This window comes from Falsochrobactrum ovis (assembly GCF_003259955.1).
Lineage (GTDB): Bacteria > Pseudomonadota > Alphaproteobacteria > Rhizobiales > Rhizobiaceae > Brucella > Brucella ovis_A.
Genome location: NZ_QLMK01000001.1, coordinates 1 through 57,671 on the forward strand (window position 1 = coordinate 1; position 57,671 = coordinate 57,671).

Genomic DNA, 57,671 nt, shown 5'->3' on the forward strand with positions numbered 1-57,671 from the left:
ATGCAAAGTAAACAAGGACGAAGCAACCTGCCGCTAGCAGCGCCGCCGCCCTCGTTGTGAAGCCATATAGACCCCAACAAACAAAACTGTCAACACCGTCCAAGCGATTTTTGAAAGTTTTTTTACAAAAATAAACAAAGCCGGACTTTTCCACAGTGCGCCCATATGAGCGCTATATATAAGTGCCAGAATGGAGTGGCTCAGCCCAGCCCCGAAGCCCAAAAAGGGCCTTATTATCAATTTAGGAGGTCTAGTCAGTGGAAAAGCAATCAAGTCTCAGGACGGGACTTCGTAACGGCTTTACATTGACTTATATCAGCGGTGCAGGCAGAATCACTTCATCTGATCTTAAGGCTCCGCATCCGGAGTCACCTTATACCGGATAGGTAGTAGAGCTGCTTTTCTATATGTGACGTACTTACATCTTTATACGAACGAATAAAAAGGCCTGCGACAGCGGCATGAATGAATTTGGGCGGAAAAATCTTGAGTTAGGGGACGAACCACCACTCGCTGTGGGTGGAAGAAGGCGACCTCCGGATCGGCGGGAAGTTTCTGCTCGATGGCTCGCGGGAACTTTTTTGACCGGCGTGACCTCTTGCATGTTGATCGGTGTCGCTCTTTTCGCAGCGCTAGACGGCCGCGAACAGCTTGCCACGCCCCCTGAAATTCTTGCGCGGAATGAAATGTCCGGCGCAGCAAGTGAGGCAGACATTGCAAAAGGCAATCGGCTGGTAAGTGCGATTTCACGTCAGAAACCCAAGGATCGCCGACGCTTTGATCTTTCGACGATGCAAAAGATCGGGGAACGCGAAGTGATTCGCACTCGGCCTTTTGAACTCGTGCATATGTCACTGGGTGTTGACCATCCAACTAATCGCAAATACCCACCCTTTGACGCATTGGCTATATTTTCTGAAGGACCGACCCCACCTCCGCCCACCGATACTGGGCAAATTTACGGCGCCAAGGTTGAAAGCGAGATCAGCCTGCGCATGACAGATTTCCCGCTCCATCAAATTGCTTTTAATCCCGCAAATGATTTGTCGGTCGAAGAAGTTGAAGAAGTCGTGCGCGATACCGGGGCGTTGCTCACAGACGGCGATGTACAAGTGGCTTCGCTGCATTATGTCGACCCGGCCCGTTTTGGCGGCCATGATTCCACATTTTCCTTAGGCCCGACCCTCGGGGTAAAGATCATCCAGGAAAATGTCAGTATAGCGCCGCGCGCCGATGAATATTCCGGCGATGGCTTTTCAGAAGAGTTGATTCCTTTCCGACAAGCAATGTCGATCGAACAGGCTCTGCAAAATGCAGGCTATGGCGGTGAGAGCGCGTCCCGAATGGCGCAGGCATTGGCAAGATTGCTCAATTCCAATCGCTTGAAAGAAGGAAGCATACTTCGGGTCGGTACCGAATCGCGAGGGGGCGATGACAAAATCGTCCGCGCAAGCATTTATCACCGTACCACCCATCTCGTAACGGTAACGGTAAATGATCGGGAGCAATATACGCCTTCGGACGAACCCGAATCGACTCCCCTTCTCGCCTCTGCTTTTGATGGCGATGCACCTCCGACCGCGATTCGGGGAAATCTTCCGACGGTTTACGACGGATTAAGCCGAGCTGCGCTGGCCTATGGCATGACGGAAACCATGCGCGAGCAGCTTGTGAAGATGCTTGCCTCCGATGTCGACCTGCAAGCAAGACTTAATCCAAAAGATCGCGTTGACGCATTCTTCTCCCTACCGGACGGTTCCGATACAGCTAATGAAGAATCACAACTTCTTTTTGTAGCTGCCACATTCGGTGGAACAACGCGAAAATTCTACCGCTTTCAATCCGGCGATGGCAGCGTCGATTATTACGATCAAAACGGCAAAAGCGCGAAACAATTCTTGCTGCGCAATCCCGTTCCCAACGGTGTATTCCGCTCCCCCTTCGGAATGCGACGCCATCCGATTTTGGGCTATAGTCGTATGCATACGGGCGTGGACTGGTCTGCTCCGCGGGGCACCCCGATCATCGCTGCAGGCAATGGTGTGGTAGAAAAAGCAGGCTGGGCAAATGGCTATGGAAATCAGACACTGATTCGCCATGCCAACGGATATGTCTCAAGCTATAATCACCAAAATGCAATCGCACGCGGTGTAAAAGTCGGCGCACGTGTCCGACAAGGTCAGGTGATTGGCTATGTCGGTTCAACCGGTCTTTCAACCGGACCGCATCTTCATTATGAGCTGATCGTCAATGGCACCAAGGTGGATCCGCTTCGTATCCGTTTGCCTGACAACAAAGCGCTGACCGGCCGGGAGCTGGAAGCTTTCAAACAAGAACGCGACCGAATCGACGCTCTGCTTGAGAGCGATGATAACGGCACCCGGCTTGCCGCGACGGAAACAGTTAGAAGCTGATTTAGCAAAAAGCCTGCCTCAATATCGGCAGGCTTTTTTACTTAGTCGATAAATTCTACGGCCACACCCGGTTTCACCAATTTTGCCAATTCTTCCGCATCCCAATTGGTTAATCGGACACATCCATGACTCGATGTCTTTCCTATTCGGGAAGGTTCCGGCGTACCATGTATACCATAGGTAGGCTTTGACAGGGCAATCCAGACTGTTCCAACCGGCCCATTCGGACCCGGTGGTATTGTCAGAACCTTGTCATTATTTCCCTGTTTGAAATTTATCTTCGGATTGTAAGTGTAGTTCGGATTAATTGCGATTCGCTGCACTTCCACCAGTCCCGACGGAGACGGATTGTCATTGGAACCAATCGTCGCCGGATATGCGACGACGAGTTGCCCATTTTCATCATAGCCGCGAACTTGTTTTCGCCCCTTATCGGCAATGATTCGCGTAACGGGTTTGCGAACGGGTTTACCCACATTCGGCACCCGGATGATCGACCCTGGTTGGTTGAAATTAACGCCGGGATTGATTTCCTTCAAATAAGGCTCATCAATGTGAAACTTTTCGGCAAGCATTTCTGCCACAGACGTATAAGCCATGGCCGGAAGCTGTGCCTTTTGGGCATAGTCTTCTGGGATTGACGCCACATATTGCCTGCCCACATCTTCATTGGTGATTTGATATTCCGTAAAGGCCGGTCCGCCCGTCGCTTCCAACTCGGCCTGAATAGCTGCCATATCATTTGGATTGAGAGTCTTACCGGTCAGTTCATGATAGGCAGCCATTGCCTTATCGACATTGCTGCCGGCGCGCCCATCAATCACGCCGGGTGATGCGCCCGCCCGATCAAGCAATATCTGATATGCCGCAATTTTTTCCTTTGCCCCCACACCTTTCGGCATTTCTATTGCCGGTGCCATATCATTAAAATCGGGCACGGCTCGGGGATGTGCCAATGGCTGGTCAAAATCCGGCCGATCATAACCGGGTTCAATACTGGCCGTGGACCCATCCGGATATGGATAGGACCCTGGTGGCGGGAGTTCAGAGCGTTCTACCAAACCATCACGGTTATATTCATACCCTGGAGCAGCCGGCGCTTCCGGGAAATAATTTGGATCTTCCGGCACCGAACCGTAAACATCATAGGAAGGTTCAACTGGCCCGTTAAATGTCCAATTATCTTCCGGCCGCACATTGCGCCGGCGCCAGCGCGGCCGCCTTGGTTCTTCAATATGCAGAATACGTCCGTGTCGATCTACCGAGACTTGTCGTCCATATTCGTCAATATAAACATGTACATCCCTGCCACCGAAACCGCGATCAAACAATTGCGCCACCACGATCGGCTCGCCAATTTGGTCTGCGGAAAGTTCTGCCGCTGCGCGTGCTTGCTTTATGGATGGAAAGCCCATTGCAATCACGCAACAAACGAAAAAGAACAACTGTAGAATATGCGTCATGAAGGAAACCCTGAATAATCCAGTGTCCATGGATGCCGTTAATATGGTTAACACTTTACTTATATTGGCTTCGCAAATGATCTGGACATCAAGATGGCCACATAGCGTGCAAGTTGACATGAAAAAGGTGCCGCAACCCTTTAGATTGCGGCACCTTGAAGTTCAGGCCGACATTTTAAGCAGTTTCGCCTGCTGCAACCGTCTCCTCTGAGGGACCTGTGCGGATGGAACGGAAGTTTAGCCTATCCGAACCGGACAGAATTTTGACGATCGATTCGTCAAGAATATCCCCCAGCAAAATACGCTCCGCGAGCGGGTCCTGCACCTCTTTCTGGATAACGCGCTTGAGTGGTCGCGCACCATAAGCGGGGTCGTAACCTTTATTGGCCAACCATTCACGAGCATCTTCATCAAGCTCCAGCTTGATCTTGCGATCAGCCAGTAGTTTTTGCAGATGCTGCATCTGAATATCGACAATAGCAGCCATATCTTCCCGACGCAGCCTATGGAACAGGATGATTTCATCGACACGGTTGAGGAATTCGGGTCGGAACGCCGAGCGAACCACGCCCATCACCTCATCGCGTACGCTTTCAACCTCATCTGCTTCACCCAGATTGACAAGATATTCCGCGCCCAGATTGGACGTCATAATGATAACCGTATTGCGGAAATCTACAGTCCGTCCCTGGCCATCAGTCAGACGTCCATCATCAAGAACCTGCAACAAAACGTTGAACACATCAGGATGCGCCTTTTCGATCTCATCGAACAGAATCACCTGATAGGGCCGGCGACGAACCGCTTCGGTCAAAACGCCACCTTCCTCATATCCAACATAGCCGGGCGGTGCACCGATCAGGCGGCTCACGGAATGTTTCTCCATGAACTCCGACATATCAATGCGCACCATTGCGGTGTCGTCCTGAAATAGAAACGACGCCAGCGCCTTGGTCAATTCGGTCTTACCGACACCGGTCGGTCCAAGGAACATGAATGAGCCAATGGGCCGATTAGGATCTTGAAGTCCTGCCCGAGCACGACGCACTGCTTTGGAAATGGCCTGAACTGCTTCTCCTTGTCCAATCACGCGTTTGCCCAGCTCGTCTTCCATACGAAGCAGTTTTTCCCGCTCGCCCTCTAACATGCGATCAACTGGAATTCCGGTCCAACGTGAAACGATCTGCGCCACGTGATCAGGCGTTACGGTTTCCTCAAGCAGCGATCCTTTATTTTCCTGACTTTCCGCTTCAACAAGCTGTTTTTCTAGCTGCGGGATCTTTCCATAGGCAAGCTCACCTGCTTTTTGGAATTCACCATTGCGCTGAGCAATCGCCAGTGCGTTGCGTGCCTCATCAAGTTGTTTTTTAAGGTCTGCAGCAAGACCCAGCTTCTGCTTTTCCGCCTGCCATTTTGCAGTCAGTTCGGCTGATTCTTCTTCAAGATCGCTCAATTCTTTTTCAAGCCGCTGCAACCGATCTCGCGAAGCCGCATCGGTTTCAACTTTGAGCGCCTCTCGTTCAATCTTCAGCTGCATAACGCGACGATCAATTTCATCGAGTTCTTCGGGCTTTGAATCCACCTGCATCCGCAGTCGCGATGCCGCTTCGTCAACCAGATCAATCGCTTTATCCGGCAAAAACCGATCAGTTATATAGCGGTTGGATAAAGTTGCCGCCGAAACCAGTGCAGAGTCAGAAACACGCACTTTGTGGTGCTGTTCATATTTCTCTTTCAATCCCCGAAGAATAGAAATCGTATCTTCGATGGTCGGCTCATCGACAAATACCGGCTGGAAACGTCGCGCAAGCGCTGCGTCTTTTTCAACATATTTGCGATATTCTTCAAGCGTAGTAGCACCGACACAATGAAGTTCGCCACGTGCAAGCGCAGGCTTAAGCAGATTGGACGCATCCATCGCCCCATCCGATTTACCCGCTCCCACCAGCGTATGCATTTCATCGATAAAGAGAATGATCTGACCCGCAGCCGTCTGTACTTCAGAAAGCACAGCCTTCAGCCGCTCTTCAAATTCACCTCGATATTTTGCCCCCGCAATCAATGCGCCCATATCAAGCGCCATCAATTGTTTGTCACGCAGTGATTCGGGAACGTCTTCATTGACGATGCGCAGCGCCAGCCCTTCGGCAATCGCAGTTTTACCAACGCCCGGCTCACCGATGAGCACGGGATTGTTTTTTGTGCGACGCGAAAGAACCTGAATGGTCCGGCGAATTTCTTCATCACGACCAATCACAGGATCGAGCTTGCCCGATCTCGCATCCTCAGTGAGATCACGTGCATATTTTTTCAGAGCGTCATAATTGCTCTCCGCTGATGCAGAATCCGCAGTCCGCCCTTTTCGCATATCATTAATAACCTTGTTCAGCGCTGCCGGGGTAACACCCGCATTCGCCAAAATTTCGGAAGATTTGGCAGTTTTCTCAATCGCCAGCGCCGTTAACAGACGTTCAACAGTTACAAAACTGTCGCCCGCTTTGCTTGCAAGCTCTTCAGCGAGAGTGAAAACTTTTGCCAGCGGCTGAGCCAAATATAATTGCTCATTCCCGCCCGAAACTTTAGGCAATTTTTCCAATGCGCTTTGCAGGCCGATCTGAGCTTCTTTCACCCGCCCGCCTGCGCGCTCAATCAAGGACGCAGCCAGCCCCTCATCATCATCGACGAGAACTTTCAACATATGTTCCGGGGTAAATTGCTGGTTGCCTGACGAAAGAGCAAAGGTTTGCGCTGACTGAATGAACCCGCGAACTCTTTCAGTGTATTTTTCAATATTCATATGTGTCTCCTTTTCCCTCCGGCCCATTATGGCACCGGAAGACATTTGGTGACGGAGTCCCCGATTGCGGCAGACTCCTTATCCGTCAAAACATATGGGAGCGCTTTCCTCTTTCGACAAGACCCACATTAAGATCATCAGCCAAAATAAAAATGGCGCAGAAACCGCGCCATTTCAAACTCTTGCTAGCGATCACCCGCTGACGATCAAACATCCGAGGATGCAGGTTCTGCCACCGATACCTCTGAAGCTTCGGCTTCTTTGACCACGCGTCTAGGCCGGCCAGGACGACGCGTAACGCGCCGTACGGGTGCTTCCTCTTCAGCGCTTTCCTCTGCAGGCGCTGCTTTTTTGGCAGTCGATGCTTTCTTCGCTGCTGGGGCTTTTTCTACCTCATCAGCTTTTACAGTTTCGGCAGCTTTTGCAGCTTCGGTGACTTTTGCAGCTTCGGGTTCCTCAACCACCGGAGCAGGTGGAACAACTTCCGCCTTTGGCTCAACAGTTTCCTCGGTATGTTCCCGCGATTCGACCGATGGCTGTTCAGCCGATTCGTCCGAATTAAAACGTTCACGCTGCGGGCGGCGGCCACGAACTTGACGGCGCTGCTCGCGAGCATCTCTGGATTGGGTCCGGCCCTCGCTTGGCTCTTCTCCGTAGACCACTTCTGCCGGGGTACCCTCAATCACTGGCTGAGGCCCGGTTCCGCTGACAGACGGAGCTGGGGTCGGAGCGGCGGCGACATTCGCATCCTCATCGTCCCCGTCAACATCCAACGTTTCTTCACGCTGATATGGAATATTATTATGAGCCATAGCAGCCATAATGATGCGATTATAATGTTCAGCGTGCTGAAGATAATTTTCAGCCATGACACGGTCGCCAGACGCCTGTGCATCCCGTGCCAGAGCCGTATATTTTTCTGCAATATGTTGCGCATTGCCCCGGATTTTTACATCCGGACCGTTACTTTCATAATTGCGCGATAAAGGGTTGGGGCCTTTACGATTATTATTGTTATTATTCCCCCGTCCGCGCATGCGCCTGTTCTGCTGTACTGGCCTCATATTTATCTCTTTTCAGATTAAAGGGCGTAGAAATCCTGTAACCAAAACGGCTACTGGCTTCACATTGTCGAAATATGGAGGAAGTACACCCTAAACTTCCTGCATTTCGAATGTTCCTGAGCTCCGTTGATGCATTGCAAACAACAAGAACCTTGTGAGTTAGCGTTGCGTGTGCGACTTTTTCCGAAAATTATATTCTTCGGAAGTTCCTCTGAAAGTCTTGCGCTTCCGTACGAGCCATCCCGTCAGAGTTTTCTTAAGGGAGCATGACCTAAAATCGTCATGGAGTATTTCCGCCATCGCCCTTAAGCGGGCAAAACCATTCTGGCTGTATCGGTGATTGGAAACTAAACGGCTTCGCTGCAAAATCCAAGTGTTTTTTTAACACAAAAACGTTTTTTCGTCGCAGCGTCCGTTAGAAAAAATCAAAGCTCTCCGATGTCCACCAAGATCGCACGCGCTGTTGAGCAGGCTAAATCCTGCTTGCCTAAATATCTGGCTCACTTGATCAAATTGGTTCGCACCAATTTCAACGGCAATCATTCCATCCCTATATAAGAACTCCGCCCCCCCCTTTGCAAGATCTCGATAGAAATCAAGTCCATCAATCCCGCCGTCGAGCGCTGCTACTGGATCATAATCGCGCACTTCAGGCGACAAGGTCGCTATTTCTTGGCGTGGAATATAGGGCGGATTGGAGACGATAAGATGAAATTTACCACTCACATTTGCCCACCAATCGCTTTCCAACGCAGCAAACCTATTGCTGACACCATTTATACCCGCATTGATTCGTGCCGTAGCCAGCGCATCGACAGATTTATCGACGCCAATACCGCGCATTTTTTCGAATTTATGAAGCAAGGTGATGATAATTGCTCCAGTTCCGGTGCCCATATCCAGCACCTCGATAGGCCCATGCCGATTGATCAATTGCTCGACAACTGGCGTTACAAGCTCTATCAGCGATTCCGTATCAGGACGAGGTTCCAGCGTTTCGCATGATAGGCGGAACGGTAAGCCGTAAAATTCTCGCATACCAATAATGCGGTGAACCGGCTCGCCTGCGCAACGACGTTCGAGCACCAAATCCAGCTTCACCACCGCCTCACCATCAATGAGTAATTCCGGCCGGGCAATTAAATCAACGCGGGTAGTCTTCGTAATATATTCAACCAATAACTGCGCGTCCAAATCAGGCGTCTCTACGCCCGCAAGCGCAAGCTTCTTTCGCGCTGAATTCATCAGACTGTCCAGCCGTTGAGACCGAGCGCTGCCGTTTTCTGTCACGTCTGCGAACCCAGTTCTGTAAGCAATTTCGCCTGATGGTCCGAAATTAGCGCATCAACCAATTCGTCGAGCTCACCCTCCATCACGCGATCAAGCTTATAGAGCGTCAGATTGATGCGATGGTCCGTTACCCGCCCCTGTGGAAAATTATAGGTCCGGATTCGCTCTGAACGATCGCCTGAGCCGACTTGGCTGCGGCGTGATTCTGAGCGCTCACTTTCAGCCTTTTGTCGCTCCATATCAAAAAGCCGAGCGCGCAAAATTTGCATGGCCCGAGCACGGTTCTGATGCTGCGATTTTTCGGCCTGCACAACCATAACCCCGGTCGGAATATGTGTGATTCGAACCGCTGAGTCAGTCGTATTGACGTGCTGGCCACCCGCACCCGATGCCCGCATCGTATCGATACGGATATCTTCATTACGAATTTCAATATCAATTTCGGCAGCTTCAGGCAGAACAGCCACAGTTGCCGCTGAAGTATGAATACGGCCGCCGCCTTCAGTCTCCGGCACACGCTGAACACGGTGCACGCCGGACTCAAATTTCAATTTGGAAAAAACGCCTTTGCCCGAAACGGTAGCAATAATTTCCTTATACCCACCCGCATCACCGTCGCTGGCCGAAACCAATTCCACCCGCCAACCTTTCTCGCTCGCAAAACGCTCATACATGCGAAAAAGATCGCCGGCAAAAAGGGCAGCCTCAAGCCCCCCGGTGCCCGCTCGGATTTCAAGAATAGCATTTTTCTCGTCGGCCGCATCTTTGGGCAACAGAAGAATTTGTATTTCCTGTTCCAAAGTTTCGATACGGTCTTGGACTTCTGGCAATTCTTCATTCGCAAGTGCGCGCATCTCGGCATCAATACCGGGTTCATCGCGCATGGCACGAAGATCTTGCTCTTCCTTGCGCGCATCGGCTAATTCCCGGATTTTTCCAACAACTTCCTCAAGTTCAGAATATTCTGACGCCAGTTTAACATAGGTCTCGGAGTCCGGATTATTGGCCATCTGGCTTTCAATCATGGAAAACCGCTTCAAAAGCTGGTCCATCCGGTCCTGCGGCAATGAAATCATTTTTTGGTCCTAGAATTATGGCTGCTCAATACAAATCGGACTATGGGACAAGTCGGACTATGGACGTTACATCATCCCTCATTGCGAAAATCCTTTCGCTATAACGGAATATCATTGTCTTTCGCAAATTGAAGCAACAGCTCGCGCAGCGAATGGGATTGGTTAGGCTTATCAAGCTCTTCCCGCAACAACGCGTTCAGCTTGCTTGCATCAAGCTCGCCGAGCATAGCTTTAACGGGTCCAATTGATGCCGCAGACATAGAGATCGAACGAAAGCCAAGACCGATCAGCGCCATTGCAGTAAGCGGTCGTCCCGCCATCTCGCCACAAAGCGTCACTGGCTTGCCGTGACGCTGTCCTGTGTCAACAATATGACGAAGCGTCCGCAAAAAAGCTGGCGAAAGCTGGTCAAAACGGTCAGAAATCAATGAATTTCCACGATCCACCGCCATCAAAAATTGGAACAGATCGTTAGAGCCGACCGAGACAAAATCAACATTGTCCATCAATTCGTCAAGCTGCCAGACCAAGGCTGGAACCTCGACCATTGCCCCAACCTTGACCCTTAATGGCAGATTATAAGCAAAACGCGACAGGTGACGGACTTCACGATCAATCAACTCGCGCGCGGCTTTCACTTCGCACACTTCCGTCACCATCGGCAACATAAGGCGCAATTCTCGCCCGCCAGCCGCTTTCAAAAGGGCACGAAGCTGAGTACGCAAAAGCCCCGGACGATCCAGCGTCAAGCGGATGGCACGCCAGCCAAGCGCTGGATTTTCTTCCTGCACCGTGGTGCGGAAATAGGGCAGCACCTTATCGCCACCAATATCCAACGTCCGAAAAGTCACTGGCTTATTGCCAGCAGCGTCAATTACGGATCGATAAAGCCGCTCTTGTTGTTCAGCTCTGGGGAAGGTTGATGCCACCATGAACTGTAATTCAGTACGGAAAAGACCAATACCTTCAGCGCCTGAGGCAGCCAATTGTGGCAGATCGACCAGAAGCCCCGCATTCATCAAAAGAGCGACTTCAATTCCATCCTTGGTGATCGAAGGTTTCTCGCGCAATTCGCGGTAAAGCGCTTGCCGGCGGGCGCGAAAGCGCACTTTTTCCGCATAAACGCTTTCTACATCTGCTTGCGGACGAAGATGAACGATCCCTTCATCACCATCGACGATTATCGCATCATTATTTTCAGCCATGGAGACAACGCCTTTAGCCTGTCCGACCACCGGTATGCCCATGGCCCGCGCCACAATCACCACATGACTGGTTGCTGCGCCATCTTCCAAAACGACACCGCGCAAACGTTCGCGTGGATAGTCCAGCAGCTCCGCCGCTCCCATAGAGCGAGCAACAATAATTGCATCTTTTGCCAGAGATTCCGCCATCGTCTTTATATCGCGCCCCATTAGCTGACGCAGCAAACGATTAGCCAGATCATCAAAATCCGAAAGGCGTTCCCGCATATAAGGATCGGTCAAATGCATCATACGCGCACGCGTATCGCTTTGCACCTTTTCGACCGCAGCTTCCGCTGTGAGCCCATTGTGAATGGCCTCTTCCAGCCGCCGGACCCAACCCCGATCATGCGCAAACATCCGATAGGCTTCGAGGGCCTCGCGATGCTCGCCTTCAATCGCCACGTCGCGACGCGAAAGCATGTCATCAATCGAAATCCGTAAAGAGCCAAGCGCGTCTTCGAGCCGGTCGAGTTCAGCCTGGCTGTCTTCATTGAAAAGATTGGTGACCACAATACGCGGTTCATGCAAAACGACATGACCAAGCCCAATGCCATCATTGAGCGCAATACCGCCCATATTCATTGGCCGTCCCAAATCCAATTCTATACCCGGACGCGCCAGCCTCAGACCATCCCCGGTTGCGATAATCTCTGCTAGAACCATCGCAGTCGTCTCAAGTGCTTCCACCTCGTCTTCGCGGTAAGCGCGCTTGGTCCGGTTTTGCACCACCAAAACGCCAAGGGTTCGGCCTGCGCGCAACACAGGAACACCAAGAAAGGAATTATACGCTTCTTCGCCGGTCTCGGGCAGATAGGCAAATGCTGGGTGGGCCTGTGCATCTGTGAGATTAAGCGGACGTGCGTTTGCGGCAATTGTACCCACTAGACCCTGCCCCAGCCGCAATTGCGCCAGATGAACCGATTGCGGGTTCAAACCTTCCGTCGCATAAAGTTCCAGCACGCCATCCGCACGCAAAATATAAAAGGAGCAAACTTCCGCGACCATGTTTTGCGCGATCTCGCGGACAATCCGGTCAAGACGAGCTTGCGGCTCCAGCGGCTCCGCCATCAATTCGCGCAACCGTTTCAACAGCACGCGGGGACCGGTTGTCAGATCTCGCATGATCCTTAGGGACTCCTCAAAGCGTTGAGCGCAACAAGGCGCAAGCCGGTATCCAATAACCGTTTGCCTCGCGCCGCGCCAAGTCCTTTGTGAGCATTTTTACCCCCAACGTCCAGCGGTTTCGTCATAAATTTTGGCGCAAGCCCAAACCAACAGCGTCACGGACTCGCTCAAGCCCGCGACGCTGTTGTAATTTAGTGCTTTCAAATATTCCGTCGACTCCCCAAATGCCTCGTCGGCTACTCAAACGCCGCGCTGGCTAAAATGTGATCATTTATCCAGATCATAGACGCTGTGAAGCGTGCGAACGGCCAGTTCCGCATAAGGTCCGTCGATCAAAATTGAAATTTTGATTTCCGATGTTGTAATCGCGCGGATATTGATGCCTTTTTCGGCCAACGCCTTAAAAGCCGTGGCAGCAACACCGGCATGCGAACGCATACCAATGCCGATTACCGAGATTTTAGCCAAGCCTGATTCGGATTGGATCGTATCAAAACCGACATCGCTTTTGGCTTTTTCAAGCGCCTGAACAGCCTTTTCAAGATCGCCCGACGGAACCGTAAAGGTCATATCCGTCTTTGATCCATCTTCAGAGATATTCTGAACGATCATATCCACATTGATATATTCTTCTGCGAGCGGACCGAAAATAGCCGCCGAAACGCCTGGGCGGTCATTGACGCGCCGAAGCGAAATCTGCGCTTCATCCTTCGCAAAGGCGATACCTGTGACGACCTGCTGTTCCACGATTTCTTCCTCGTCGCAAATGAGTGTTCCGGGCGGGTTGATCGGATCGTCCATGCCCGGCGCATCAGGATCCGTAAAGCTGGAGCGCACAAAAGTGCGAACCTTATGTACCATGGCGAGCTCAACCGAGCGCACTTGTAAAATTTTTGCACCTAGCGAAGCCATTTCGAGCATTTCTTCAAAAGTAATGCGCGATAGCCGCTTTGCTTTGGGTTCAATGCGCGGGTCAGTGGTATAGACACCATCAACATCCGTGTAGATATCGCAACGATCAGCTTTTACACCGGCTGCAATAGCCACCGCAGAAGTATCCGATCCGCCTCGACCCAGCGTCGCCACGCGATTATCGGGACCAATACCCTGAAAACCGGCAACAACAGCCACTTGTCCCATTTCCATACGGCGCACAATCTCGCTGCCGTCGATTTCCTGAATACGCGCAGCGCCATGGGAATTATTGGTTTTGACAGGGATTTGCCAGCCCTGCCACGACCGGGCATCAACACCGATTGACTGCAGCGCGATAGCAAGCAACCCACTCGTTACCTGTTCGCCTGATGCAACAATCGTGTCATATTCACGCGCATCATAGATGGGAGAGGAGGCGCCGCAGACCTTGGGCATGTTCTGTACCCAGCTGACCAATTCATTGGTCTTGCCAGCCATGGCCGAAACAACGACAGCGACTTGGTTGCCGCTGTCGACTTCCCGTTTCACGTGGCGCGCCACATTATAGATGCGTTCCAGATCGGCCACCGAGGTGCCGCCGAATTTCATCACGATGCGCGCCATTTTAAGGATACGTCCCGTCTTTTGAAAAATTACTCTTCAGTCCGTCAAAACATTATTTTATTACGACGAACAAGCTCGCGCTCACATAACGAAATTGCTCGGTTTCTGCAAGCGGCTGATTGTAAACTGAAGCAGCTTCTCAATAATTATGCTAAATTCATTTGCGCCTTGACATTCACGCGCTACCTTGGGAGGCAGAATTTTACGCCCGCTGCCGCAGGAGAATGACATGACCGATCCCGCCCGTACTACGATTGATGCTTCCGAAATTGAGCATTTTTCCCGCATTGCCGCGGAATGGTGGAATCCTCAGGGTAAATTCCGGCCCTTGCACAAATTCAATCCCACCCGCCTTTCCTATATTAGGGAAAAGATCTGTGCACATTTTGATCTTGATCCATCCGCAGCGCACCCGTTTGAAGGTCTTCGGATCTTGGATATTGGCTGCGGCGGCGGTCTTCTTTGTGAGCCGATGGCCCGGCTTGGCGCAACCGTAATAGGCGCAGACGCTTCCGAAACCAATATTGAAGTAGCAAAGATTCACGCCGCTCAAAGCGGAGTCGAGGTTGATTATCGTGCCACCACCGCTGAAGCCCTGGCCGAAGCGGGAGAAAAATTTGATGTTGTGCTCAATATGGAAGTGGTCGAACACGTCTCCAATGTTGATCTGTTCATGTCTGCGACCAGCGAAATGGTAAAACCCGGTGGATTAATGTTCGTCGCCACCATCAACCGAACGCTGAAAGCCTATGGGCTGGCCATTCTTGGCGCTGAATATATTCTGCGATGGCTGCCGCGTGGCACCCATCAATATGAAAAGCTTGTACGGCCGCAAGAGCTCGAATCAGCACTTTCCTCCAACGGCTTGCGCGTGATCGATAAGGTCGGTGTGACCTATAATCCCCTGACGGATAGCTGGAGCCGCTCACGCGATCTTGATGTAAATTATATGCTGCTGGCCGAGCGCCCGGCCTGATCATCCTCGTTGGGCTCGGGTAGTCATACCCACCCCAACCGCGATAAAACCAGCGCCCGCTAATGTCATCGGCGGGTAGCTTTCCCCCAAAAACATTATGCCCGATAACAAGCCCAGCGCCGCCGCGACATAGCTGATCTGGCTTAAATAAATCGGCCCACCCACGACTTGCAGGCGAAAAAATAGTGCGAACATGCCGGCTGAAGAGATAGCTTGCGCTATTGTCACTGCGGGAATATCGGCCAATTTATAGATCGGAAATTCAGCCGAAAACAGCAAAACCCCGGCAAGAATCATCAGGGCTGCAACCAGGTGGCTGCCTGCCGCAAGTTCCGTCGGGTCCGCATCCTTTGGCCAATCAATTGTGCGATAAACATTTCCGATTGCAAGAAGCAACGGAAGTAAAAGTGCGGCAGCAATCCATAATGGTTCAGCGGGCTTGCCGACCTCGCCACGTGTAAAGGCAACCATAATCGCCCCGACAAACCCGACCACTATCCCTGCCACACCCAGCCTATTGGGCCGCCGCAGACCAAACCCAACTGAGATTAGCAAGGTCAGAACCGGGGATAAAGTATACATGATCCCGGTATAGCCCGCACCCAATCGCGGTATAGCAGATAGCATTAAAAGATTTGGAAGCGCATAAGAGATAAAGGCGGTAACAAGATAATAGCGCAGTCGGCCTCCAGAAAAACCAATCCGCTTTTTGCTCAACAGCAAACCGGACCAAAGGATGGTTCCGGCACTTGCAGATACTAAAAAAGCCCACAATACAGCCGGAATACCAGCTTCAGCCGCTATCTTTCCCAGTGGAAGCACCAAGCCAAGAAAGATACCGGTCCCCAAAAGAAGGAACAGAGGCGAATCCATTATTTTCATCCGTCACGCCTCCGACATGCGCCATAGCTCTCGAAATGCACCGCAATTTCCGTCAAAGAAACAGCAGAATCGCGAACGGTTATAATTAACCCGCAGGCGTATTGGACAAAAACACTTAAATGCCAGAGCTAGCTAAGACCTAGCTAATTATGATCTTCCGGGAAAACTGGTAGCGGCATAACTTCAACGCCATCTTCTAAAAGAGAGCTGACCTCTTCTCGTGAGGCTTCGCCGTAAATACCCCGCTGTTCAGTCTCCCCAAAATGAATTTTACGCGCTTCTTCGGCGAATTTATCGCCCACATAATCGGCATTTTCCCGCACTTGTTGGCTAAGCTTTCGCATTTCCTCAAGAGCTTTTTTCTGCATCTCATTAAGGCCCACAGCCAACTTCTCTTTCGATCTGCTGGTGGAAACGGCAGGGGCCATTAAGGATTTGCTGACCTGTAAGGACCCGCAGCTAGGGCAGGCAACAAGCTTCATTTCCGCTTGCCGATCGAAATCGGCATTGTTACGAAACCAGCCTTCAAATTCGTGGCCGTGATCGCAATGTAGCGAAAAGCGGATCATGGATTTATGCGTCCTCTTTAGTTTCAGCCAATGCAGTTTTAACCGTAAATTCGCGCGCATTTTTGAGGTTTGGCACCTTTGCTCGCGCCGCTGCACTTTCAGCAACGTCTATATCTGCAACAATAACGCCCGGCTCTTCGTGATCAGCCTCGGCCAGAACCTTCCCCCAAGGCGAGACGATGATAGAATGGCCATAGGTTTCGCGGCCATCTTCATGCACCCCGCCTTGCGCGGATGAAATAAGAAAAGCGCCGTTTTCAATGGCACGGGCGCGCTGTAAAACATGCCAATGAGCTTCGCCCGTCTGCCGGGTAAACGCCGCCGGTGCCGTAATCACATTTGCACCAGCCAGCGCCTGCGCACGGAAAAGCTGCGGGAAACGAATATCATAGCAAACTGCCATGCCAATATTGGCAAAGGGCAATTGTGCAATCACCGTCTCTTCGCCTGGCTGATAGGTTGCTGATTCGCGCCAGCTCTCACCATTGTCCAGATCAACATCAAACATATGAACCTTGTCATATGTCGCAACCTTCTCGCCGCTAGGCGCGAAAATAGCACCGCGATTGGCAGCCTTGCCATTGCCCCCATCGATCGCGGTGGAACCAATATGCAGAAAAATCCCATGCTTGCGTGCTAGCTCAGACGCCGCCAAAAATACCGGATCATTTGCTTCATCGCGCAAATTTGCGAAAAACACATCACGGTCACGCACCAGCCCGCCGGTCATTTCCGGCGTCTGGACATAATTGGCACCCTTGGCCACTGCTTCTACAACCAGTTTTTTCAGGTCTTCAACATTGGCATCAATGTCAATGCCCGAACGCATCTGAATGGCTGCCGCACGAAAGCTACCCATTGTTTAACCCTTCAATTCACCACTTGCCAGGAGGCTATCAAGCTTGCCCTGGCTTTCAAGTGCATAGAGATCGTCGCAACCGCCGACATGCACGGACCCAACAAAAATTTGCGGAAAAGTGTTACGGCCTGAACGCTCCTGCATTTCAGCCCGCAATTCTGGCGCATTACCCGCATTGATTTCGTTAAATACAGCCCCCTTGCTATTGAGAAGCTCTTTAGCACGAGTGCAATATGGGCAGCCCGACCGCGTATAGATAGTTATATCAACCATAATAAACTCCAATCATTACTACCTATATAAGCACCAATGCGCTGATCTGGAAGCCCTCCTATTGCTCACAATTCAGGTAGAACCCGACTAAAAGTAAGGACATCTACACTGGTTGCCCCTCCGCGCAAAAGACCGCGAGTTGCGGCTTTCACCGTCGCCCCTGTCGTATAGACATCATCAATCAGTAAAACGCGTCTTCCCCGCACGAGAATTTCGCGCTCCTTTGGAACACGAAAAGCCCCATCCACATTGCGCCGTCTTTCCTTCAAGCCCAGCCCCACCTGCTGTTGGGTACTGCGTACCCTTTTCAGCGCTTCCGGCGCATAAGTACATGAGTTGTTTTTCGCTAATGAACGGGCCAGTTCCGCTGACTGGTTAAAGCGGCGTTGCCACATGCGCCAACGATGAAGCGGCACAGGTACGACCACATCGCAATCTTCAAGCAATTCGGCACCAGCGCGTTGCATCCACCGCGCCATCCAGGGCGCAAGGTCTGTACGATCATGAAATTTGAGCGACACAACCATCCGCTGCGCTGCCCCATGATGCAATACGGCTGATCGTAAACGCCGAAAAGGCGGCGGATCAGCGATTGCTTCCGCACACATGAAATCTTCGCCAAAATCATGATTAAAAGGCGACCCCAATACCCGGCAGTAAGGCTTTTCAACAAAACGTAGCTGTGACCAACATTCCGGGCACAGCGTACCGGGCTGTGAGACCTGTACCCGGCACCCAATACAAGTGGCAGGAAATAGAATTTCCACACCACTTCGCAAACTCTGTCTTAGAGCGTCCATGGCTTTCAGCCTGAACGCATTAAATAGACCGTGATGCGGCCTGTCGTCATCCTCCATTGCATTCGCCCCCGATCGAATGCATTTAACCTTAAGTTATTTTATCCATGCGGGCCCAAAAGAAAAGTAGGCCCAAAAGAAAAGAAAAACCCATGGTTGCTCCAAATTCGCAAAACACGATTTTTGATCGTGAACTTCTGCTCTCATTTCGGCGGCGTGCATTTCGGTCTGCGACTTCGGGCGCAGATTTTCTGTTACGCCGCACCGCAGAAGATCTCGCAGATCGGATTGATACAGTCGAACGCAGGTTTCCCATTGCGGTCGATCTCGCAGGACATACGGGACTTGCAGCAGATATAATCGCTCGCTCAGGCAAAGCTGATCAGGTCATACGCGTCGAACAAAGCGAAGAATTTCTCACTGGCCCTTATCCGGCAATTGTCGGTGATGATGAATTATTGCCGCTAAAACCCGGCAGCGTTGATCTTATTGTCTCGCTCATGTCGCTGCACACGACAAATGACACACCCGGTGCAATGATCCAGATCTCTCGGGCCCTTAAACCCGACGGGCTGTTTCTGGCAGCGTTAAGCGGTAGCGGCACATTGGGAGAATTACGCGAAAGCCTGCTTCAGGCAGAAATAGAACTAACCGGCGGCGCGTCACCGCGAGTCTATCCATTTCCTGATGTGCGCGATGTCGGCGGTCTGTTGCAGCGCGCGGGCTTTGCCCTTCCAGTAACCGATGTCGAAAATATCACTGTTCGCTATGATTCACTTTTCAACCTGATGGCTGATCTGCGCTCAATGGGGATGCAAAATATACTGCATGACCGCTCGCGTAAGCCCGTGCCGCGACAACTTTTCTTCCGCGCAGCAGAAATCTATGCCGAACGTTTCAGCGATCCCGATGGACGCATTCGCGCTACATTTTCAACCATCTGGCTATCGGGCTGGTCACCGCACGAATCGCAGCAAAAGCCACTCAAGCCAGGTTCTGCGAAAGTATCCCTGGCCGATGCTCTCAAAAATCCAGGTCAGAACTAATCAACAGCCCTTGGCATTATCTGGAGCGGTCAACGTGTTACATTCTGTCTTGGTAGACGCCTTGGCAGGAATGTCACGTTTGATTGAGCCCGTCATCGTCCGGTCAATACCGTTAGGCAAAACCGATTGCGAGGCGACCCGGTTCGCCTGATCGTTCAATATGGGGACAATGAGTAATGCCAGAGCAATCGCGGCCGAGCCGAAAAGCAACACAACGCGCAAAATTCCGCTCCCTGTCTTGGACAGCGTATTGCGCGTTTCAGCGGGACTTGATTTGAAAAAATTGTCGTCGAAACTCATTGAAACTAACTCCGGGGGCGTCTGGTCGAAGAATGCCGAACCGGAGTGAATCAACTCTTAACGAGCGCGCTAAATCGTAACTTTTTATAAGCCTTGTGCCGCTTGTTCACAGGCTTTTCCGCTACCAGACGATAAGTTTCTCTACCGCTATGCGTGCCCCATTCAACAGCTAGAGAAGATCAATCAGAAATGGAATAAGCGGTTCATCTGCGGGTGGCATAGGATAATCCCGCATATCCTTTGGCCGCACCCATTTCAAAGCCTGTCCTTCCAATCCGCGCGCAATGCCCTCAAAGCGCCGGCAAATATAAAGCGGCATCAGCAGATGAAAATTCTCATAAGCATAACTGGCAAAAGTCAGCGGTGCGAGACAGCCAACTTTCGTGGTAATGCCAATCTCTTCTCTTAATTCACGAATTAATGTTTCTTCCGGTGTTTCTCCCGGCTCGACCTTGCCGCCGGGAAATTCCCAAAGCCCTGCAAGCTGCTTACCTTCCGGACGCTGCGCCAAAAGCACCCGGCCATCAGTGTCAACCAGCGCACATGCGGCAACCAGCAAGATTGGATTGGACTTGATTTCACTCATATTTCTTCGCTTTCCCGATAGGCGTAGCGATAGACTTCTTTGAAACCAAGCTGCTGATAGAATGCCAGCGCTACTTTATTATCTGCCTCAATCTGAAGCCAGGCTAACCACGCACCATTTTTCCGCGCCCAGCACAAAGCCGAATGCATAAGCCGTTTTGCATACCCTTTGCGCCGTTCTGTAACCCGCGTGCAAAGATCGAAAATCCCTGCCAAATCCCGATCCTGCACACATAGAACATTCGCTACAGCAACTCCATTATCCTCAATGACAAACATTCCCTTAGCTGGCTGTATTCTGCCAAGAAGTGCTGAAAATGCTGCTTCCTGTTCATCAAGATGATCGTGATTTGCTAAAGATGCTCTCACATAATCCGAAATCGCGTTGAGCGGCGACAGATCATCTGCGCGATCCATCTCAATTGCGCTTAGTTCCAATTGCATAACAATGGTTTCGCGCTTTCGCACCCAATTGAGCTTTTCAAGCGCTTCATCAAGTTGCGTTGGGGCCAAAGGCGTCAGCCGAAAACAAGGCCGCTGGCCTGCAGCTATGAATTGTGCTGCCAAACGTTTAATCCGCACATCAATGTCACGCGTATCCCCCGGATCAAGCGGATTAATAGAATTTAGCCTTCTGGAAGCAAGGCCCGGCGTCATTCTAACGGCCCAAGCGCCATCATAGCTGACAGATGCCGCAGGCCATGCGCGTGCCCCCACTGCCTCAAAACGGCGTACTAATGCAGGATCATATGGAAATTCCGTGCTCATCATCGGCATCAACTGCGATAGTCGCCATTGATTGCGACATATTCCTTAGTCAGATCACAAGTCCAGACCGTTGCCGTCCCCTCACCCAGCCCCAGATCCACCCGAATGCGAATATCTTCGCCTTTCATATAAGCGGAAGTGGCTTCTTCTGAATAGTCTGGATCGCGCTCGCCTTCAAAAGCAACGCGAATATCGCCAAACCATATTGCCAGCAAATCACGATCCGCCGGCTCCCCAGCCTTACCGACCGCCATCACAACCCGGCCCCAATTGGCGTCTTCGCCTGCAACAGCGGTTTTGACCAAAGGCGAATTGGCAATTGAGAGCGCAATTTTCTTTGCTGATTGGCTTGAAGCCGCGCCGGTTACTTCGATTTCGACCATCTTGCTGGCGCCTTCGCCATCGCGAACAACCTGAAGCGCCAATGTTTTAAGAACCCGGCCAAGCGCCTTTTCGAAATCTTCCAATCTTGCATCATTAAGATCAGTAATTTCCGGCATGCCGCGCTGCGCAGCCATACCAGTGGCAAACAACATCAGCGTGTCAGAGGTCGAAGTATCGCTATCGACAGTCACCGCATTGAAGGTCGAATCAACCCCTTTTGAAAGCAATGCTTGTAAGACATCCGAAGAGATCGCCGCATCTGTTACCACAAAGGAAAGCATAGTCGCCATATCAGGGGCAATCATGCCAGCACCTTTGGCGATACCGTTTATCGTTACAGGCACCTGACCGATGAGAACAGTCTCCGTCGCAATCTTCGGATAGGTATCCGTTGTCATGATCGCGCTGGCTGCCTCGTTCCAGCCCTCCGGTTTTGCTTCTTTAGCCATCTGACCCAGCAAATGCGTGAAGCTGTCAGCCTGAAGCGGCTCACCAATAACCCCTGTCGATGCGAGGAAAATCGCGTTTGTCTCGCATCCCAGCGCCGCGGCTGCAGCTTCCGCAGTTGCTTGCGTCGCCGCCCGTCCCTTTTTACCCGTAAAAGCATTGGCATTGCCGGAATTCACCACAACTGCGCGCGCCTTTCTGTGCGAAAGATTACGGCGGCAGAAATCGACCGGAGCCGATGGGCAAAGCGAACGGGTAAACACTCCCGCCACCGATGCAGGCTGATCAAACACCATCATCATCAGGTCGGTCCGCCCCTGATATTTGATACCCGCCGCCGCCGTCGCGATACGAACACCATCAATCTCTGGCATGGGTGGATAATGTTTAGGCGCGAGAGGAGATATAGACGCAGACATGAATGCCTCTGACAATGCGATATTACTTTGTGTGCAGCATTGAAAATTTTACGCTTTAAAATCAAGCGTGAAACTCGAAAACTGTAAAAACGCCCCGAATTTCGGGGCGTTTTATTGAAATTATTCGGCGGGCGCTGCTTCGCTGCCGTCTGAACCTTGTTCCAGATCATCTTGCAAGGCGGCCGCGTCTTTCATAGCCTTCTCGATGACGGGATCCTTATACTCAATTTTAAGTCCATCCCGCAGCTTTTTCACCAGATCAACATAGCGCTCACGCATGACAATCGAACGGATCTGATCCTCGACCTGATCAAATGCTGGCGGTTGCTTGGTGCGACGGTCTTCTTGCTGAATAACATGGAAGCCGAACTGTGTTTCGACAGGCTCTTTCGTATATTCGCCCGGCTTTAGCGCAAAAGCAGCCTTCTCAAACTCCGGTACCATTTGCCCTTCGGTGAAATAGCCAAGATCGCCACCATTGGCAGCGGTGCCATCGGTGGAATTTTCTTTGGCCAATTCTTCAAATTTTGAACCGCCGTCCAGCTTTTTGATAATGGCCTCAGCTTCTTCTTTGGTTTTCACGAGAATGTGACGTGCACGCACTTCAACCTGCGGAGGAATGGCTGCGATTTCCTTATCATAGCGTGCTCGAACATCTTCATCCGAGATTTTATCCACCACTGCGTCCTTGAAATATTCATTATGCAGCGCGCGCTCACGCAAGAATTCCATCCGGCTTTTAAATTCGTCCGTCTGGTCGAGCTTTTCTTTTTCCGCTTCCGCCGAAAAAGCCTTGATATCAATCAGGGCAGCAAGCGCTGCTAATCGGCGCTGTTCTACCGGAAGACGCGAAAATTGCGGATCAAGGTCACCAGCAGCCTGATCAACCTCACCAACGGTTACTTCCTTACCATCCACGATAGCAAGAACTTTCGCTGGATCTTCCGATGCAGCGGCAGATGGCGCAGCCGTTTCAGCAGGCTGAGCATTGTCTTGCGCAATCGCGGTAAAGTTGCCGAAACTTGCCAAAGCAACAGAAGTAGCCAAAATCGCAAATGTTTTGCGGTAGGATATTTTGAGGACGGCTTTCATATGGAATTCTCTCCTTCGGGACTGCTTATCCGCCCGATGAATAAGGCATAATTTGGCCGAACCCAACCATAGTTTCAGCTAGGAACAAAATCTCCGGCCGCTTGAGCGACGTTGACATCGCCCCATCCCCCTCTTATCTGTCCTTCGAGTTTACGTCCAGTCAGGGCGTAGGGGGAATTAGCTTGGGGGAATTAGACTTGAAAGCGCCTTAAATGGCTGCTTATTGAGTGTACATTTCTTGCATTTGTTTCAATACGCGTGAATAAAGCATTTCGATATTGCCGGAGGACTTCTGGCTGAACGGACAGGAAAGGACCAGGAATGGTCAGCTTTGGCGGCCTTGCCCGCAGGATATTCGGTTCATCAAACGATCGCCGCATCAAGGCGATGCGACAACGTGCAGAGCAAATTACGGCTCTCGAAAAAAATTACGAAACGCTCACCAATGAGCAGCTTCAGGCGAAAACTGCAGAATTTCGCGCGCAGCTCGCTGACGGTAAAAAACTTGACGCTTTGCTTCCTGATGCTTTCGCAACGGTTCGCGAGGCGGCAAAACGTGTGCTCGGCATGCGTCCTTTCGATGTGCAGCTGATTGGTGGTATGGTGTTGCATGAACGCGGCATTGCCGAAATGCGCACCGGTGAAGGTAAGACGCTTATGGCGACCTTACCCGTCTACCTCAATGCGCTTGAGGGCAAAGGTGTTCATGTCGTAACAGTCAACGACTACCTTGCCAGCCGCGACGCGGAGACCATGGGCCAACTGTATAATTTCCTTGGCCTGTCAGTTGGGGTGATCAAGCATGGCCTCGACGACACCGAGCGTCAAGCGGCCTATGCCTGTGATATTACCTACGCAACCAATAACGAGCTCGGCTTCGATTATCTGCGCGATAATATGAAATATGAGCGCGATCAGATGGTCCAGCGTGGGCACAATTATGCCATCGTCGACGAAGTGGATAGTATCCTCATCGACGAAGCGCGCACACCGCTAATCATTTCCGGTCCGCTTGAAGACCGCTCTGATTTTTACAATCTCATCGATACTTTTATTCCTGCGCTGGAGCCAGAAGATTACGAGATCGATGAGAAGCAAAAGACGGCGATTTTCACCGAAGTCGGCACCGAAAAGATGGAAAACCTGCTTGAACAAGCGGGCCATCTGAAAGGTCAAAGTCTTTACGACATCGAAAATGTTGCGGTGGTTCACCACCTCAACAATGCTCTGCGGGCCCATAAGCTATTCCAGCGCGATAAGGACTACATCGTTCGCAACGATGAAATCGTCATCATTGACGAATTTACCGGCCGTATGATGCCAGGACGGCGTTATTCGGAAGGGCTTCATCAAGCGCTTGAAGCCAAAGAGCATGTGACAATCCAGCCGGAAAACCAGACCTTAGCATCGATTACCTTCCAGAATTATTTCCGCATGTATACCAAGCTCTCCGGCATGACCGGTACGGCTGCAACGGAAGCGGAAGAATTTGGTAATATTTACGGTCTGGAAGTAACCGAAATCCCAACCAATCTTCCTGTTAAGCGCATCGATGAGGACGACGAAGTCTATCGTACGGTGGAAGAAAAATATCGTGCAATTGTTCGCGATATCCGTGCAGCGCATGAAAAAGGCCAGCCTATTCTTGTTGGCACGACCTCCATTGAGAAGTCAGAGCTTCTGGCTGAAAGATTGCGCAAGGAAGGCATCAAGGATCTTCAGGTTCTCAATGCTCGCTATCACGAGCAGGAAGCCTTTATCATCGCTCAGGCCGGGGTGCCGGGTGCAGTGACCATCGCCACCAACATGGCGGGCCGCGGTACCGATATTCAGCTCGGCGGTAACCTTGAAATGCGCATTCGTCAGGAACTATCCGATGTCCCGGAAGGACCAGAACGCGACGCGAAAATTGAGGCCATTAAGGCCGATATAGCTGTGCTTAAGGAAAAAGCCCTCGCAGCGGGCGGGCTCTACGTTCTCGCCACAGAGCGCCATGAAAGCCGCCGTATTGATAATCAGTTACGCGGTCGTTCTGGCCGTCAGGGCGATCCTGGCCGGTCGAAATTCTTCTTGTCGCTTCAGGATGATCTGATGCGCATTTTCGGGTCCGACCGTATGGACGGCATGTTGCAAAAGCTGGGCCTCAAAGAAGATGAAGCTATCGTCCATCCTTGGATCAACAAAGCGCTTGAAAAAGCGCAGACCAAGGTCGAAGCGCGCAACTTTGAAATCCGCAAGAACCTGCTCAAATATGACGATGTGATGAATGATCAGCGCAAGGTGATCTTCGAGCAGCGCCTTGAAATAATGGATGAGGAAGATCTGACCGAAACAGTGACAGCAATGCGTCACGAGGTCATTGAAGACATGGTCGCGCTGCGCATTCCCAAAGACGCTTATGCGGAAAAATGGGATATTGCTGGCCTGAAGGAAGATGTAACCTCCAAGCTCAATCTCGATCTGCCGGTCGAAGAATGGGCTAAGGAAGAAGGCATCGCCGAAGAAGAGTTTGAAGCTCGTATCAAGGAAGCAGCCGATAAAGCTGCGGCTGATAAGGCCGAACGTTTCGGACCTCAAATCATGACCTATATTGAAAAATCGGTCATTATGCAGTCATTGGATAACCTTTGGCGCGAACATCTGGTCAATCTTGACCATTTGCGTTCAGTCGTTGGTTTCCGCGGTTATGCGCAGCGTGACCCGCTCAACGAATATAAAACCGAAGGCTTCGAACTGTTCCAAGCTTTGCTGGCTAATTTGCGCGAAGTTGTCGTTTCGCAATTAATGCGGGTAGAAATTGTTCGGGAAGCACCAGCTGAGCCGGAGCTTCCACCAATGACCGGCCACCATATTGATGGCTCGACCGGAGAGGATGATTTTGATGAGGGTGCATGGGAGGCCCATCGTCAGGACGCTCGTATAATCCCCCCAGCCGAACGGGACCCGACAGATCCAAAAACCTGGGGCAAGATCAGCCGCAACGAGGCGTGCCCGTGTGGTTCTGGCAAAAAATACAAGCACTGCCATGGCGCTTTCGATTAATCGGCTTTCGCTAAAGACTAATAGAACACCCGGCTCGCAATGCCGGGTGTTTCCCGTTTAAGAAACGGCTTTATAGGAGGTTAGAATAGGGATTTATTTAGACAATAATTACCATCTCTCAAACTATAAGGGCTTTGCTTCGCTATCGCGTTCTTTTTTTACTTTTATAAAGGTCTGCCAGTTAATGTCTGTGGCATATCAAAATTGTTGTGCCATAGCAGCTAACGAAACTGAGGGAGCGGGGGTGTAAAAGCGTGCGATTTTCCGCGGCTAAAGCAGCAGGACGATTATTGTCCCGCAGGATGGCTGACAGGCTCGCTATTTTAGCGGGAAAAGTGAAGGCTGTCTTGTTGGCGGATGACCCTCATGCCAGCGCACAACGCTCTTCCATTCTGGCATTTAGCGTACGCGCCGGTAGTGCCGCAATCGCGCTGCTCTCTCAAGTCGTGCTTGCGCGCTGGATGGGCGAATTCGAATATGGAATCTATGTTCTTGTCTGGCTTGCTATGCTCATCATGGGCGACCTGGCTTGCTTCGGCCTGCATACGACAATTATTCGTTACGTTCCGGAATATTTTCAGCGTAAAGAATTTGGGCTACTGCGCGGTATATTTTTCACCGGTATCTGGTTTTCATTCACTCTGGCCACCGTCATAGCCGTGCTGGGCTGCGGCTTGCTTTGGCTGCTCGCAGAACGGGTAGAAATCTATTATCTTGTGCCCTTTATTTTGGGCTTTATCTGCCTGCCTATGATAGCCCTGGACAATGTGCTCGACTGTATTGCCCGCTCGCGTAGCCGTATCATAATGGCACTGACGCCGGCCTATATCATACGTCCTTTGCTTGTGTTGGTTTTTATGATCGCAGCCCATGAAGCGGGCTGGCCCTCAACCGCCACCGTAGCATTAGGCCTCTCAATTGTGGCGACATGGCTGACAACCATTGGTCAATTATGGATGGTGCGCCGTGCGCTTGCACCCGAATTACCCAATACCAAACCTGACTATCAACTGGGCCAATGGCTTAAAGTAGCCGCTCCGATTTTCTTTGTTGAGGGCTTTTTCTTTCTGCTCATCAATGTTGATGTGCTGATGGTCGGGCGGGCGATGGACCCGGAACATGTCGCAATCTACTTTGCTGCAACCAAAATCATGGCGCTTGCACATTTTGTATATTTTGCAGTCAAAGCCAGTGTTGCACAGCGTTATTCCGCCTTGCTCCACAAGGGTGACCGCAACGAATTTGCAACTTTCGCTCAAGCTTCGGTACGCTGGACTTTCTGGCCGACATTGATGTTGGGATTTGTCATTTTGGCGATGGGCTATCCGCTACTGCTGCTTTTTGGGCCAGCTTTCACAGAAGGCTATCCGCTGCTTTTCGTATTGATCATCGGCGTAATCGCCCGTGCCAGCGTTGGCCCGGCCGAAACCCTTCTCAATATGGCAGGAAAGCAGAATATCTGCGCTTTGCTTTATGCCATTACATTGAGCGTCAATATCGTGCTCAATTTTCTGCTCATTCCCCGCTTCGGGCTTATGGGGGCAGCTTTTGCCACTGCCATTTCCATGCTGCTAGAAGCAACTCTTCTGTCAACTGCCGTATATAGAACCATGCAGATTGCCATGTTCATCCTTATTCCGGTTAACCCTAGCGTGAAATCAGAGGAGACGCACTAATGCCCGCGAAACCTTTGCTGGAGGAATCTGCGGGTGGGAATGCTGCCCGGATTGTTGCCGAACTGAAAGATCAACTCTCCAGTCCCGATGCTGCAAAACGGCTTGAGGAAAGTTTAAACAACGACGGCAACCCGCGGAAACTGGCCATTTACGGGCCCTATGCGGGGTTTGAACTGCGCGATGAATTGGACCACCTATCTAATCGTGCGGTCGAGCCAAACATCTTTTTCAATGCGCGTTTTCTCACGCCTGCCATGCCACGGCTGGAGGATAGGGAAGTACGGCTGATGGTTATGCGCGATGAAAACGAACAGCGCAGTCGTTTGCGTCTCCTTATGCCTTATACGATTGAGCGTCCCGGACTTCCCCTTTCCTCGCCCATAATACGTGCTTGGGCTACCCCTTTTGGCCCCCAGGGAACACCCCTCGTTGATCACGATGATCCAGAAGCTGTGCTCAATGATCTGTTTGATATTCTTGAACGTGATCATTTACAGATGCCAGAAGTGCTCGTTCTGCCGGAAATGCGCTCTGATGGAGCGGTAACCACACTGATTCGTTCGGTTGCACTAAGTCGCGATCTACCTTTTCAGTCGATCGAAAAAACGCAGCGTCCATTTCTGGAAAGCGAACTTGATGGCATTTCCTATATTAGCCAAGCCATTGGCTCGCATCATCGACGCGAATATAACAGGCTCTGGCGCCGCCTTTCTGAACGCGGAACTCTCAAATATAGCGTTTCTAGAAGCCCGGATGCGGTGCGCGAAGCGTTTGAGCATTTCCTAACATTGGAAGCGAGTGGGTGGAAAGGAAAACGCGGCACCGCTATGGCTGTCGATCGTTTCCGTGCGGCCTTCGCGCGTGAGGCAGTTAACAGCCTCGCCGAGCGGGATTGTGTACGTATCCACGCACTCAAACTTGATAATCGCGTCATCGCCACCTTGATCGTATTTACGGTTTCCGGTGAGGCTTGGACGTGGAAAACCGCTTATGAAGAAAGTCTCAGCAATTTTTCTCCCGGCATTTTGCTGATGATCGAAGTGATAAAAAACCATCTTGAGGATCCAAATATCTTACGCACAGATTCCTGTGCCATTGAAGATCATCCGGTCATGTCACGCTTGTTTCAGCAACGTGAGGCAATCGAAACTCTGATTATCGGCCTTAACCCCGGCGCAGACAAACAAGTGCGCCAAACAGCGTCACAAATTCACCTTTATCAACGCACCCGAAATCTGTCCCGGATCATTCGCAATCGCATCCGCAATTTTTCCGGAAGAAAAGGATAGTCAACAAGCGCAATACAGCGATTGACCTGTTTTGGATTAATCGTTATATCCGTTCCACTGTCCGTTTCCGGACCATATCAAGACTGATTTACAGTCACGTGCGGGTGTGGTGGAACTGGTAGACGCGCCGGACTCAAAATCCGGTTCCGAAAGGAGTGTCGGTTCGATTCCGACCACCCGCACCATTTAGCTCCACCACTGTTTAAGATCATACCGCATCCAGTGCTTGCGCCAGATCGGCAATTAAATCATCCGCATGTTCAATCCCCACGGAAAGCCGGATCGTTGATTCGAGCACACCAATCCGCTCGCGTATATCCTGCGGCACGCCAGAATGGGTCATGGAAGCCGGATGGCTTGCAAGCGATTCGGTCCCCCCAAGGCTGACCGCAAGCTTTATGATCTCAAGTGCATTTAAAAACCGGAAAGCCGCAGCCTGACCGCCCAAAACATCAAAAGAAAACGTAGAGCCTGCGCCCGTGCATTGACGTTGATACAATTTGCCACTCGCTGACGCCTCATCAACAAATGGCAGATAATGCAGCGTTCCCACCTTGGGGTGATCACGCAAGAATTCCGCAACCAGACGCGCATTATCATTGGCGCGCTCCATCCGAAGCCCGAGCGTTTCCAGCGATCGCCCCAGCATCCAGCAAGAATGCGGATCAAGCTGGGTGCCAATTGCTCCGCGCAGCGCCTTAACCTGACGAACGAGCGACTTTTCACCCAGAACCGCACCCGCAATCAAATCGGAATGCCCACCAATATATTTTGTCAGCGAATAGAGTGACAAATCTGCCCCATGCTCTAGCGGTTTTTGAAAAACCGGACCGAGCAATGTATTGTCGCAGACGATGATTGGCCGATGATTTTGCTTTTGCTCAATCTTGTCGGCAACGCGGCTGATAGCAGCAATATCAACAAGACTATTGGTCGGGTTGGCCGGGGTTTCTAACAAGATAATGGAGACACGGCCCCTGGTCAGCGCGTCTTGCGCAGCTTTTTCTATCTCCATTTCATGGACGCCATCTGCAAAAGGCACCGCTTCAACATTGAAATTGGAAAAAGTTCTCGCCAACAGCGTTTCAGTGCCTCCATAAAGCGGCTGAGAATGCAAAATCGCATCCCCTGGCCGCACAAAAGCAAAAAGCGTGGTAGCAATAGCCGACATGCCAGAGGAAAATACCGCACAGCTTTCCGCACTTTCATAGACCGCCAACCGGTCTTCAACTATCTCGCTATTGGGATGATTGAAACGCGAATAAACGAGCCCCGCACCAACACCCTCTGGCGGCTCTTTGCGCCCTGAAACAAAATCAAAAAAGTCGCGTCCATCTTCGGCTGTTTTGAAAACAAAAGTGGACGTCAGAAAAACAGGTGGCTTAACCGCTCCTTCGGAAAGCTCTGGATCATAACCATAGTTGAGCATCTGCGTTTCTGGATGTAGCTGATGATTACCAATAGTTGTTTTGGAAGGACGCGGCGCAGTCATGATGTTCTCCTGATAAACTTGGAACCCAATAGGTCGGTAAGTCTAACAGATAGGCGCCAGAATCATCCTGCCTAATTTATTGCCCAGAAGAAACGCTCCCGCCAAGCCCGGCTTTTCTACGCGAAACAAATGCTTTATTTTTCACCGGTAAAGGAAGTGAACGCATCGGCCTGATTGCCAAGCAGAACTTGTTAACGCTTCCGCCTTTGGAATGTATTTTCCCAGAGCTCTCCGACGAGTGCCAAAGTTATGCCTTTATGGTGGGGAATAATTTTCTATCGGCCCTTGTATAAGAGCATTTTTTTCTAATTTTACGATATTGCTAGCACATACACCGCTAGGCTTTGCTGCGCTTTACCCATAAACTTCGCCCAACGATAAGGAGATTTTTCATGACCAAGTCCCAAGGCACAAATAGTGATCTCACTGCGGGTCGCGGCCAGATATATAATTCCATCCTTGATACTATTGGAAACACGCCTCTTGTGCGCATCGATAAATTCGCGCGCGAAAATGGGGTGGTCGCTAATCTCCTGGTTAAACTCGAGTTTTTCAATCCGCTAGCAAGCGTCAAGGATCGTATCGGTCTTGCCATGATCGAAGCGCTGGAACAGTCCGGCAAAGCCACTCCCGGCAAAACAGTATTTGTCGAGCCTACATCCGGCAATACCGGTATTGCCCTGGCCTTTGCTGCCGCTGCAAAAGGCTATCGCCTGATCTTGACCATGCCTGAAACCATGTCGGTTGAGCGCCGAAAGCTGTTGAAGCTTCTGGGCGCTGAACTGGTGCTCACGGAAGGCGCCAAGGGCATGAAGGGCGCGATTGCCAAGGCAGAAGAGATTGCACAGGAAAATCCCGATGCAATCATTCCGCAGCAGTTTGAGAACGACGCCAACCCAGAAATCCATCGCCGCACAACGGCTGAGGAAATTTGGAACGACACCAATGGCGAAGCCGATATTCTGATTTCCGGCATTGGTACTGGCGGCACCATCACCGGCGTGGGCCAGGTGATCAAGGCACGTAAACCATCCTTCAAGGTGATTGCGGTCGAGCCAACCGATTCACCTGTTCTTTCTGGTGGCGTACCCGGACCACACAAGATCCAAGGCATCGGTGCAGGTTTCACACCAAAGACGCTCGACACCGAAATTTATGATGAAGTTGTACAGGTTTCCAATGACGAAGCCTTCGCCAATGCGCGTTTAATTGCACGTATCGAAGGTATTCCGGTCGGTATTTCGTCCGGTGCTGCGCTGACAGCCGCTATTGAAATTGGCAAGCGCCCTGAGAATAAAGGCAAAAACATCGTCATTATCATTCCATCCTTTGCTGAGCGTTATCTATCGACCGCTCTTTTCGAAGGTCTGGAATAATCTTTACCTCCCCAAGCAAAAAGCCAGAGCGTTTCGCTCTGGCTTTTTTAATAGCTAAATCTTGCCGGACTGGCCTAGCGTCCTGTGCGAGCCGCGCAAGCCGGACCAGGCCCGCGCATATAATGGCGCTCGGGCCGATAGCTCGGTGCGAGGAACTCACGGATGACGTTAAAGCAGTCGCGCAATTGAACAAAAACGCTCATCATCTTCTCCTCTTTACCACTGGATACCACTGATGCCCTCAAGCTTTTCAAGGGGTTAACAAACCCCTTTCACCACTTGCGCATCTTAAGAGAAAATTTAGCAGTTAAAGATGAATAAGGGCTGAATAGATAGTGTTAACAAAAGCTTAATCGGCTTTTCGCTCCTAATTTTGCACAGGCAAATAATGGGCACAAAACAACCAACCTCTAATGAGGCGGGTTTCGTTTCGCCCAAAATACAACTCCTAGCGCCATTAGCGTGTGGGGACCGGCTCCTCGCCACGATAATCGTAAAACCCGCGTCCGGCCTTCCGTCCGAGCCAGCCCGCTTCCACATATTTAACAAGCAATGGACATGGACGATATTTTGAATCCGCCAGACCATCATGCAACACCTGCATGATCGATAGACACGTATCCAGCCCAATAAAATCAGCCAGTTGTAGCGGACCCATCGGATGATTGGCACCAAGCTTCATTGCCGTATCAATCGCTTCCACCGAACCTACACCCTCATAAAGCGTGTAAATCGCCTCATTGATCATAGGCAAAAGAATACGGTTGACGATAAAGGCCGGAAAGTCTTCAGCAACCGTGATTGATTTGCCCAGCGCAGCCACAAAATCTTTCGACTTTCTAAAAGTCTCTTCATCGGTCGCAATACCACGAACCAGTTCCACCAGTTTCATTACCGGCACCGGATTCATAAAATGAATACCGATAAAACGCTCGGGACGGTCAGTGGTTGATGCCAGCCGGGTAATCGAGATCGACGATGTGTTGGTTGCGACAATGGCTTGCGGATTAAGGATCGGGCACAGCTGTGCGAAAATCTTGCGCTTGACGGTTTCGTCCTCGGTTGCCGCCTCAATGGCAAGATCAACTTCCGCCAGTTCTTCCATCGAATGAACCGGGCGAATGCGCTCCATCGCAGCCTTGCGCTGCTCATCTTCGAGTTTTCCTGAACTAACCTGCCGCGCCATATTGCCATTGATGGTGGCAATGCCCTTTTCAAGCCGGTCTGCCGCCGCATCATGCAGGAGCACTTCAAAACCCGCCAGCGCACAAACATGAGCAATACCGCTACCCATTTGGCCTGCGCCGATAATACCAACTGACTTTATTGCCATCGTCCCAACTCCTTCACCTTCGCAGATGATCCCACTATGAACAATTATCCGGTACAGAAACCATAAAACACTTTTTCGCTACGCGGGCAGATAAACACATAAAAGCCCGCCCGCGCTAGGCGCGAGGACGGGCTAAAGTCGCAATCCGCGTGGTCAAACACCCCGCTACTGATTAAAGTGCTTTTTCAAGCTCTGGCAGGATCGTGAAGAGATCACCCACGAGACCATAATCGGCCACCTGGAAAATCGGCGCTTCCTCATCCTTATTGATCGCCACGATCACACGGCTATCCTTCATGCCCGCAAGATGCTGGATCGCACCAGAAATGCCCACGGCAATATATAGATCAGGCGCTACAACCTTTCCGGTCTGGCCAACCTGCCAGTCATTAGGAGCATAGCCCGCATCAACTGCCGCACGGCTTGCGCCAATCGCAGCGCCCAGCTTATCTGCCACCGGCAGAATAACCTCTTGGAATTTCTCCGACGAACCCAGAGCACGACCACCCGAAATAATGACTTTCGCTGAAGTCAATTCTGGACGATCTCCACCCGAAAGAGCGTTGCCCACAAAGCTAGAGACAGCAGGATCAGCCGCAGCATTGATAGTTTCAACCGCAGCCGAACCACCCTCACCTGTTGCCTGGAAGGAAGCTGTACGCACGGTGATAACTTTCTTGGCGTCGCTGCTCTGTACGGTCTGAACAGCATTCCCAGCATAGATTGGACGCTTGAACGTGTCAGGCGCCACCACTTCCATGATTTCCGAAATCTGCATCACATCAAGAAGTGCTGCCACCCGTGGCAAGATGTTCTTAGCCGAAGTGGTAGCTGGCGCAATGATCGTGTCGTAATTACCCGCCTGCTCAACGATAAGCGCCGCAACCGGCTCAGCAAGCTGGTTTTCCAGTGCGTCGCTTTCGGCCAGCAAAACCTTGCGCACGCCATTAAGCTTGGCGGCCGCATCAGCCGCCGCCTGAGCACCCTTACCGGCTACCAGAATATCGATATCGCCACCGATTTGCGTCGCAGCGGTCAGTGCCTTCGCCGTCTGTTCGGAAAGGCTTGCATTATCGTGTTCGGCAATAAGAAGAATAGCCATAGTGTTCATCCCTTCCCAAATCTTACAATACGCCAGCTTCGTTTTTCAGCTTGTCGACAAGTTCGGCTACAGAGCCAACCTTGACGCCCGCCTTGCGTCCACCGGGCTCTTCTGTTTTGAGAACTTTAAGGCGCGGCGCAATGTCAGCGCCAAAATCTTCTGGTGATTTTTCCTCAAGCGGCTTCTTCTTGGCCTTCATAATATTGGGCAGCGATGCATAGCGCGGCTCATTGAGGCGCAGATCAACCGTCACGATTGCTGGAAGCTTGACTTCAATCGTCTGCAAACCACCGTCAACTTCACGCGTAACCTTGGCCGAACCGTCGCCCAACTCAACCTTGGAGGCAAAAGTTGCCTGCGCCCAGCTCAACAAAGCCGAAAGCATCTGGCCGGTCTGGTTGCAGTCATCGTCAATCGCCTGTTTACCAAGGAAAACGAGATCGGGCTGTTCAGCTTCGACAACGCCTTTGAGAATTTTGGCCACACCCAATGGCTCCGCCAGCTCATCAGTCTTAACCAAGATGGCGCGATCAGCCCCCATCGCCAGCGCCGTGCGCAAAGTTTCCTGTGCCTGTGCCGGGCCAACTGATACAGCGACGATTTCCGTCACTTTGCCCGCTTCCTTCAAACGGATCGCCTCTTCAACAGCAATCTCATCAAAGGGGTTCATCGACATCTTCACATTCGCAAGCTCAACGCCAGTCCCGTCTCCCTTGACCCGAATTTTGACGTTGTAATCCACAACCCGCTTGACTGCGACAAGGACCTTCATCCGCGATTACCTCTTCCTCGACTGTTTGGCACCAGAATGCCGTCTTTAACCCGCATTTGCGTGCCAGAATCTGACACAAAATAGACGCTGACAGAACCATTGCGAAAACATGCAATGTCCACCGCTCCCTTCGCGACCGGCGGGAAACCTAAAGAGCCATAACATACACGTCAATCGAACTTAGTCCGCAATATCAATTAAATTGGATTTATTACGGTAGATAGTCATTCCATTTTTTCAGGACATGCAATTTTACGCCAAAAACTCGCTCTTTCATGCCGTTACGACAAGAAAACACGCATTACGAACCCCGCACGCAGTTCCGGTCATGCCCTATCTGGTCAGTGACACAACAAAGAACACCAATTCACTAAAACCTGGCCAACTTCCAAGCCGCATGGTTGAGCTTCTTGCGGCACTCACTGTTAGTAAGCGCAACGGCTACGGCCATTTATAACGCTCTACCGCCGGAGAGAATTCACTGGCTGTATGAGCAATGCACAACACCGCTTTGCATGGCGAGTCCGCCCAGTGAGCTGCACACTAGGCATGGTTAATGGGGAATTAACCAACATCGGTCTAAAATTGGCTGATTCAGTATCTCTCCCGGCCTTGGGCGCCGGGGGCTTTTAGACGGTTCGGGACAGGCTATATGCGGCAAGGATACTCGCCTTCATACCCGCTGCGTGACGAGCGGCTTTCGGGGGACAGGTTAAAGCTGTCCAATATTTTTCGTCGGCAGATTAATATTCTGCTCGGCCTCGCTTTGCTCTGCCTCTGCGCAATGGCAGTAGGCGCACTTGCAACTTGGAATGTTGCAGATCCCAGCCTCAGCCACGCAACCGATAATCCTATAACAAATGCTTTGGGCTATCCCGGCGCGGTGTTTTCTGACCTCGCGATGCAGTTCTTTGGACTAGCAAGTGTACCCGCCTTATTGCCCCTTGCTGTCTGGTCTTTATTGCTCATCACCCGCGGCTATGTCGGCATTCTGGGCAAAAGAAGCTTTGCATGGATTTGCGCTGCTCTGCTTTTTGCTGCTATTGCAAGCTGTTTTGCAGCCCCTGCAAGCTGGCCGATGCCCATCGGTTTGGGTGGCGTATTCGGCGATCTGATGCTGCGCATTCCGGCAGTTTTTCTTGGAAAATTTCCTCAAGGTTCAGTCGCTTCGATTATTGCGCTTGTGCTGGCTTTGCCAGCCCTGTGGCTTTGCCTTTATGCAAGTGCAATCGTTGGGGGCCGCAACGCAGCTGGCCGCTCCTCGCCAGATAGCGAAGCCATTGAACAAGACTTCACGGACGAAGAATACGAAGAGGCTAGCTCCGGCGGTCTGCGCGTGTTCGCAGCGGAGCTTGCGGGAAGATTGACCCATATGGGACTTAGCACCATCGCATCTTTTAGACGCCTCACCGGCCTTGGCCGTCGCAGCGCGCAAGACGATGAATTTGCTGATATGCGCCATTCGCGAGGCGCTGCTAACGCCCGCACCCATATGCGGCGCGAGCCGGGCTTTGATAGTCCGGAAGAACTCGACGCACCCTTTGATCGGGAAGATACCCCGCTCGCTGGACAAGAATGGCACGACACCCCTCCCGCGCGTAACAAACGCGCATCGCGTGCCGCTTCCAAAACTGGTCGCGACCAGCGCGCAGGTCTGCGCAATAGCGGTGCATTTGAAATGCCTGCGCTGCATTTTCTTGCCGAACCCAAGCAAGTCCAGCGCGATGCTTCTCTTTCCCGCGAAGTGCTTGAGCAAAATGCCCGGCTTCTTGAAGGCGTCCTGGAAGATTTCGGCGTGCGCGGCGAAATCATCAATGTAAAGCCCGGTCCCGTCGTCACCCTTTACGAACTCGAACCCGCTCCGGGAATCAAATCCTCGCGCGTTATCGGACTTGCAGATGATATTGCCCGCTCCATGAGCGCAATAGCCGCCCGCGTTGCAGTTGTGCCAGGCCGCAACGTTATTGGTATTGAGCTGCCAAACCAAAAGCGTGAGATGGTCTATCTGCGCGAAATGCTCGCAAGCCGCGATTTTGAGCAATCCAAATCAAAACTTGCCCTTGCTTTGGGCAAAACGATCAATGGCGATCCGGTCATCGCCGATATCGCAAAAATGCCTCACCTGCTGGTCGCAGGTACCACCGGTTCCGGTAAATCAGTTGCCATCAACACTATGATCCTGTCGCTGCTTTACCGTATGACCCCGGATCAGTGCCGCCTGATCATGATTGACCCCAAAATGCTCGAATTATCCATCTATGATGGTATTCCGCACCTTCTTACACCGGTTGTAACCGACCCGAAAAAGGCAGTTGTAGCGCTCAAATGGACCGTGCGCGAAATGGAAGACCGCTATCGCAAAATGTCGAAAGTCGGTGTTCGCAATATTGATGGCTTTAACCAACGGGTTCTGGAGGCGCAGCGCAGGGGCGAACAAATCGCCCGCACGGTGCAAACCGGCTTTGACCGCGACACCGGCGAAGCAATCTACGAAACCGAACAGCTCGATCTTGAACCAATGCCCTATATCGTCGTGATCATCGACGAAATGGCCGATCTGATGATGGTCGCGGGCAAGGAAATCGAAGGCACTGTCCAGCGTCTCGCGCAAATGGCGCGTGCTGCCGGTATTCACGTTATCATGGCCACACAGCGCCCCTCGGTTGACGTTATTACTGGTACGATTAAAGCCAATTTCCCCACCCGTATTTCCTTCCAAGTCACCTCCAAGATCGACAGCCGCACGATTCTGGGTGAACAAGGGGCCGAACAATTGCTTGGACAGGGTGACATGCTGTTCATGGCAGGCGGTGGGCGCATCCAGCGCGTTCACGGACCCTTTGTTGGCGATGACGAGGTCGAAGCGGTCGTCCAGCATCTTAAGCTTCAGGGTGTGCCGGAATATCTTGATGCAATTACCGAAGAGGATGAAGAGGATATTTCAGGCGGTCCGGCCGGAACATCGGGCCTTGAAAACTCTGACGATCCCTATGATCAGGCGGTCGCAATTGTTCTTCGCGACAAGAAAGTCTCTACTTCATATATCCAGCGCCGCCTTAGCATCGGCTATAATCGCGCAGCCACAATCATCGAGCGCATGGAGGAAGAGGGCATCATCAGCCCGGCCAATCATGCGGGCAAACGCGAAATTTTGGTCCCTACCGATGATGATGAATTTTAGTAACGCCAAAACTCAATTAAACTCGCCACACTCGCGACAAACTGGGTAACTACGCTACAACAATGATGAAAAGTGAAAGATTGCCGATGATATTCTCAACAGTTCGCGCACGCTTCTCTCGATTGGCGAAATTCGGTCACTCTGTGTCTTTAGCGGCTTTGGGCGCACTGATGTTCGCAACGGCTGCGCCTGCGGTTTTCACATCGGCCCCAGCCTTTGCGCAAGGTGCAAACGATGCAGCAGTGGCGCAAAATATTGCCGATCATTTCTCATCCGTTCGCACCATCACGGGCGAGTTCGTTCAGTTCGGCCCTAAAGGCGAACAATCAGGCGGTACCTTCTATATCGAACGCCCCGGTAAAATTCGCTTCAACTATAATAACTCCCCGATCCGGGTAATTTCTGACGGAAATCAAGTCGTCATCAATAATCGCAAACTTGACACTTGGGATCTTTATGCACTTTCCACCACCCCGCTAAACCTGCTTTTGGCAGACCGGATTAATCTTGGCGGTGGACGTTTAAAAAGCGTCAAGCAGGAACCTGACGTTATCACCTTGGTATTGGGTGATAAATCCCTGTTCGGCAGCTCCACAATTACCATGATGTTTGACCCAAAAAATTATGAGCTCAAACAGTGGACCATCACCGACGCCCAAAATCTTGATACGACCGTTATGGTGTTCAATCTAAGAACCGGTGTTCGGTTCACCGATGATATGTTCAAGATCGACTATCAACGCATCGCAAACAAAACCAAACGCCGCTAATTCAACGCTCCTAATCCAGGGCCGCTAATTCAAGGTCAGACATCTTCCAAAAACGCATCCAGTGAAAGCGCTTCCCCGTCACGGTTGCAATAATAGGATAATTGTTTAGGTTCGCGGCCATCTTCTGATTGTCGCGAGTCTCTCCCATGGTTTTTTCCGTTGCTACTTGGAATATCAATTCCGTGCGCCTGCGCATGCCGCTTGTTGAGCAGTTTCTGCAAGATTACCAACCGGATGTGCTTTGCCTTCAAGAAACCAAGTGCCCCGATAATCTGTTTCCGTTCAAACCTTTGCGCGCTCTTGGCTATGATCATATCGAGATTAGTGGCCAAAAAGGCTATCATGGGGTGGCTACCATTTCCCGCCATCCGCTGAGCGAAGTTGAAAAAATCGGCTTCTGCGAGATGGGTGACTGCCGACACCTCAGCGCAGTAGTTCAGGCCGGAGCCAAAAAAATTCGCCTTCATAATTTTTATGTTCCCGCAGGCGGCGACGAGCCGAACCCGGAAATCAATCCGAAATTTGCCCATAAGCTTGCATTTCTTGATGAAATGCGTGCCATCACCGCCGAGGATGGCCAGCAATATTCATCGCTTCTGGTGGGCGATCTCAACATTGCTCCGCTGGAAAACGACGTTTGGTCGCATAAGCAACTGCTTAAAATCGTAAGCCATACCCCAATTGAGACCGAAACGCTTGAGGACCTTCGCGTAAAAGGTGGCTGGGCCGACCTGATGCGTCATTACATTCCTGCGGACCAGAAAATCTATACTTGGTGGAGTTATCGCGCGAAAGACTGGGACGCATCTGATCGCGGCCGCAGACTTGATCACATTTGGGGTTCTCATGATCTCGTAGATTCTTTGACAAAGATAGAGATCCTGCGCGCAGCACGCGGATGGGATCGCCCATCCGACCATGTGCCTGTGATTGCCAGTTTTGATCTGGGTTAAACCGGCTCAATGAGTGAAACACCTTCTTTCGCGCAAAGGGTGATTTCACTTTTTGGCATTTTAGGTTAGAGCTAACGCCACTCAATGCGTTTCGGGGAATTAATTTGATGTCAGGCCGCTCCGCAATTTCTTCAATTCTGATGATCGCTGCTCTTGCCGCGGCACTTTCAGCCTGTGGCCGCAAAGGCCCGCTGGAGCCACCGCCGGTAGCAACAATCACCAACGATCAGGGCCGCACCGTTGAGAAACCGAAGGAAGATAAGCCCTTCATTCTCGACAAATTGCTGTAATTGCTGATCGGACAAGGCTGTTTCCCGTGAATCATTTTGAATATCGTGACGGCGTGCTTCACGCTGAAAATGTCAGCATTCATGAAATCGCAAAATCTGTAGGCACACCGTTCTACATCTATTCCCGTGCCACGCTGGAGCGTCATTACCGCGTTTTCAATGAAGCCTTTTCCGATATGGACACGCTTGTTGCCTATGCATTGAAAGCAAATTCCAATCAGGCAGTGCTTAGCATTCTTGCCAAGATGGGCGCTGGTGCAGATACCGTATCAGAAGGTGAAATCCGCCGCGCTCTGGCCGCTGGCATTCCTGCAAATAAAATTGTCTTTTCCGGTGTCGGTAAAACCCCTCGCGAAATGGATTTTGCACTCTCGCAAGGCATCTTTTGTTTCAATGTTGAATCCGAACCGGAGCTGGAAATCCTCTCCGCACGCGCTGTCGCACAGGGAAAGATTGCACATGTCTCGCTGCGCATCAACCCCGATGTTGACGCAAAGACCCACGCCAAAATCTCCACGGGTAAATCAGAAAATAAATTCGGCATTCCGCATGTCAAAGCCCGTCAGGCCTATGCCCGCGCAGCCAGCCTGCCCGGCATTGATGTCGTTGGCGTCGATATGCATATCGGCAGCCAGATCATTGATCTGGAACCTTTTGACAACGCCTTTGCGCTGATGGCGCAACTCGTCAAGGAACTGCAATCCGATGGTCACAATATCCGTCATGTAGATGTCGGCGGCGGATTAGGTATTCCCTACCGCACCGACAACAATCCTCCGCCACTGCCTTTGGCTTATGCCGAAATCGTCGCCAAACACATAAAGCCTCTCGGACTAAAAACACTCTTTGAGCCGGGACGTCTGATTGCTGGCAATGCCGGTCTTCTCATCTCAGAAGTGATCTTTGTCAAAGAAGGCGACGCCAAAAATTTCATCATCGTTGATGCGGCAATGAATGATCTCATTCGCCCGACACTTTACGAGGCTTATCACGAGATAAAGCCAGTCGAGCTGCCCGCCAATGATGCACCGCGCATTCGCGCAGATTTTGTGGGTCCCGTTTGCGAGACCGGCGATTATCTCGGCCTTGATCGCGAAACAGCGAAGCCTTCACCGGGTGAACTCGTCGCCATTTGCACGACAGGCGCCTATGGCGCGGTTTTGTCCAGCACTTATAACAGCCGACTACTTGTGCCCGAAGTGCTGGTCGATGGTGATCGTTTTCATGTCATTCGCCCTCGCGGCACCTATGAACAGCTATTAGCGCTTGATTCTGTGCCGGACTGGCTCTGATTTATCAAGGAAAGCCTCGTCTTTGCCATGATGCGTGTTATCCTTAGAGGATCGACCAATCCGAAACCCCCATTAGAAAGATCGGATGACGCACCAGAGCCAAAACAGCAAGGATTTGCGGCCTCGCAAACAAAGAATATTGCTTCGTCTGTTGTCCGGCGATGGCGCTGCTTTGCACCGTCTATATCAGCGTAGTTTCCTCACTCTTAGCTTCGAAAGACTTTGGCCGCTCATCCTGCCATTGATCTTGCTAGCCGCGCTGTTTGCGAGCCTTAGCTGGTTCGGCCTATTCGGATTTATGCCGCGCTGGCTCCATATAGCGGTCTTGATATTATTCGGACTCGCCACAATTGCCGCACTCTATCGTCTTTCTTTATTCAATAAACCGTCAGACGCGGATGTAACTGCTTATATTGAAACTGTTAATGGGCTGCTGCATGAGCCTTTAGCGGTGCAAAGCGCCCAGATTGCAACCGATGCTGACGACCCCGTCGCACTCGCTCTCTGGCAAGAGCACCAACTCCGCATGGCCCGTCGATTGAAGGCACTTCAATCTGGTCTACCCCGCCCCAATATTCCGCAGCGTGATCCTTATGGGCTACGCGCTTTTATTGCCTTGCTGTTTGTCACTGCTTTTGCCTTTAGTTTCAGCCCTTCGAGCGGCCGCATCGCCGACGCGTTTCATATCCGGCCCGGTAATACAAAGGCGATTGCCCGCATTGATGCATGGGTAACCCCTCCGCAATACACTGCTCGTGCGCCGATTTTTCTTTCCGCTGATAGAAACCCCACAACGACAGATCCCATCATAATTCCGCAGAATAGCACCGTCTCGGTTCGCATTATTGGTGGCAATTCTGAACGTTTGACCGCAACCGATGCCACCGGACACCGCAGCGATATTAAGCCTATCAAAATCGGGGAAAATGACGCGGTTCCGTCAGACCAAACGGTGGTCGATGGAAGCCGCAATTTCCAGCTGGAACTGCAACAGGATACGACATTAGAGCTATCTGGAACCAATATTCGCTGGAGCTTTGCGATAATTCCGGACAAAGCCCCGCAGATTAATTTTACGAAGGAACCAGGCAGGGCGCTTAACGGTGCCTTGCAGCTCGCCTATGAAATCGATGATGATTACGGCGCAACGAAAGCCTTTGGCGAAATTATTCCGCTAGAATCGGATGAAGAAGACGAGGTTCTAGCTCTTTACGACGCGCCGGAACTACCGCTCGCTCTGCCCGCACGTGGATCCAAAACAGTCACCTTCTCCAAAGATCTCACCGAACATCCATGGTCTGGCGGCAAGGTGGCGCTGACTTTGGTCGCAATTGATGCCGCAGGAAATACCGGTCGGAGTGAAACTAAAATTATAACTCTGCCCGAGCGTCCCTTTTCCAACCCTCTTGCACGAGCTGTTGTAGAACAACGGCGCATTCTCGCACTTGATGCCACCCAACGCACGCATGTGCTCGACATGCTAGCTGCGGTTTTACTCCGCCCGGAAGAAACCATCAAAAACGCCGCCCATTATCTCGGTCTCTCAACGATTCGCAGCCGGCTTCGTCTGGCGAAAAGCGACGAAGAGCTTCGCCAAACAGCGGATTATATGTGGCAAGTAGCGCTTGGTATTGAGGACGGAAATCTTTCCGCCGCAGAAAAGCGGCTGCGGCAGGCCCAAGAAACCTTGCGTGAGGCGCTCCAGAACGGCGCATCACAAGAAGAGATCGAAAAACTTTCGGCTGAACTTCGCGAAGCTATGCAGAATTTTCTGCGTGAATTTGCCCAGCGCCAGCAGCAAAACCCCAATACACGAATGCCCGCCGACCCCAATATGCAGGTCATGACGGACAAAGATTTACAACGCATGTTGGACCAAATTGAAAATCTTGCGCGGCAGGGCTCGCGAGATCAGGCTGAACAGCTTTTGTCGCAATTGCAAAACATGCTCAACAATTTGCAAATGGGACAACAAGCGCAGCCCGGCCAACAGGGACAAGGCCAAAGTCAGGCCAGCCAAATGCAGCAGCAGATGAACAAGCTTGGCGATCTGATGCGCAAGCAACAGCAATTGATGAATGATACCTTCAAATTAGACCAGCAAATGCAGCAGCAATTTGGTTTCGACCCGGAGGAATTCGCTGAGGACTTTTTCCACGGTGACGATGGAACTTCTGATGAAAGCCAGCCACAAAACGGCCCATCAGACGACACCATTCCTCCAGAAATGGCAGAAACAATGCGCAAGCTGCAACAACAGCAATCGGATTTGCAATCTGAACTGCAAAAGCTTGGCGACGATCTAAGAGCGATGGGAATAGATCCCAATAAAGATTTTTCAGATGCAGGCAAGTCGATGGGAAGCGCGGCTGATGCTCTGGGCCAAAATGAAACCTCGCAAGCCGGTGACCACCAAGCAAATGCGTTGGAAGCATTGCGCCGCGGAGGCCGCGACATGATGCAACAAATGCAACAAGCTATGGGGCAAGGCCAAGGTTGGGGCCAAAGACAAGGTAGACCGGGCGGACGAGATCCGCTGGGGCGTAAGCCCGGCAGTAGCGGGCCGGACTTTGGTGATGATGTCAAAATCCCGGGCGAAATTGACATTCAGCGTGCACGTGAAATCCTCGACGAAATCCGCCGCAGGCTTGGTGATGCACTCACCCCGCAAATGGAAAAAGAATATCTCGAACGTCTGCTGAAGTTCGACTGATATTCATTAACTGCGACAGGTCACCGGCCACGCCGACACGAACTATTCGCGCACATAGCCAACATAGGGAAGCTGGCGGAAAGCATGCGCCACATCCATGCCATATCCCACCACAAAATAATCCGGGCACTCAAACGCCACGAAATCGGCATTCAAATCGACCTTGCGTCGCATGCTCTTGTCCAAAAGCACGGCAATACTGACACTGCGCGCGCCACGCTCATGCATAAGCTCGCGAACGAATTTAAGCGTCTTGCCGGATTCCAGAATATCATCAATCAGCAGAACATCGCGATCGCGCACATCACTGTCAATATCGCGCAACAACCGCACTTCGCCGCTTGACGTTCCAGTTCCATAGCTGGAGACCGTAATAAATTCGACATCTGGCTCAAGCCCAACATCGTGCATTGCCCGAATAAGATCGGCTGCGAAAATAAACGATCCCTTGAGGATGGAAATTGTTAGCAGCTTATGAAAATTATGTTTCGCAATATCCTGCGCCAATGCAAGATTTCGCGCAGCAATTTCTTCTGCACTGAAAAGCACGTCTATGGTTTTGCCGCCGACTTCAGGCATCTGCCGGTCTCCTGATTTATCGCCAAAAGGCTAGAAAGGGCGCTCTATAGCACGGATTTGCAAAAATGCACCATTATCCGCACACGATTGTGCTGAACATTTCCCAATCGTGCAAATTGATATAGCTTGCTGTCATGCACCCAGATATTATTGAACTACGCTCCTATTACGACACCAAACTCGGTCATCTCACCGAGCGCGCTATTCGCATGGCTTTAGCGTCCATGTGGGAGCCTGTAGCGGGTGAGAGGCTGGTAGGTCTTGGGTATAGTCTGCCATATCTTGAAAGATTTAGCGCCGATACGGAACGCAGCTTTGCTTTCATGCCAGCCGGTCAGGGAGCAATTGCCTGGCCCTCGGCAGAAAAATCCGCCACCGCGCTGGTTTTTGATGAAGAATTGCCGCTACCTGATTCATCCATCGACCGCATTTTGATGATCCATGCGCTCGAATATGCCGAAAACGCCGCCGAAACACTGAAAGAAATGTGGCGGGTTCTCGCACCCAATGGACGTTTGGTGATCGTTGTCCCCAATAGACGAGGTGTCTGGGCTCGGCTTGATCACACGCCTTTTGGCAGCGGAAGGCCCTATAGTCGAACCCAGATGAGCGCACTTCTTCGTGAAGCAAATTTCACTGTGACCCAGGTGAATAATTCTTTGCATTTCCCACCGGTATCGCGGCGCTGGATGATGCGCCCGTGTCTTGCCATGGAGAGAATAGGGCGCAGGCTCTGGCCACTTTTCGCCGGGGTTCTGGTTGTGGAGGCACAAAAACGACTTTATCAGGGATTGCCTGTGGCTCAACGTTCCTCGCGCCGGGTCTTCGTGCCTGTTCTGGCTCCCAATGGCCGTGCGGTAAGTGGAAAATCTGCAAATCCGCTGCAAAAAGAACGTTCCACCCCCCAGAAATAAGGTTTTTCTCGACTTGTCAGCACGGGCGGTTTATGCCCGCTGCATAACCTTAACTTTAGTCCTTTTGGCGGAGCCAATTATGACCAAACAGCAAAACTTCTCCCGTCCCCAGCCCAAGGCAGGCCTGCTTGAAATTGCAGCCTATGTGCCCGGCAAGGAACATGTTGAAGGCGTTGCGAAGGTCTATAAGCTCTCCTCTAATGAGACCCCTTTGGGCCCCAGCCCGCAGGCAATAGAAGCCTATCGATATTGTGCCGAAAATTTGTCCGTATATCCTGATGGCCAGGCGCTGGCATTACGTCAGGCGATTGCAGAAAGTCAGGGCCTGAATATCGGCAATATTATTTGCGGCAATGGCTCGGACGAATTGCTGGAACTGCTTTGCCAAACCTACCTTGCCCCGGGCGATGAATCCATCATTACCGAGCATGGTTTTGCAGTCTATAAAATCCAGACACTGGGTGCGGGTGCCACTCCGGTCACCGTGAAAGAAAAAGACGAGCGCATCGATGTGGATGCGATTCTCGCTGCTGTTTCGGAGCGTACTCGGATCGTTTTCATCGCAAATCCGGCAAATCCCACCGGCACCTATCTGCCTTTTGAGGAAGTGCGCCGCTTGCATGCGGGCCTGCCCAAAAATGTGCTTTTGGTTCTAGATGCCGCCTATGCAGAATATGTGCGCCGTAACGATTATGAAGCCGGTATTGAACTGGTTTCAGCCAATGAAAATGTAGTCATGACGCGCACATTCTCTAAGATTCACGGCCTGCCGGCCTTGCGTATCGGCTGGATGTACGCCCCTTTGCATGTGATTGATGCTGTTAATCGCATTCGCGGTCCTTTCAACATGAACTCGGTGGCAATTGCTGCCGGAGCGGCTGCGATTAAAGATCGTGCCCATGTTGAAAAATCCGTGGCCTATAATGAAAAATGGCTCACCTGGCTTACTGAAGAATTCACAGCCCTTGGGTTGCGCGTCACCCCGTCAGTGGCAAACTTCCTGCTGGTGCATTTTCCTGATGATGGTGCTCACACCGCTGACAAGGCTGATGAATGGCTTTCCCGTCACGGTTATATCCTGCGCCGCGTTGGATCATATGGATTTCCTAACGCGCTGCGCATGACCATCGGACCGGAAGAAGCCAATCGCGGTGTCGTCGCCGCCCTTAAAGAGTTTTTAAAATAGAACGATGACGAAGATCCATTTTAATAAGATCGCGCTAATCGGAATAGGCCTTATTGGCTCATCGCTGGCGCGTGTGATCCGTCGTGAAAATCTCGCCGATCACATAGCAATCGCAACCCGCAGCAGTGAAACCCTTAAAAGGGCCGAAGAACTGCAATTGGGTGACAGTTACAATACCGACAGTGCCGAGATTGTGCGTGATGCAGATTTGGTGATCATTTCTGTTCCTGTCGGCTCTTCCGGCACGGTAGCGCGCCAGATCGCCGCTAATCTGAAACCAGGGGCAATTGTCACTGATGTGGGTTCCACCAAGGCTTCGGTCATCGCTCAGATGCAACCCGAACTGCCCGACAACATTCATTTCATTCCCGGCCACCCATTGGCGGGAACAGAATATTCCGGTCCGGATGCGGGATTTGCAGAGCTTTTTAACAATCGCTGGTGCATTCTGACGCCATTGCCTCAAACCGATCAACAAGCTCTGGAAAAGCTCACCCAATTCTGGGAGGCTTGCGGATCGCGGCTTGAGCAAATGGATCCCCAGCATCACGATCTGGTTCTGGCGATTGTCTCGCATTTGCCCCATATCATTGCTTATAATATTGTTGGCACAGCAAGCGATCTGGAACAGGTCACCAAATCCGAAGTGATTAAATATTCAGCTTCTGGTTTTCGTGATTTCACCCGCCTTGCCGCGTCGGACCCTACCATGTGGCGTGATGTCTGCCTGCACAATCGCGATGCAATTCTGGAAATGTTAGGACGTTTTTCAGAAGATCTGGCGTCACTTCAGCGCGCTATTCGCTGGGGCGATGGCGATGCTCTCTTTGATCTTTTCACCCGAACCCGAGCGGTCCGCCGTGGAATTATTGAAGCTGGCCAGGAAGTTGACGCACCAGACTTTGGTCGTCGGGCAGCCCACCCTGATACCAGCCCCTCTAAAACTCCGGCAAACGACCCAGCGGAATAAAACCCGCAAAAGCTCGGCCTTTTCGCACGGCAATCTCAAGTACGGGATTGCCGTTTTCATCTTTCGGCATCGCAGAAAGTGCAAAGAGTATCGTCGCTATATTCCCGCCCTGCTCAGGAAAAACGATCTGCCCGGTCTGCGCAAAAAACTGCGGATTGACCATCGTCACCTTGAAATTTGCATCAATAAGCCCATCCATATCAACCGAAAACGGACCCGAGACTGACATCATTGCCCCGTTGGGCATCGATAAAAATGCCTGATTAATGGTGCCGCTTTGACCCCGCATCCGCTCATTAAATGGCAAGGAACTGGGCGCCAACAACGTCGCCGCATTTGCTATCTCAATATCGGCGAGCCCGTCGATTTCCGGACTGCTTAAATTGCCTAAAATGGAATTATCGAGCTTGAATGCTGCAAAGCGTCCGTTGAACTTGAAGGCATCACCAATCTGGCTAAGCTTAAGATGAATTTGCTCAAACGCGCCAAGCGGCTCGGTGGTGGTGATTTCTGTGCGCAGTCCGACAACGACATCGCGAGCGTCCAGTTCAACCTCTTTGGGGAAAGGACGCGCCAGACGGGTGCTGGAAGTAAACTTGCTCCAATTCACTTCCAGCGGCTCAATACCGGGAAACTCAACAAAAGCTGGACCAGACAGCTCATTGCTCAACCAATGCGGTGCAAAAACCGGTGACCCCGACGTTAAACGGCCTGCACGAATTGCCATACCGGCATCTTTTTTTTGCCAAGAAATATTGGCACAAACGACATTCACCCGAAAGGGATATCCGCTGATGCGAAGATCTTCGCATTGAACGCCAACACCTTGGGACGCTAGTTTATTTATATCAGCTTTAGCCCTCTCACCGATCTTATCGGCAAGATAAAACCACACGGCCGTATAAAGTCCTACTAGAATAAGAAAAATAAGAGAGATCGCGATAATACGCTTTCTGGATTTTCTCTGTTTTGTTCCAGCCTGCGCCATCAAAATATCCCGTCTCAATAATATTGTCGTTAAAAGCGTTGCCGGAATGCTTATAACATACCCGAATTTGCTCTCGCTAACTGGTGTCGATATTATGGCAAGAAAATGCCATGACGAGGGCCTCAAAGAAAAAATAGTATATTTCCTGTGCGTATTGGCAAAAAATGGCCATCGTAACTGAGTAACACCGTGTAAAGTTTAAGATGACCTCAAGCGCAGATGACCTAAATATGGATGATTTCTGGGTATTTGGCTATGGTTCGTTGATGTGGCGACCGGGTTTCGCACATGTTGAAACTGTACGAGCCCGCCTGCATGGTTATAGAAGAAGCCTTTGCATATATTCTCACGTTCATCGCGGCACACCAGATCGTCCGGGATTGGTGCTAGGGCTTGACGCTGGCGGGTCCTGCCTTGGCATGGCTTTTCGCGTTCCCGGCGATATGACCGACGAAGTAATGCTTTATTTGCGCGAACGCGAAATGTCTAATCGCGTCTATCACGAAAAATGGCTGCGGTTGAAACTGGCAGATGGTCGAGAAGTCAAGGCGGTTACTTACGTTGCAGACCGGAAACATTCGCAATATGCGCGCAATCTCACGACCGAAAACGCAGCTGCAATCATTGCTGCAGCACGCGGAGAATCGGGAGCGAATATCGATTATGTCACCAACACATTAGAGCATTTGCGCAATATGCGCGTTCGCGATCAAGCGCTTGAACATGTTCATCAGATGATACAAGCAACCATCTCCCGCCAAGCCAATAGTGCGGCTTAAAAACGAGATCTTATCGCCGTTCCCTCTTGTTCTCATGCGTATCAAAGGCTACATCTCGTCAAATTCTCAAGGAGACAATTATGATCGCATTGTTTCGCACCATTGACCTGGCGCTCGATATTTATACGTGGATCATTATCGCTAGTGCCGTATTTTCATGGCTATATGCGTTCAATGTCGTCAATTCTGGCAATCGTTTTGTCGGATCGATTGGCGAGTTCCTCTACAAAGCAACCGAACCCGTATTAAGCCCGATCCGCAATATTCTTCCAAATCTCGGCGGTATCGATATTTCTCCCATTATCCTTCTTTTGATTATATTCTTTATTCGGCAGTTTATGTGGACGACATTATTGCCAGCATTAATCTGATTATTCTAACGAAAAACGCCCGGCTTGGACCGGGCGTTTTCAATGAACGTTCAATAGGGATTATTTATTTTGCGCACGCTCAATCGCTTCGGCGATATATTTGCGCGCCTGGTCTTCATCACCCCAATCGCCAACTTTAACCCATTTACCGGGTTCTAGATCTTTATAGTGCTCGAAAAAATGTTCGATTTGCTTGAGGGTGATCTCCGGCAGATCGGAATAATCATGCACCTTTTCATAGCGCTTGGTGAGATGCGGTGATGGAACGGCAATGATCTTTTCGTCCTTACCGGAATTGTCTTCCATAACCAAAACGCCGATTGGACGCACATTGATCACGCAACCAGGCACTAGCGGACGGGTATTGCAGACCAAAACGTCGATCGGGTCGCCATCTTCCGAAAGCGTATGCGGCACGAAGCCGTAATTGCCCGGATAGGTCATTGGCGTATAGAGAAAACGATCGACAATGAGAGCGCCCGCGCCCTTGTCCATCTCGTATTTGATCGGCTGACCGCCGACCGGAACTTCGATGATCACATTGACGTCTTCGGGAGGATTGGAGCCGATAGAAATGGCATCAATATTCATGATGTGTCCTTTCGTGTCGCGCCCTGATAACGGGTTTCTCCGCTGGGTGCAAGAAAAACGAAAATTCAGCCCGACGCGGCGAATTGTCATGCACCGCTTGGAACTGAACGCATAGTTTTCCTCAAGTTGAAGTTTGTTCTCCAAGTTCCTTCAGCCTCTGAATAGCTGTTGGAGGCATGGGCGGGGGATTTGCGTCGCGGCTAGCTGCCAGCAAAAATTCATCACAACTCGTTTCGGTCGCTTCGATCAGCCTTTGTAAAAACTCATCCTTAGGCAGACCAGCCGGAATGGGGGGCAGAATACGGCACCGGATGGTGCCCGGATAACGCAGAAACTTGCGGCGCGGCCAGTAAAGCCCGGCATTATGCGCAATCGGCAGCACCGGCAGTTGCAGCGCATCATAAAGATGAACAATACCGTATTTATACTGCGGCTCGGCTCCGGGAGCGCGCCGCGTTCCTTCAGGATAAATTAGGATCTGTCGCCCTTCGGCGATGGCCTTTTCGGCACCTTCAGTAATTGAATGCAACGCTTTAACACGTGATCCTCGATCAACCGGTATCATCTGCATTTTAGCCAGATACCAGCCAAAAAGCGGTATCCGCATTAGCTCGCGCTTGAGGATAAGAACCGGATCATCAAGCTGTGGTAAAAAAGCATAAGTATCCCACGCCGATTGGTGCTTTGGCGCAACTATATACGCCCCTTCCGGGATGTTTTCGAGGCCATCAATAGTATAATCGGTGCCAGCAATAAGCTTTTGCAGCCACAAATTACTGCGCGCCCACGCCTTCGGCACGATCCACGCCTTTTTTCGCGGTAACAGAAAATATATCGGCGTAAAAATGATCAGCTGAATGGCTGTGCTTACATAGAATGCAAGATTGAACAGGATGGAGCGCAGATAGAGGAGCATCGTATCAGCGAAACCTTAGCTAGCCCATTCAGATTATTTCAACCGAATGGATGGAAAGAGTAAGATAGCTTTTCAGCAAAAGCAGCGGGCCCGATATACCAGGATTGCCAGCGTTTTCCATCGCGAATTAATGATTCATCTGGAAAATCGTCTATTTAACGCCCATTGCCGACAATCTGTAGCCAGCTTATGCGAATAACGGCGCCTAGATATTTTGTATATTCAATGAATAGCACCCGCAACGCGTCCCCCTCGGCTACCCAACTATGCCCACGATTTTCACCGCTCACGACCGGATATGGGATAAATTCCACATCTTTCATGCGATGAGACATTTCAAGAATGCTGCGCGGCATGTGATAATTATTTGTAACCACAATAACCCGCTGATACCCATTAGCGCGGATCCAACGCTCACTTTCCTCCGCATTGCCAACGGTGTTTAGCGCTGAGCGGTCCAGATCGACACAGCAATCAAATAATCCCTGCTCGGTTTGCGTAGCCCGCTGCAAGGTTTCTTTATTGGTCGCAGGATTAACACCGCTGATCAGTAACCGCTGTCCCTGCCTGTCTTTCAACAATTCAACCGCTGCCTGAATACGAGACTGCCCGCCCGTCAGGACCACAATGGCATCGACTGGCGTTTCAAGCACAGGCGGCCGCAACCCAGAAACTTTTTCGCTAAAAACAATAAAGCCAACCAAAAAGGCAATGATTGCAAAAAACAGAAAAATAGATACCGGTTGGAGACGTCGTATCACTCGCTTCATGGCCAACCACATAAATTTGAGCAAGGCAAGCATAGCCGCAGATAGGGTAGGACTGGTGCGACGAAGTCCCACCACCGCCGCAATCGACAAAGCTGAACTCGTCTGCCTCCCAGTCATTGCATTTCCGTTTCCCAGAGCCCTAAGGCAACCTGTCGCTCTTTTACTATTACCGGACGAAAGGCATGACCTGTGAACCCGTTATAATAGACAGTTTTATGGCGACAACAGGATGCTTCGCCAGCCCTTTCGATTTTTTGCCCAGCATTCCGAAGCGACTCATTCTGCATTGGAACCTGAAATATTACCTGTTCCGTCCACGCTCGCAAGTTGACGCACCACCGTGAGCCGACTGGTAAGCATTGTCAGCACACTGACCAAAAAAATAATCGCAGCCGCGCCAAAGTAACCATCCCGACCAATTGCAAAACTGCCAAACATCGCCGCAGCCTGATCGCCTGCGGGCGTTGCCATTTGCTGCGAAGCCCACCAGGAAAAAATGAGAAAAACCATTATTGCGGCTGCCCCTCCGAAGATCGCGCCCTTGAGCGCTGTACGGAAGAAGTGCCATTCAAATTCTCGTGCGACGAATTTGGGATCTGCACCAATAAGATGGAGCACCTCGATAATATGTGCATTGCCCGCCATCGCACCGCGTGTAGCGAAAATCACGGTCAAGATGGTAGCCGCTACCACGAGCGATAATACCGCTGTTCCAATAAGGACCGTGGTGTTTGCCATCGAAACCAGCCGATCTACCCATGTTCGGTGATCATCAAAACTAGCACTGGGTATCGCACGAACAATTTCTGTGCGCAGCATTTCAAAATCCGGTGGGGAATTCTCATCAATCGTCACCACGACCAGCCGCGGGACAGGCAATTCATCCATATCCAGTCCCCCGCCCAGCCAAGGCTCTAACAGCCTTGCAGTCGCGGCTTTATCAACAATGCTTGTATCTTTAACACCTGCGAAACCACGGGCAATATTGCTCGCTTCCTGCAATGATTCTTCCATATCAAGCCCATCCACGGGCTTGATTTGTATCGTGGCCTCACGCGCAATCTGGCTTTGCCAAGCCGCTGCAGACGCCCGCACCAGCGTAACCCCGCCAAGCGTGAGACAGGCAAGAAAAGTCATGATCGCAATCACGATCACCAGCGCTGTGCCGGTTACGCTTCCATCCGGAACAATCGGGCTTTGTCCCTGCCGTTTGCGCCGTTTGCCGAGCCGCACCATGAGTAAATCGACAAGATCATCAAAGCGCACCCGGAAATTGTCTTTGAACTGATGAACCAAGCCGTGCCGGTCATTGCGAGCGTCAGTCATAGATATCAAGCCGCCCATGTTCTAGGATCATTCGTCGCGCATTGACCTGATCCATCAAAGACAGATCATGAGTGGCAATAACAACCGCCGTACCAGAACGATTGAGTTCTACGAAAAGGCGCAGCAAACGCTTGGCAAGCGGCGGATCGACATTGCCTGTCGGCTCATCGGCAAGCAACAGTTCCGGCTGATCAATCAACGCCCTTGCAATCGCTGCACGCTGTTTCTCGCCCCCAGAAAGCACAGGCGGCAAAACATTCATCTGGTCTCCCAGCCCCACCCAACTGAGAAGCTCCTCTACCTCATGCCGATAGGTTACTTCTTCCTTGCCTCGCACCCGCAATGGCAATGAAACATTTTCATAAGTTGTCAAATGGTCGAGCAAGCGGAAATCTTGAAAAACAATGCCGATTCTGCGACGCAACAGCGGCACCGCCTTGTGATCAAGCCGGGCAACATCCTTACCGAAAATATTAACTAAGCCCCGGGTTGGCTTTAGAGCCATGAACAAAAGACGCATCAAAGACGTCTTTCCCGCGCCGGATGGCCCAGTGAGAAACTGAAATGAGCGCGGCGGGATATGAAAGCTGACATCTCGCAAGATCTCAGGCCCCATCCCATATCTCAGCCCGACATTCTCAAATCTTATCACAGCTATGCTTCTTCCAATTTCCGTCGTTCACATGACATCGCGGAACAAATCGACGTAAATTTGACACTTTAACCCACATGGTTAATGTGAGGTTAAATTAGGTGGAAATAAGCAATAATATTGGCTTTAGACGCAAATTTTCTGGCCCGTCGACCAGCGGCCCTACAACAAAGTGCGAAACCGTTATTGCCAACAACCCAGATTGCGACCTTTGAGATTATGCGCATCAATATCAATGGTAAGGCGCGGGTCCTCACGCAATAACAACATGGTTGTGCGCGGCTTCAATTCGATTTTCTGCCACCCCGCACATTCCTGCGGCATCGGCGCTTTACTATCAATCCGCACAGTTTCAGACCAGGCACCCGCAACGCAACCCGAAACTGTCGCTCCCAGAATCCCCAATAGAGGGATCCGCACCAGCGATCGAAGAAATGAATGTTTCAAGTTGGAAAACTCCATTGCGAGCTATACAGCGCATAACCGTTAAGTGACACCAAACGTTGAACCAGATTATACGCGGCCTCGCCGATGGCCGCAACATTGCAAATTTGCTCGAAATATTTTTTTACTCTAATTCGGTTCGATAAAATAAACATACAAATCGGTTAGTTAAATTTTAACCCTCTCGACAACAAGTAACGACTAAGTCATCATTGATTTAGTTTGAACAAATTCTAATCAATACCTCGTTAAAATCGACATTCAAAGGCTCTGGGGGGTTCATGTTGAATAGGCTTTCGGCGGAATTTTTTGGTACTTTTTGGCTTGTATTCGGCGGCTGCGGCAGTGCTGTTCTGGCAGCATCTTATCCTGAACTTGGCATCGGATTTTTAGGCGTGGCTTTCGCATTCGGCCTGACCGTGCTGACAATGGCCTATGCAGTGGGAAATATTTCGGGTGGTCATTTCAATCCTGCCGTCTCGCTCGGGCTGATGTTGGGCGGACGCTTTCCCGCTAAAGATTTGTTGCCCTATTGGATCGCGCAAGTTCTCGGCGCAATTGTCGCAGCCGCTATTCTTTATCTTATAGCTTCAGGACAGAGCGGGTTTACTGCAGGCGGTTTTGCGTCCAACGGCTATGGCGATCTTTCACCCGGCGGATATAATTTGATGTCCGCACTCATTATCGAAATCGTCTTGACGGCATTTTTCATCATCGTCATTCTCGGCGTGACAGATCGTCTGGCACCAGCTGGTTTTGCTCCCATGGCAATCGGCCTGTGCCTTACCCTTATCCATCTGATCTCGATCCCCGTAACCAATACTTCCGTCAACCCTGCACGCTCAACCGGTGTGGCATTCTTCGCCGAAACCGCAGCCCTGAGCCAGCTATGGATGTTCTGGGTAGCGCCTTTGATCGGTGCTGCAATTGGCGCGATCATCTGGAAAGGCCTGCTTGCCAAGGAATAAATCCAATTCATTCGCAACGAAAAGGCCGGTTCGCCGGCCTTTTTTGTAAGAACCTTTCAGATTGTGCAATTCTCGATCAAAGTTAAACCGATTGTCAAAACAATCTGCCGCGGCATAGAGACTAACGGTTAATACCCAAGCCGCATTAGACGCAACAGGTCGCAAAGCTTCAATCGTCGGCTACAAGCCCACCGTTTCGGTGCATGCGCGCTTCGATCAGTTTCTGGTCCTGTTCGCGAATACCGATCAGCCCGGCAATACGCCACATGACATCAACTTCGACTTCACTCGCCGTTCCGTCTGCATAAACCACATCCCACATCAACGCGATAAAATCGAGCCGAGCATTATAGTCGAGATCGCGCTTAAGGACTGATGTGAAATTGGAAAGACTGACCGATTCCTGATCCGCTTTCTGCGCAGCCTTTAACAACCGTTTGAGCTTTTCGCCTTTCAGATCATATTTCTGCGCGAGTATTGATGAAAGCCGCGCTCTTTCGCTTTCACGCGTCCTGCCATCTGCGTCCATGACATGAAACATCAATGCGGCCGCAGCCAATCGTGGATCGGCTTCCGAAAACGTCAGATCGCGCTCTCGTAAACTGCCCCCCGGCAATTCCCTGAGAAATTCCATGATCTTATCGAACATTGAGCCTCATCCATTATCAGCAGAACCAAGATCTGCCGTTGCCTGCAATCTTTAGCAATAATGAAATTAGCTGGATGTTCGCGCGACACAAGGCGGCAAACAGCGCTTGTGACTGTTTAACATTGTAAGAGTTCACAGCCGTGGTTTTTAAGCAACGTTTTACCGCCTCGCAAAGAAAACTCTCCCAAATTAGAACAGCTTCAATCCACCAGACGTTTTCTGAGCCACCTCGTTCTTATCAATCCCCGGATCATCAACAATAATATGCGATGGAGCACCCTGCTTATCATTTTTAGCGTCCGGCTCCACCGCATCCAAAATAACTGGATTTTTCACATTATCGACTTCCCGCCGGTGGGGTTCTGTAGCTTTGGTGGATTGCGGCTTAGCCTGCGGTGATACAGGCTTAATTGGCTCGGCATCGGGCATGATCACCTGTGCGTCCACCACATCATCCCGCTGCTCTGGCTGTGAGCTAACCACTGGCACAATGGCTTTGGTTTCGGTTTCACTTGCCTCGGCTTCACCGGCGATTATTTCTGGTTTCTCAATGTCGATCAGCGGCGCTATTCGCTCTACCGGCACTTTCCACTCAAAGCTGTTCAGTCTGCCCGTGACTGGCGAAACCGGCGCCCATTGTTCTGAAACATAGCCATCCGCGGTCCATGCCGGGTCTCGCGGCGCTTTAACCGCTTGAGCCAGCAATTGCCGTATCTTGCCCTGATCTCCGGTTTCGGCCTCTTCAATATCAGCTAAAAGCAAATAGGCACTTTCTCGCGGCGCGCTGCGCAAGACCTGTTCAATATTTTCCCGCGCCAAGCCATATTCACCCGCCTCATAGGCAGCGCGTGCCAATGCGAGACTTGCCTCCACAT

49 protein-coding genes, 1 tRNA gene and 4 pseudogenes (1 of these 54 running past the window's edge) are annotated in these 57,671 nt (G+C 51.2%); 21 read left to right on the forward strand and 33 right to left on the reverse strand.

Annotated elements, in window-relative coordinates; all coding sequences use genetic code 11:
- The first annotated feature begins 461 nt into the window (after nt 1-461).
- Nucleotides 462-2,414 (forward strand): M23 family metallopeptidase, encoded by a 1,953-nt coding sequence (locus tag C7374_RS00005; protein WP_111573573.1) that lies wholly within the window; start codon nt 462-464, stop codon nt 2,412-2,414.
- A 41-nt stretch (nt 2,415-2,455) separates the two neighbouring features.
- Here C7374_RS00005 and C7374_RS00010 read toward each other — a convergent pair whose 3' ends face one another.
- The 7 genes from C7374_RS00010 to C7374_RS00040 form a co-directional block, all read right to left on the reverse strand.
- The gene (locus C7374_RS00010; RefSeq protein ID WP_342634703.1) at nt 2,456-3,877 is read right to left on the reverse strand and encodes a L,D-transpeptidase; all 1,422 of its coding nucleotides are present in this window, start codon (nt 3,875-3,877) and stop codon (nt 2,456-2,458) included.
- A gap of 175 nt (nt 3,878-4,052) precedes the next feature.
- A complete protein-coding gene (gene clpB, locus C7374_RS00015; RefSeq protein ID WP_111573575.1) occupies nt 4,053-6,674 on the reverse strand; it encodes an ATP-dependent chaperone ClpB in 2,622 nt (873 codons plus the stop codon).
- 206 nt (nt 6,675-6,880) lie between these two features.
- The gene (locus C7374_RS00020; protein ID WP_111573576.1) at nt 6,881-7,738 is read right to left on the reverse strand and encodes a DUF4167 domain-containing protein; all 858 of its coding nucleotides are present in this window, start codon (nt 7,736-7,738) and stop codon (nt 6,881-6,883) included.
- 381 nt (nt 7,739-8,119) lie between these two features.
- Nucleotides 8,120-8,983 (reverse strand): peptide chain release factor N(5)-glutamine methyltransferase, encoded by an 864-nt coding sequence (gene prmC, locus C7374_RS00025; RefSeq protein ID WP_111573577.1) that lies wholly within the window; start codon nt 8,981-8,983, stop codon nt 8,120-8,122.
- A gap of 41 nt (nt 8,984-9,024) precedes the next feature.
- A complete protein-coding gene (gene prfA / locus C7374_RS00030) occupies nt 9,025-10,104 on the reverse strand; it encodes a peptide chain release factor 1 (protein WP_111573578.1) in 1,080 nt (359 codons plus the stop codon).
- 98 nt (nt 10,105-10,202) lie between these two features.
- Nucleotides 10,203-12,473: a phosphoenolpyruvate--protein phosphotransferase gene (gene ptsP, locus C7374_RS00035; protein WP_111573579.1), complete on the reverse strand. Its 2,271-nt coding sequence runs from the start codon at nt 12,471-12,473 to the stop codon at nt 10,203-10,205.
- Nucleotides 12,474-12,743: 270 nt separating this feature from the next.
- Entirely contained in the window at nt 12,744-14,015 is a 1,272-nt protein-coding gene (locus C7374_RS00040; RefSeq protein WP_111573580.1) for an aspartate kinase, read from the reverse strand.
- Nucleotides 14,016-14,244: 229 nt separating this feature from the next.
- Here C7374_RS00040 and ubiG point away from each other — a divergent pair, with 229 nt between their 5' ends.
- A complete protein-coding gene (gene ubiG, locus C7374_RS00045) occupies nt 14,245-14,991 on the forward strand; it encodes a bifunctional 2-polyprenyl-6-hydroxyphenol methylase/3-demethylubiquinol 3-O-methyltransferase UbiG (RefSeq protein WP_111573581.1) in 747 nt (248 codons plus the stop codon).
- Here ubiG and C7374_RS16560 read toward each other — a convergent pair.
- From C7374_RS16560 to C7374_RS00070, 6 genes and pseudogenes are all read right to left on the reverse strand, one after another.
- Nucleotides 14,992-15,201 (reverse strand): annotated as a pseudogene (locus tag C7374_RS16560) (EamA/RhaT family transporter); the annotation flags it as partial.
- An 86-nt stretch (nt 15,202-15,287) separates the two neighbouring features.
- A pseudogene (locus tag C7374_RS00050) lies at nt 15,288-15,873 on the reverse strand (EamA family transporter); the annotation flags it as partial.
- Nucleotides 15,874-16,016: 143 nt separating this feature from the next.
- Nucleotides 16,017-16,442 (reverse strand): DUF1178 family protein, encoded by a 426-nt coding sequence (locus C7374_RS00055; protein WP_111573583.1) that lies wholly within the window; start codon nt 16,440-16,442, stop codon nt 16,017-16,019.
- Between the two features lie 4 nt (nt 16,443-16,446).
- Nucleotides 16,447-17,301, reverse strand: coding sequence for a carbon-nitrogen hydrolase family protein (locus C7374_RS00060; protein WP_111573584.1), 855 nt, complete (start codon nt 17,299-17,301; stop codon nt 16,447-16,449).
- Between the two features lie 3 nt (nt 17,302-17,304).
- Nucleotides 17,305-17,574, reverse strand: coding sequence for a glutaredoxin 3 (gene grxC, locus C7374_RS00065; protein WP_111573585.1), 270 nt, complete (start codon nt 17,572-17,574; stop codon nt 17,305-17,307).
- Between the two features lie 65 nt (nt 17,575-17,639).
- Complete coding sequence (locus C7374_RS00070) at nt 17,640-18,374, reverse strand: ComF family protein (RefSeq protein ID WP_245412560.1); 735 nt, start codon at nt 18,372-18,374, stop codon at nt 17,640-17,642.
- A gap of 149 nt (nt 18,375-18,523) precedes the next feature.
- Here C7374_RS00070 and C7374_RS00075 point away from each other — a divergent pair, with 149 nt between their 5' ends.
- Nucleotides 18,524-19,417, forward strand: coding sequence for a methyltransferase domain-containing protein (locus C7374_RS00075; RefSeq protein ID WP_111573587.1), 894 nt, complete (start codon nt 18,524-18,526; stop codon nt 19,415-19,417).
- Here C7374_RS00075 and C7374_RS00080 read toward each other — a convergent pair whose 3' ends face one another.
- The 5 genes from C7374_RS00080 to C7374_RS00100 all read right to left on the reverse strand — a co-directional run bounded on the left by C7374_RS00080 (nt 19,418) and on the right by C7374_RS00100 (nt 23,412).
- Nucleotides 19,418-19,717, reverse strand: coding sequence for a hypothetical protein (locus C7374_RS00080; protein ID WP_342634704.1), 300 nt, complete (start codon nt 19,715-19,717; stop codon nt 19,418-19,420).
- Nucleotides 19,718-19,886: 169 nt separating this feature from the next.
- A complete protein-coding gene (gene mutT / locus C7374_RS00085) occupies nt 19,887-20,303 on the reverse strand; it encodes an 8-oxo-dGTP diphosphatase MutT (protein ID WP_111573588.1) in 417 nt (138 codons plus the stop codon).
- Nucleotides 20,300-21,070, reverse strand: coding sequence for a GNAT family N-acetyltransferase (locus C7374_RS00090; RefSeq protein WP_111574215.1), 771 nt, complete (start codon nt 21,068-21,070; stop codon nt 20,300-20,302). The genes mutT and C7374_RS00090 overlap by 4 nt, the downstream gene beginning before the upstream one ends.
- Before the next feature lie 8 nt (nt 21,071-21,078).
- On the reverse strand, nt 21,079-22,320 hold the full coding sequence (argJ, locus tag C7374_RS00095; protein ID WP_111573589.1) for a bifunctional glutamate N-acetyltransferase/amino-acid acetyltransferase ArgJ: 1,242 nt from the start codon (nt 22,318-22,320) through the stop codon (nt 21,079-21,081).
- Between the two features lie 120 nt (nt 22,321-22,440).
- Nucleotides 22,441-23,412 carry a peptidylprolyl isomerase gene (locus tag C7374_RS00100; RefSeq protein ID WP_111573590.1) on the reverse strand — a complete coding sequence of 324 codons (972 nt, stop codon included), beginning with the start codon at nt 23,410-23,412 and terminating at the stop codon, nt 22,441-22,443.
- 321 nt (nt 23,413-23,733) lie between these two features.
- On the opposite strand from C7374_RS00100, the gene secA reads away from it, so the two are divergent.
- The 4 genes from secA (at nt 23,734) to C7374_RS00125 (ending at nt 29,604) form a co-directional block, all read left to right on the forward strand.
- On the forward strand, nt 23,734-26,454 hold the full coding sequence (gene secA / locus C7374_RS00110) for a preprotein translocase subunit SecA (RefSeq protein WP_111573591.1): 2,721 nt from the start codon (nt 23,734-23,736) through the stop codon (nt 26,452-26,454).
- Between the two features lie 254 nt (nt 26,455-26,708).
- Nucleotides 26,709-28,130, forward strand: coding sequence for a lipopolysaccharide biosynthesis protein (locus tag C7374_RS00115; RefSeq protein WP_170130202.1), 1,422 nt, complete (start codon nt 26,709-26,711; stop codon nt 28,128-28,130).
- Nucleotides 28,130-29,419: a type IV secretion system effector crotonyl transferase BspF gene (bspF, locus tag C7374_RS00120; RefSeq protein WP_111573593.1), complete on the forward strand. Its 1,290-nt coding sequence runs from the start codon at nt 28,130-28,132 to the stop codon at nt 29,417-29,419. Before C7374_RS00115 ends, bspF begins: the two co-directional genes overlap by 1 nt.
- A gap of 100 nt (nt 29,420-29,519) precedes the next feature.
- Nucleotides 29,520-29,604: transfer RNA gene (locus tag C7374_RS00125), tRNA-Leu, on the forward strand.
- Nucleotides 29,605-29,627: 23 nt separating this feature from the next.
- Here C7374_RS00125 and C7374_RS00130 read toward each other — a convergent pair.
- A complete protein-coding gene (locus tag C7374_RS00130) occupies nt 29,628-30,911 on the reverse strand; it encodes a cystathionine gamma-synthase family protein (RefSeq protein WP_111573594.1) in 1,284 nt (427 codons plus the stop codon).
- Between the two features lie 392 nt (nt 30,912-31,303).
- On the opposite strand from C7374_RS00130, the gene cysK reads away from it, so the two are divergent.
- Complete coding sequence (gene cysK / locus C7374_RS00135) at nt 31,304-32,287, forward strand: cysteine synthase A (RefSeq protein WP_111573595.1); 984 nt, start codon at nt 31,304-31,306, stop codon at nt 32,285-32,287.
- 74 nt (nt 32,288-32,361) lie between these two features.
- On the opposite strand, the gene C7374_RS16465 is transcribed toward cysK, so the two are convergent.
- The 4 genes from C7374_RS16465 to C7374_RS00150 all read right to left on the reverse strand — a co-directional run bounded on the left by C7374_RS16465 (nt 32,362) and on the right by C7374_RS00150 (nt 35,494).
- Nucleotides 32,362-32,490, reverse strand: a complete 129-nt coding sequence (locus C7374_RS16465) for a hypothetical protein (RefSeq protein ID WP_280967553.1) — start codon at nt 32,488-32,490, stop codon at nt 32,362-32,364.
- A gap of 254 nt (nt 32,491-32,744) precedes the next feature.
- On the reverse strand, nt 32,745-33,620 hold the full coding sequence (locus C7374_RS00140) for a 3-hydroxybutyryl-CoA dehydrogenase (RefSeq protein ID WP_111573596.1): 876 nt from the start codon (nt 33,618-33,620) through the stop codon (nt 32,745-32,747).
- A 172-nt stretch (nt 33,621-33,792) separates the two neighbouring features.
- On the reverse strand, nt 33,793-34,722 hold the full coding sequence (locus C7374_RS00145; RefSeq protein ID WP_111573597.1) for an electron transfer flavoprotein subunit alpha/FixB family protein: 930 nt from the start codon (nt 34,720-34,722) through the stop codon (nt 33,793-33,795).
- A gap of 22 nt (nt 34,723-34,744) precedes the next feature.
- Nucleotides 34,745-35,494, reverse strand: coding sequence for an electron transfer flavoprotein subunit beta/FixA family protein (locus C7374_RS00150; protein ID WP_111573598.1), 750 nt, complete (start codon nt 35,492-35,494; stop codon nt 34,745-34,747).
- A gap of 652 nt (nt 35,495-36,146) precedes the next feature.
- Here C7374_RS00150 and C7374_RS00155 point away from each other — a divergent pair.
- The 7 genes and pseudogenes from C7374_RS00155 to C7374_RS00180 form a co-directional block, all read left to right on the forward strand.
- Nucleotides 36,147-38,344 (forward strand): annotated as a pseudogene (locus C7374_RS00155) (DNA translocase FtsK 4TM domain-containing protein); the annotation flags it as partial.
- Complete coding sequence (locus C7374_RS16565) at nt 38,295-38,675, forward strand: DNA translocase FtsK (RefSeq protein ID WP_374850561.1); 381 nt, start codon at nt 38,295-38,297, stop codon at nt 38,673-38,675. The pseudogene C7374_RS00155 and the gene C7374_RS16565, both read left to right, overlap by 50 nt.
- Before the next feature lie 209 nt (nt 38,676-38,884).
- Nucleotides 38,885-39,445, forward strand: a pseudogene (locus C7374_RS00160) (outer membrane lipoprotein carrier protein LolA); the annotation flags it as partial.
- A 146-nt stretch (nt 39,446-39,591) separates the two neighbouring features.
- Nucleotides 39,592-40,398, forward strand: coding sequence for an exodeoxyribonuclease III (locus tag C7374_RS00165; protein WP_111573601.1), 807 nt, complete (start codon nt 39,592-39,594; stop codon nt 40,396-40,398).
- 107 nt (nt 40,399-40,505) lie between these two features.
- Nucleotides 40,506-40,688 carry an LPS translocon maturation chaperone LptM gene (gene lptM, locus C7374_RS00170; protein ID WP_111573602.1) on the forward strand — a complete coding sequence of 61 codons (183 nt, stop codon included), beginning with the start codon at nt 40,506-40,508 and terminating at the stop codon, nt 40,686-40,688.
- A 26-nt stretch (nt 40,689-40,714) separates the two neighbouring features.
- Complete coding sequence (gene lysA, locus C7374_RS00175; RefSeq protein ID WP_111573603.1) at nt 40,715-41,980, forward strand: diaminopimelate decarboxylase; 1,266 nt, start codon at nt 40,715-40,717, stop codon at nt 41,978-41,980.
- Nucleotides 41,981-42,065: 85 nt separating this feature from the next.
- A complete protein-coding gene (locus C7374_RS00180; protein ID WP_111573604.1) occupies nt 42,066-44,693 on the forward strand; it encodes a TIGR02302 family protein in 2,628 nt (875 codons plus the stop codon).
- Between the two features lie 42 nt (nt 44,694-44,735).
- Here C7374_RS00180 and hpt read toward each other — a convergent pair whose 3' ends face one another.
- Nucleotides 44,736-45,272 (reverse strand): hypoxanthine phosphoribosyltransferase, encoded by a 537-nt coding sequence (gene hpt, locus C7374_RS00185; RefSeq protein WP_111573605.1) that lies wholly within the window; start codon nt 45,270-45,272, stop codon nt 44,736-44,738.
- A gap of 134 nt (nt 45,273-45,406) precedes the next feature.
- Here hpt and C7374_RS00190 point away from each other — a divergent pair, with 134 nt between their 5' ends.
- The 3 genes from C7374_RS00190 (at nt 45,407) to C7374_RS00200 (ending at nt 48,342) form a co-directional block, all read left to right on the forward strand.
- Nucleotides 45,407-46,186 carry a class I SAM-dependent methyltransferase gene (locus C7374_RS00190; RefSeq protein WP_111573606.1) on the forward strand — a complete coding sequence of 260 codons (780 nt, stop codon included), beginning with the start codon at nt 45,407-45,409 and terminating at the stop codon, nt 46,184-46,186.
- Between the two features lie 79 nt (nt 46,187-46,265).
- Nucleotides 46,266-47,372, forward strand: coding sequence for a histidinol-phosphate transaminase (gene hisC, locus C7374_RS00195; RefSeq protein WP_111573607.1), 1,107 nt, complete (start codon nt 46,266-46,268; stop codon nt 47,370-47,372).
- A 4-nt stretch (nt 47,373-47,376) separates the two neighbouring features.
- Nucleotides 47,377-48,342 (forward strand): prephenate/arogenate dehydrogenase family protein, encoded by a 966-nt coding sequence (locus C7374_RS00200; RefSeq protein ID WP_111573608.1) that lies wholly within the window; start codon nt 47,377-47,379, stop codon nt 48,340-48,342.
- Here C7374_RS00200 and C7374_RS00205 read toward each other — a convergent pair.
- Nucleotides 48,311-49,330, reverse strand: coding sequence for a DUF2125 domain-containing protein (locus C7374_RS00205; RefSeq protein ID WP_111573609.1), 1,020 nt, complete (start codon nt 49,328-49,330; stop codon nt 48,311-48,313). The two genes, C7374_RS00200 and C7374_RS00205, sit on opposite strands and share 32 nt — an antisense overlap.
- A 203-nt stretch (nt 49,331-49,533) precedes the next feature.
- Between C7374_RS00205 and C7374_RS00210 the strand changes: the two genes are divergently transcribed.
- Nucleotides 49,534-50,109: a gamma-glutamylcyclotransferase gene (locus tag C7374_RS00210; protein ID WP_111573610.1), complete on the forward strand. Its 576-nt coding sequence runs from the start codon at nt 49,534-49,536 to the stop codon at nt 50,107-50,109.
- An 80-nt stretch (nt 50,110-50,189) separates the two neighbouring features.
- Nucleotides 50,190-50,480 carry a YggT family protein gene (locus C7374_RS00215; protein ID WP_111573611.1) on the forward strand — a complete coding sequence of 97 codons (291 nt, stop codon included), beginning with the start codon at nt 50,190-50,192 and terminating at the stop codon, nt 50,478-50,480.
- A gap of 60 nt (nt 50,481-50,540) precedes the next feature.
- On the opposite strand, the gene ppa is transcribed toward C7374_RS00215, so the two are convergent.
- From ppa to C7374_RS00245, 6 genes are all read right to left on the reverse strand, one after another.
- The gene (gene ppa / locus C7374_RS00220) at nt 50,541-51,071 is read right to left on the reverse strand and encodes an inorganic diphosphatase (RefSeq protein ID WP_111573612.1); all 531 of its coding nucleotides are present in this window, start codon (nt 51,069-51,071) and stop codon (nt 50,541-50,543) included.
- A 121-nt stretch (nt 51,072-51,192) separates the two neighbouring features.
- Nucleotides 51,193-51,987 (reverse strand): lysophospholipid acyltransferase family protein, encoded by a 795-nt coding sequence (locus C7374_RS00225; protein WP_111573613.1) that lies wholly within the window; start codon nt 51,985-51,987, stop codon nt 51,193-51,195.
- Nucleotides 51,988-52,142: 155 nt separating this feature from the next.
- The gene (locus tag C7374_RS00230; RefSeq protein WP_245412544.1) at nt 52,143-52,874 is read right to left on the reverse strand and encodes a YdcF family protein; all 732 of its coding nucleotides are present in this window, start codon (nt 52,872-52,874) and stop codon (nt 52,143-52,145) included.
- A 159-nt stretch (nt 52,875-53,033) separates the two neighbouring features.
- Entirely contained in the window at nt 53,034-53,993 is a 960-nt protein-coding gene (locus C7374_RS00235; RefSeq protein WP_170130208.1) for a cell division protein FtsX, read from the reverse strand.
- 82 nt (nt 53,994-54,075) lie between these two features.
- On the reverse strand, nt 54,076-54,735 hold the full coding sequence (gene ftsE / locus C7374_RS00240; RefSeq protein ID WP_111573615.1) for a cell division ATP-binding protein FtsE: 660 nt from the start codon (nt 54,733-54,735) through the stop codon (nt 54,076-54,078).
- A 183-nt stretch (nt 54,736-54,918) separates the two neighbouring features.
- Complete coding sequence (locus C7374_RS00245) at nt 54,919-55,140, reverse strand: hypothetical protein (protein WP_374850567.1); 222 nt, start codon at nt 55,138-55,140, stop codon at nt 54,919-54,921.
- A gap of 320 nt (nt 55,141-55,460) precedes the next feature.
- On the opposite strand from C7374_RS00245, the gene aqpZ reads away from it, so the two are divergent.
- Complete coding sequence (gene aqpZ, locus C7374_RS00250) at nt 55,461-56,147, forward strand: aquaporin Z (protein ID WP_111573617.1); 687 nt, start codon at nt 55,461-55,463, stop codon at nt 56,145-56,147.
- A gap of 169 nt (nt 56,148-56,316) precedes the next feature.
- Here the strand turns inward: aqpZ and C7374_RS00255 are convergent, their stop codons facing one another.
- Together C7374_RS00255 and C7374_RS00260 are read right to left on the reverse strand one after the other, a co-directional pair.
- Nucleotides 56,317-56,796, reverse strand: coding sequence for a tellurite resistance TerB family protein (locus tag C7374_RS00255; RefSeq protein WP_111573618.1), 480 nt, complete (start codon nt 56,794-56,796; stop codon nt 56,317-56,319).
- Between the two features lie 189 nt (nt 56,797-56,985).
- On the reverse strand, nt 56,986-57,671 hold the end of the coding sequence (locus C7374_RS00260) for a heme biosynthesis protein HemY (RefSeq protein ID WP_111573619.1). It continues 982 nt past the right edge of the window; 686 of the gene's 1,668 nt are visible here — the last part of the coding sequence; the start codon falls outside the window, past its right edge; its stop codon occupies nt 56,986-56,988.

Excerpts from the sequence above, each read along its gene's own strand:
- C7374_RS00130 (WP_111573594.1), bottom strand. The coding sequence starts at position 30,911 with ATGACTGCGCCGCGTCCTTCCAAAACAACTATTGGTAATCATCAGCTA.
- C7374_RS00040 (WP_111573580.1), bottom strand. The coding sequence starts at position 14,015 with ATGGCGCGCATCGTGATGAAATTCGGCGGCACCTCGGTGGCCGATCTG.
- clpB (WP_111573575.1), bottom strand. The coding sequence starts at position 6,674 with ATGAATATTGAAAAATACACTGAAAGAGTTCGCGGGTTCATTCAGTCA.
- cysK (WP_111573595.1), top strand. The coding sequence starts at position 31,304 with ATGACCAAGTCCCAAGGCACAAATAGTGATCTCACTGCGGGTCGCGGC.
- C7374_RS00005 (WP_111573573.1), top strand. The coding sequence starts at position 462 with ATGAATGAATTTGGGCGGAAAAATCTTGAGTTAGGGGACGAACCACCA.
- prfA (WP_111573578.1), bottom strand. The coding sequence starts at position 10,104 with ATGATTTCATTGCCGCAGGACCGGATGGACCAGCTTTTGAAGCGGTTT.
- argJ (WP_111573589.1), bottom strand. The coding sequence starts at position 22,320 with ATGTCTGCGTCTATATCTCCTCTCGCGCCTAAACATTATCCACCCATG.
- C7374_RS00180 (WP_111573604.1), top strand. The coding sequence starts at position 42,066 with ATGACGCACCAGAGCCAAAACAGCAAGGATTTGCGGCCTCGCAAACAA.
- C7374_RS00060 (WP_111573584.1), bottom strand. The coding sequence starts at position 17,301 with ATGGGTAGCTTTCGTGCGGCAGCCATTCAGATGCGTTCGGGCATTGAC.
- C7374_RS16465 (WP_280967553.1), bottom strand. The coding sequence starts at position 32,490 with ATGAGCGTTTTTGTTCAATTGCGCGACTGCTTTAACGTCATCCGTGAG.
- mutT (WP_111573588.1), bottom strand. The coding sequence starts at position 20,303 with ATGAGTGAAATCAAGTCCAATCCAATCTTGCTGGTTGCCGCATGTGCG.
- C7374_RS16565 (WP_374850561.1), top strand. The coding sequence starts at position 38,295 with ATGGCAGGCGGTGGGCGCATCCAGCGCGTTCACGGACCCTTTGTTGGC.
- C7374_RS00200 (WP_111573608.1), top strand. The coding sequence starts at position 47,377 with ATGACGAAGATCCATTTTAATAAGATCGCGCTAATCGGAATAGGCCTT.
- C7374_RS00075 (WP_111573587.1), top strand. The coding sequence starts at position 18,524 with ATGGTTGCTCCAAATTCGCAAAACACGATTTTTGATCGTGAACTTCTG.
- ppa (WP_111573612.1), bottom strand. The coding sequence starts at position 51,071 with ATGAATATTGATGCCATTTCTATCGGCTCCAATCCTCCCGAAGACGTC.
- C7374_RS00150 (WP_111573598.1), bottom strand. The coding sequence starts at position 35,494 with ATGAAGGTCCTTGTCGCAGTCAAGCGGGTTGTGGATTACAACGTCAAA.
- C7374_RS00055 (WP_111573583.1), bottom strand. The coding sequence starts at position 16,442 with ATGATCCGCTTTTCGCTACATTGCGATCACGGCCACGAATTTGAAGGC.
- prmC (WP_111573577.1), bottom strand. The coding sequence starts at position 8,983 with ATGAATTCAGCGCGAAAGAAGCTTGCGCTTGCGGGCGTAGAGACGCCT.
- grxC (WP_111573585.1), bottom strand. The coding sequence starts at position 17,574 with ATGGTTGATATAACTATCTATACGCGGTCGGGCTGCCCATATTGCACT.
- C7374_RS00235 (WP_170130208.1), bottom strand. The coding sequence starts at position 53,993 with ATGGTGCGGCTCGGCAAACGGCGCAAACGGCAGGGACAAAGCCCGATT.
- aqpZ (WP_111573617.1), top strand. The coding sequence starts at position 55,461 with ATGTTGAATAGGCTTTCGGCGGAATTTTTTGGTACTTTTTGGCTTGTA.
- C7374_RS00020 (WP_111573576.1), bottom strand. The coding sequence starts at position 7,738 with ATGAGGCCAGTACAGCAGAACAGGCGCATGCGCGGACGGGGGAATAAT.
- C7374_RS00225 (WP_111573613.1), bottom strand. The coding sequence starts at position 51,987 with ATGCTCCTCTATCTGCGCTCCATCCTGTTCAATCTTGCATTCTATGTA.
- ubiG (WP_111573581.1), top strand. The coding sequence starts at position 14,245 with ATGACCGATCCCGCCCGTACTACGATTGATGCTTCCGAAATTGAGCAT.
- C7374_RS00255 (WP_111573618.1), bottom strand. The coding sequence starts at position 56,796 with ATGTTCGATAAGATCATGGAATTTCTCAGGGAATTGCCGGGGGGCAGT.
- C7374_RS00165 (WP_111573601.1), top strand. The coding sequence starts at position 39,592 with ATGGTTTTTTCCGTTGCTACTTGGAATATCAATTCCGTGCGCCTGCGC.
- hpt (WP_111573605.1), bottom strand. The coding sequence starts at position 45,272 with ATGCCTGAAGTCGGCGGCAAAACCATAGACGTGCTTTTCAGTGCAGAA.
- C7374_RS00080 (WP_342634704.1), bottom strand. The coding sequence starts at position 19,717 with ATGAGTTTCGACGACAATTTTTTCAAATCAAGTCCCGCTGAAACGCGC.
- C7374_RS00010 (WP_342634703.1), bottom strand. The coding sequence starts at position 3,877 with ATGACGCATATTCTACAGTTGTTCTTTTTCGTTTGTTGCGTGATTGCA.
- C7374_RS00145 (WP_111573597.1), bottom strand. The coding sequence starts at position 34,722 with ATGGCTATTCTTCTTATTGCCGAACACGATAATGCAAGCCTTTCCGAA.
- C7374_RS00210 (WP_111573610.1), top strand. The coding sequence starts at position 49,534 with ATGACCTCAAGCGCAGATGACCTAAATATGGATGATTTCTGGGTATTT.
- C7374_RS00230 (WP_245412544.1), bottom strand. The coding sequence starts at position 52,874 with ATGACTGGGAGGCAGACGAGTTCAGCTTTGTCGATTGCGGCGGTGGTG.
- C7374_RS00100 (WP_111573590.1), bottom strand. The coding sequence starts at position 23,412 with ATGAAAGCCGTCCTCAAAATATCCTACCGCAAAACATTTGCGATTTTG.
- lptM (WP_111573602.1), top strand. The coding sequence starts at position 40,506 with ATGTCAGGCCGCTCCGCAATTTCTTCAATTCTGATGATCGCTGCTCTT.
- C7374_RS00205 (WP_111573609.1), bottom strand. The coding sequence starts at position 49,330 with ATGGCGCAGGCTGGAACAAAACAGAGAAAATCCAGAAAGCGTATTATC.
- C7374_RS00140 (WP_111573596.1), bottom strand. The coding sequence starts at position 33,620 with ATGGCAATAAAGTCAGTTGGTATTATCGGCGCAGGCCAAATGGGTAGC.
- hisC (WP_111573607.1), top strand. The coding sequence starts at position 46,266 with ATGACCAAACAGCAAAACTTCTCCCGTCCCCAGCCCAAGGCAGGCCTG.
- ptsP (WP_111573579.1), bottom strand. The coding sequence starts at position 12,473 with ATGCGAGATCTGACAACCGGTCCCCGCGTGCTGTTGAAACGGTTGCGC.
- C7374_RS00215 (WP_111573611.1), top strand. The coding sequence starts at position 50,190 with ATGATCGCATTGTTTCGCACCATTGACCTGGCGCTCGATATTTATACG.
- bspF (WP_111573593.1), top strand. The coding sequence starts at position 28,130 with ATGCCCGCGAAACCTTTGCTGGAGGAATCTGCGGGTGGGAATGCTGCC.
- C7374_RS00090 (WP_111574215.1), bottom strand. The coding sequence starts at position 21,070 with ATGAGCACGGAATTTCCATATGATCCTGCATTAGTACGCCGTTTTGAG.
- secA (WP_111573591.1), top strand. The coding sequence starts at position 23,734 with ATGGTCAGCTTTGGCGGCCTTGCCCGCAGGATATTCGGTTCATCAAAC.
- C7374_RS00190 (WP_111573606.1), top strand. The coding sequence starts at position 45,407 with ATGCACCCAGATATTATTGAACTACGCTCCTATTACGACACCAAACTC.
- C7374_RS00070 (WP_245412560.1), bottom strand. The coding sequence starts at position 18,374 with ATGGACGCTCTAAGACAGAGTTTGCGAAGTGGTGTGGAAATTCTATTT.